This window comes from Pseudozobellia thermophila, assembly GCF_900141855.1.
Lineage (GTDB): Bacteria > Bacteroidota > Bacteroidia > Flavobacteriales > Flavobacteriaceae > Pseudozobellia > Pseudozobellia thermophila.
Map to the genome: position 1 here is coordinate 1 of NZ_FQYU01000006.1, position 57,671 is coordinate 57,671.

Annotated in this window: 49 protein-coding genes and 2 tRNA genes (1 of these 51 running past the window's edge); 33 read left to right on the forward strand and 18 right to left on the reverse strand. The window is 47.8% G+C overall.

Annotated elements, in window-relative coordinates; all coding sequences use genetic code 11:
- Window positions 1-71 precede the first annotated feature (71 nt).
- The 5 genes from BUB37_RS14510 (at window position 72) to BUB37_RS14530 (ending at window position 4,653) form a co-directional block, all read left to right on the forward strand.
- Window positions 72-153 (forward strand) — tRNA-Leu (locus BUB37_RS14510).
- Window positions 154-370: 217 nt separating this feature from the next.
- Complete coding sequence (locus BUB37_RS14515) at window positions 371-679, forward strand: hypothetical protein (protein ID WP_072994552.1); 309 nt, start codon at window positions 371-373, stop codon at window positions 677-679.
- 220 nt (window positions 680-899) lie between these two features.
- Entirely contained in the window at window positions 900-3,269 is a 2,370-nt protein-coding gene (locus BUB37_RS14520) for a TonB-dependent receptor (protein ID WP_072994553.1), read from the forward strand.
- 67 nt (window positions 3,270-3,336) lie between these two features.
- Entirely contained in the window at window positions 3,337-4,116 is a 780-nt protein-coding gene (locus tag BUB37_RS14525) for a DUF4625 domain-containing protein (protein WP_072994745.1), read from the forward strand.
- Between the two features lie 57 nt (window positions 4,117-4,173).
- Entirely contained in the window at window positions 4,174-4,653 is a 480-nt protein-coding gene (locus tag BUB37_RS14530) for a DUF4625 domain-containing protein (RefSeq protein WP_072994554.1), read from the forward strand.
- A 79-nt stretch (window positions 4,654-4,732) separates the two neighbouring features.
- Here BUB37_RS14530 and BUB37_RS14535 read toward each other — a convergent pair whose 3' ends face one another.
- The 4 genes from BUB37_RS14535 to BUB37_RS14550 are packed head-to-tail and all read right to left on the reverse strand — an operon-like array spanning window position 4,733 to window position 7,887.
- Window positions 4,733-5,461: a LytR/AlgR family response regulator transcription factor gene (locus BUB37_RS14535; protein WP_072994555.1), complete on the reverse strand. Its 729-nt coding sequence runs from the start codon at window positions 5,459-5,461 to the stop codon at window positions 4,733-4,735.
- 1 nt (window position 5,462) lies between these two features.
- Window positions 5,463-6,488, reverse strand: a complete 1,026-nt coding sequence (locus BUB37_RS14540; protein WP_072994556.1) for a sensor histidine kinase — start codon at window positions 6,486-6,488, stop codon at window positions 5,463-5,465.
- Between the two features lie 10 nt (window positions 6,489-6,498).
- Window positions 6,499-6,852, reverse strand: a complete 354-nt coding sequence (locus BUB37_RS14545) for a DUF4907 domain-containing protein (RefSeq protein ID WP_072994557.1) — start codon at window positions 6,850-6,852, stop codon at window positions 6,499-6,501.
- A gap of 39 nt (window positions 6,853-6,891) precedes the next feature.
- Window positions 6,892-7,887, reverse strand: a complete 996-nt coding sequence (locus BUB37_RS14550) for a Kelch repeat-containing protein (RefSeq protein ID WP_072994558.1) — start codon at window positions 7,885-7,887, stop codon at window positions 6,892-6,894.
- Between the two features lie 257 nt (window positions 7,888-8,144).
- On the opposite strand from BUB37_RS14550, the gene BUB37_RS14555 reads away from it, so the two are divergent.
- From BUB37_RS14555 to BUB37_RS14570, 4 genes are all read left to right on the forward strand, one after another.
- On the forward strand, window positions 8,145-9,443 hold the full coding sequence (locus BUB37_RS14555; RefSeq protein WP_072994559.1) for a DUF4270 family protein: 1,299 nt from the start codon (window positions 8,145-8,147) through the stop codon (window positions 9,441-9,443).
- Entirely contained in the window at window positions 9,436-10,683 is a 1,248-nt protein-coding gene (locus BUB37_RS14560; RefSeq protein WP_244526845.1) for a BamG family beta-barrel-assembly machinery protein, read from the forward strand. The genes BUB37_RS14555 and BUB37_RS14560 overlap by 8 nt, the downstream gene beginning before the upstream one ends.
- Window positions 10,684-10,799: 116 nt before the next feature.
- Window positions 10,800-11,366, forward strand: a complete 567-nt coding sequence (locus BUB37_RS14565) for a DUF6515 family protein (RefSeq protein WP_072994560.1) — start codon at window positions 10,800-10,802, stop codon at window positions 11,364-11,366.
- Between the two features lie 20 nt (window positions 11,367-11,386).
- Window positions 11,387-12,139 carry a hypothetical protein gene (locus BUB37_RS14570; protein WP_072994561.1) on the forward strand — a complete coding sequence of 251 codons (753 nt, stop codon included), beginning with the start codon at window positions 11,387-11,389 and terminating at the stop codon, window positions 12,137-12,139.
- Window positions 12,140-12,299: 160 nt separating this feature from the next.
- Here the strand turns inward: BUB37_RS14570 and BUB37_RS14575 are convergent, their stop codons facing one another.
- The 10 genes from BUB37_RS14575 to BUB37_RS14620 all read right to left on the reverse strand — a co-directional run bounded on the left by BUB37_RS14575 (window position 12,300) and on the right by BUB37_RS14620 (window position 26,493).
- Complete coding sequence (locus BUB37_RS14575; protein WP_072994562.1) at window positions 12,300-13,382, reverse strand: Gfo/Idh/MocA family protein; 1,083 nt, start codon at window positions 13,380-13,382, stop codon at window positions 12,300-12,302.
- Between the two features lie 57 nt (window positions 13,383-13,439).
- The gene (locus tag BUB37_RS14580) at window positions 13,440-14,642 is read right to left on the reverse strand and encodes a nucleoside permease (protein ID WP_072994563.1); all 1,203 of its coding nucleotides are present in this window, start codon (window positions 14,640-14,642) and stop codon (window positions 13,440-13,442) included.
- Between the two features lie 44 nt (window positions 14,643-14,686).
- Window positions 14,687-16,240 carry a M81 family metallopeptidase gene (locus BUB37_RS14585; protein WP_072994564.1) on the reverse strand — a complete coding sequence of 518 codons (1,554 nt, stop codon included), beginning with the start codon at window positions 16,238-16,240 and terminating at the stop codon, window positions 14,687-14,689.
- A gap of 51 nt (window positions 16,241-16,291) precedes the next feature.
- Window positions 16,292-16,906, reverse strand: coding sequence for a 3-keto-disaccharide hydrolase (locus BUB37_RS14590; RefSeq protein WP_072994565.1), 615 nt, complete (start codon window positions 16,904-16,906; stop codon window positions 16,292-16,294).
- 20 nt (window positions 16,907-16,926) lie between these two features.
- Complete coding sequence (locus BUB37_RS14595) at window positions 16,927-17,799, reverse strand: formylglycine-generating enzyme family protein (protein ID WP_244526847.1); 873 nt, start codon at window positions 17,797-17,799, stop codon at window positions 16,927-16,929.
- A gap of 243 nt (window positions 17,800-18,042) precedes the next feature.
- Entirely contained in the window at window positions 18,043-18,813 is a 771-nt protein-coding gene (locus tag BUB37_RS14600; protein WP_072994747.1) for a 3-keto-disaccharide hydrolase, read from the reverse strand.
- 151 nt (window positions 18,814-18,964) lie between these two features.
- On the reverse strand, window positions 18,965-20,254 hold the full coding sequence (locus BUB37_RS14605) for a Gfo/Idh/MocA family protein (RefSeq protein WP_072994567.1): 1,290 nt from the start codon (window positions 20,252-20,254) through the stop codon (window positions 18,965-18,967).
- A gap of 7 nt (window positions 20,255-20,261) precedes the next feature.
- Window positions 20,262-21,833: a RagB/SusD family nutrient uptake outer membrane protein gene (locus BUB37_RS14610; protein ID WP_072994568.1), complete on the reverse strand. Its 1,572-nt coding sequence runs from the start codon at window positions 21,831-21,833 to the stop codon at window positions 20,262-20,264.
- Window positions 21,834-21,852: 19 nt separating this feature from the next.
- Entirely contained in the window at window positions 21,853-25,248 is a 3,396-nt protein-coding gene (locus tag BUB37_RS14615) for a TonB-dependent receptor (protein WP_212635300.1), read from the reverse strand.
- Window positions 25,249-25,353: 105 nt separating this feature from the next.
- Window positions 25,354-26,493 (reverse strand): FecR family protein, encoded by a 1,140-nt coding sequence (locus BUB37_RS14620; RefSeq protein WP_072994570.1) that lies wholly within the window; start codon window positions 26,491-26,493, stop codon window positions 25,354-25,356.
- 185 nt (window positions 26,494-26,678) lie between these two features.
- On the opposite strand from BUB37_RS14620, the gene BUB37_RS14625 reads away from it, so the two are divergent.
- The 11 genes from BUB37_RS14625 to BUB37_RS14675 all read left to right on the forward strand — a co-directional run bounded on the left by BUB37_RS14625 (window position 26,679) and on the right by BUB37_RS14675 (window position 42,237).
- Entirely contained in the window at window positions 26,679-27,218 is a 540-nt protein-coding gene (locus BUB37_RS14625) for an RNA polymerase sigma-70 factor (protein ID WP_072994571.1), read from the forward strand.
- A 327-nt stretch (window positions 27,219-27,545) separates the two neighbouring features.
- The gene (locus BUB37_RS14630) at window positions 27,546-28,184 is read left to right on the forward strand and encodes a hypothetical protein (RefSeq protein ID WP_139278118.1); all 639 of its coding nucleotides are present in this window, start codon (window positions 27,546-27,548) and stop codon (window positions 28,182-28,184) included.
- Between the two features lie 209 nt (window positions 28,185-28,393).
- Entirely contained in the window at window positions 28,394-29,107 is a 714-nt protein-coding gene (locus tag BUB37_RS14635; protein WP_139278119.1) for a hypothetical protein, read from the forward strand.
- Window positions 29,108-29,171: 64 nt separating this feature from the next.
- A complete protein-coding gene (locus BUB37_RS14640) occupies window positions 29,172-31,859 on the forward strand; it encodes a carboxypeptidase-like regulatory domain-containing protein (protein ID WP_072994574.1) in 2,688 nt (895 codons plus the stop codon).
- Between the two features lie 2 nt (window positions 31,860-31,861).
- Window positions 31,862-32,455 carry a hypothetical protein gene (locus BUB37_RS14645; protein WP_072994575.1) on the forward strand — a complete coding sequence of 198 codons (594 nt, stop codon included), beginning with the start codon at window positions 31,862-31,864 and terminating at the stop codon, window positions 32,453-32,455.
- A gap of 9 nt (window positions 32,456-32,464) precedes the next feature.
- On the forward strand, window positions 32,465-33,040 hold the full coding sequence (locus tag BUB37_RS14650; RefSeq protein ID WP_072994576.1) for a hypothetical protein: 576 nt from the start codon (window positions 32,465-32,467) through the stop codon (window positions 33,038-33,040).
- Window positions 33,041-33,272: 232 nt separating this feature from the next.
- A complete protein-coding gene (locus tag BUB37_RS14655) occupies window positions 33,273-33,857 on the forward strand; it encodes a precorrin-2 dehydrogenase/sirohydrochlorin ferrochelatase family protein (protein WP_072994577.1) in 585 nt (194 codons plus the stop codon).
- 731 nt (window positions 33,858-34,588) lie between these two features.
- Window positions 34,589-37,576 carry a SusC/RagA family TonB-linked outer membrane protein gene (locus tag BUB37_RS14660; RefSeq protein WP_212635301.1) on the forward strand — a complete coding sequence of 996 codons (2,988 nt, stop codon included), beginning with the start codon at window positions 34,589-34,591 and terminating at the stop codon, window positions 37,574-37,576.
- Window positions 37,577-37,635: 59 nt separating this feature from the next.
- The gene (locus BUB37_RS14665; RefSeq protein WP_212635302.1) at window positions 37,636-39,246 is read left to right on the forward strand and encodes a RagB/SusD family nutrient uptake outer membrane protein; all 1,611 of its coding nucleotides are present in this window, start codon (window positions 37,636-37,638) and stop codon (window positions 39,244-39,246) included.
- 197 nt (window positions 39,247-39,443) lie between these two features.
- Window positions 39,444-40,790, forward strand: coding sequence for a 3-keto-disaccharide hydrolase (locus BUB37_RS14670; protein WP_244526854.1), 1,347 nt, complete (start codon window positions 39,444-39,446; stop codon window positions 40,788-40,790).
- Window positions 40,791-40,893: 103 nt separating this feature from the next.
- On the forward strand, window positions 40,894-42,237 hold the full coding sequence (locus BUB37_RS14675; protein ID WP_072994580.1) for a Gfo/Idh/MocA family protein: 1,344 nt from the start codon (window positions 40,894-40,896) through the stop codon (window positions 42,235-42,237).
- Between the two features lie 167 nt (window positions 42,238-42,404).
- Here the strand turns inward: BUB37_RS14675 and BUB37_RS21960 are convergent, their stop codons facing one another.
- Complete coding sequence (locus tag BUB37_RS21960; protein WP_262987428.1) at window positions 42,405-42,536, reverse strand: hypothetical protein; 132 nt, start codon at window positions 42,534-42,536, stop codon at window positions 42,405-42,407.
- A gap of 142 nt (window positions 42,537-42,678) precedes the next feature.
- Entirely contained in the window at window positions 42,679-43,914 is a 1,236-nt protein-coding gene (locus BUB37_RS14680) for a 3-deoxy-D-manno-octulosonic acid transferase (RefSeq protein ID WP_072994581.1), read from the reverse strand.
- A gap of 92 nt (window positions 43,915-44,006) precedes the next feature.
- Here BUB37_RS14680 and BUB37_RS14685 point away from each other — a divergent pair, with 92 nt between their 5' ends.
- The 5 genes from BUB37_RS14685 to odhB all read left to right on the forward strand — a co-directional run bounded on the left by BUB37_RS14685 (window position 44,007) and on the right by odhB (window position 51,099).
- A complete protein-coding gene (locus BUB37_RS14685; protein WP_072994582.1) occupies window positions 44,007-45,161 on the forward strand; it encodes a DegT/DnrJ/EryC1/StrS family aminotransferase in 1,155 nt (384 codons plus the stop codon).
- 37 nt (window positions 45,162-45,198) lie between these two features.
- Entirely contained in the window at window positions 45,199-46,215 is a 1,017-nt protein-coding gene (galE, locus tag BUB37_RS14690) for a UDP-glucose 4-epimerase GalE (protein ID WP_072994583.1), read from the forward strand.
- Between the two features lie 108 nt (window positions 46,216-46,323).
- Window positions 46,324-46,674: a hypothetical protein gene (locus tag BUB37_RS14695; RefSeq protein ID WP_317616553.1), complete on the forward strand. Its 351-nt coding sequence runs from the start codon at window positions 46,324-46,326 to the stop codon at window positions 46,672-46,674.
- Between the two features lie 323 nt (window positions 46,675-46,997).
- Window positions 46,998-49,820, forward strand: a complete 2,823-nt coding sequence (locus BUB37_RS14700) for a 2-oxoglutarate dehydrogenase E1 component (RefSeq protein ID WP_072994585.1) — start codon at window positions 46,998-47,000, stop codon at window positions 49,818-49,820.
- Between the two features lie 40 nt (window positions 49,821-49,860).
- Window positions 49,861-51,099 carry a 2-oxoglutarate dehydrogenase complex dihydrolipoyllysine-residue succinyltransferase gene (odhB, locus tag BUB37_RS14705; RefSeq protein WP_072994586.1) on the forward strand — a complete coding sequence of 413 codons (1,239 nt, stop codon included), beginning with the start codon at window positions 49,861-49,863 and terminating at the stop codon, window positions 51,097-51,099.
- 91 nt (window positions 51,100-51,190) lie between these two features.
- On the opposite strand, the gene BUB37_RS14710 is transcribed toward odhB, so the two are convergent.
- The gene (locus tag BUB37_RS14710) at window positions 51,191-51,631 is read right to left on the reverse strand and encodes a retropepsin-like aspartic protease family protein (RefSeq protein ID WP_072994587.1); all 441 of its coding nucleotides are present in this window, start codon (window positions 51,629-51,631) and stop codon (window positions 51,191-51,193) included.
- A 159-nt stretch (window positions 51,632-51,790) separates the two neighbouring features.
- Here BUB37_RS14710 and BUB37_RS14715 point away from each other — a divergent pair, with 159 nt between their 5' ends.
- The 8 genes from BUB37_RS14715 to BUB37_RS14750 all read left to right on the forward strand — a co-directional run bounded on the left by BUB37_RS14715 (window position 51,791) and on the right by BUB37_RS14750 (window position 57,166).
- Window positions 51,791-52,558: a TatD family hydrolase gene (locus tag BUB37_RS14715; protein ID WP_072994588.1), complete on the forward strand. Its 768-nt coding sequence runs from the start codon at window positions 51,791-51,793 to the stop codon at window positions 52,556-52,558.
- 15 nt (window positions 52,559-52,573) lie between these two features.
- On the forward strand, window positions 52,574-53,602 hold the full coding sequence (locus BUB37_RS14720) for an asparaginase (protein WP_072994589.1): 1,029 nt from the start codon (window positions 52,574-52,576) through the stop codon (window positions 53,600-53,602).
- 111 nt (window positions 53,603-53,713) lie between these two features.
- Window positions 53,714-53,801 (forward strand) — tRNA-Ser (locus BUB37_RS14725).
- 249 nt (window positions 53,802-54,050) lie between these two features.
- Window positions 54,051-54,797, forward strand: a complete 747-nt coding sequence (locus BUB37_RS14730) for a MotA/TolQ/ExbB proton channel family protein (protein ID WP_072994590.1) — start codon at window positions 54,051-54,053, stop codon at window positions 54,795-54,797.
- A 26-nt stretch (window positions 54,798-54,823) separates the two neighbouring features.
- On the forward strand, window positions 54,824-55,264 hold the full coding sequence (locus BUB37_RS14735) for a hypothetical protein (RefSeq protein WP_072994591.1): 441 nt from the start codon (window positions 54,824-54,826) through the stop codon (window positions 55,262-55,264).
- An 18-nt stretch (window positions 55,265-55,282) separates the two neighbouring features.
- A complete protein-coding gene (locus BUB37_RS14740; protein ID WP_072994592.1) occupies window positions 55,283-55,891 on the forward strand; it encodes an ExbD/TolR family protein in 609 nt (202 codons plus the stop codon).
- 23 nt (window positions 55,892-55,914) lie between these two features.
- Window positions 55,915-56,397, forward strand: a complete 483-nt coding sequence (locus BUB37_RS14745) for an ExbD/TolR family protein (protein WP_072994593.1) — start codon at window positions 55,915-55,917, stop codon at window positions 56,395-56,397.
- Between the two features lie 76 nt (window positions 56,398-56,473).
- Window positions 56,474-57,166: a porin family protein gene (locus BUB37_RS14750; RefSeq protein ID WP_072994594.1), complete on the forward strand. Its 693-nt coding sequence runs from the start codon at window positions 56,474-56,476 to the stop codon at window positions 57,164-57,166.
- Window positions 57,167-57,187: 21 nt separating this feature from the next.
- Here BUB37_RS14750 and BUB37_RS14755 read toward each other — a convergent pair whose 3' ends face one another.
- Window positions 57,188-57,671, reverse strand: partial view of a hypothetical protein gene (locus tag BUB37_RS14755; protein WP_072994595.1) — the 3' portion only. Its footprint extends 122 nt past the window's final position; the window shows 484 of its 606 coding nt (coding positions 123-606); its start codon lies off the right edge, out of view; it ends in the stop codon at window positions 57,188-57,190.

The following is a 57,671-nucleotide window of genomic DNA, read 5'->3' on the forward strand; positions in this document are numbered from 1 at the left end:
CACGCTAGAAAGTCTAGCGCAATAGGGGGGGTAACCAATAAAATTAAGTTTGTATTTTTATTGAAATTTATGCAGGCGTGGTGGAATTGGTAGACACGCTAGACTTAGGATCTAGTGCCGCAAGGTGTGAGAGTTCGAGTCTCTCCGCCTGTACAAGTGAGGAGCCCTTCAGGAAACTGAGGGGTTTTTTTGTGGATGATGTTTCGGGGTGTGAAGGAATAAGGAGAGGGGGGAAGCCTGTCCCGAGCGGAGCCTCAGGAAGTCTTGGGGATATCGGGTCCAATTAATGCAGCGGCTTATAGGATTTAACAGCTCCTTTAAATGTAAATTAACACCGTATTGGCATTATTTTAGTAAGTTTGTGGGCAATATGTTACAAGGTCGTTTAAAACAGTACATTACCTATTTTTTCCTTGTCCTTTTCCTTTCCGTGAAAATGGCAGGGCTGCATGTGCTGTCCCATTCCGATGATAAGGACAACTTGGTCCATTGTACGGTGTGCGACCTGACCACGGCACAGAACCTGCTCCCGGCCATTACTCCGGATCTGCCTGATTTTACGGTAAACAATTTTGAGGAAATTTACCTTCAAGAATCCAATGCCGAATATGCCTTTGTGGTTAACAGCACATTGGATTCCGATCAACTCTTTTCCAGACCTCCCCCTTCTATACTCTAATTTTCTCCTGTACGGTTGCAAGTTGTTGCCGTTACGCCTAAGGTAGGCCTTTGGACTCCCCAAGGGACTGTTTTTGTATCCGTGGATTTATGCCAAGGGTCGAATGGTCCGGGGTCGCCCCAATACGATGCCGTATCCGTGGCGCACAACTTTCTACAGGGGTTAATACAAATGCTTCCGAGTCTAGATTTTCTATTTCCAATAGTTCTTAGCAAGTAACATGATGTACAGATTATTGAGCATATGGCTATGTGTCGGCCTAAGCTCTATGGCTTTTGCACAAGATTCCTTTCGGATCGAAGGATCCGTACTAAATGCAAATACCTTACAACCCATAGAAGGAGCCAATATTGTTGGCAAAGGTTTTTATTCCGTTTCATCCTCGACGGGCGCATTCAAGATAAAGAATGTAGCCAAGGGCCGGTATTCGCTTACCGTATCGCATATTAGCTATCGCCCCAAGACGGTAGAGGTCGAGGTTGGGCCAAATATGGAGGAGGTTCAAATTTTGTTGAGCGAGACCACCACTACGCTAGAGGAAGTGGAGGTATATGGGGATTATGAGCAAGAGAAGGCCAAACAGCTTTCTACAGTGTCGCAATCTGTTTCTAAAGCGTTTCTTGATCAAAACAGGGAAAACAGTCTTATGCAGACCCTTAAGAAAATACCTGGGGTAAGCACGATCACTATCGGTTCAGGGCAATCGAAACCGGTTATTCGCGGCTTGGGTTTCAACAGGGTGGCCGTTGTCCAAAATGGAATAAAACACGAGGCCCAACAATGGGGAAATGACCATGGTCTTGAAATAGACCAATACGGAATCGAAAAGATAGAGATCATAAAAGGGCCGGCTTCTTTGTTGTATGGCTCGGATGCCATTGCCGGGGTGGTAGATATACAGCCCTCGAAAATACCTTTCCCAAATTCCTTTGGTGGGGAAGTGAACGTATTGGCCGAAAGCAACAACGATCTGTTGGGTGTTTCGGCGGGCGTTCAGGGAAGAAAGGAAAAATGGTATTACCGTGGACGTGTGACGTATAGGGATTATGGCGACTATAAGGTGCCTACCGATAAGATCAACTATGAAAATTACATTTTTGAACTCCATGATAACCATTTGAGAAATACCGCGGGCGAGGAGGCCAACGCAAGTTTTAGTGTCGGCTATGTTTCCGACCACATAAAATCGGAAACCTTTTTCAGTAATGTAAACGCCAAAAATGGCTTTTTTGCCAATGCCCATGGTTTAGAGGTGAGGTCCTCCGACATTGATTATGACAGCTCCAGTAGGGACGTAGACCTTCCGTTTCATAAGGTGAACCATTTTAAGGTCACCAACAATACCATTGTAAGTGGGGAGAACCACACGTTGCACTTTGATCTGGGCTATCAAAATAACCTGAGGGAGGAACATTCAGAACCTGTTCCCCATGGTTACATGCCCAAACCATCGGACAGTAAAGAACGGGTATTTAGCAAGAATACCTATTCCCTTAATGTAAAGGACTCTTTTAAGCCTCATAAGAAGCACGATGGCGTGGTGGGCTTAAACCTGGAATTTCAAAACAATAACATAGGCGGGTGGGGCTTCTTGATTCCGGCATACAACCGTTTTGCCGTCGGAGCCTTTGCCTATGATCAATTTGAGGTAAATCCGGACTTGCATTTTATGGCCGGCATACGGTATGATTACGGATTTATAGATACCAAGGCCTATTTCGACTGGTATCCGTCCACCGTAAACAATGCCGATGGGTCTACGTCATATATTTACTTGCAAAGGGCCCGGGACAAGACCTCGACTTTTGCAAACGTAAGTGCTTCTGCAGGGCTAAGTTATATACATAAAAACACCACCTATAAGGTAAATATGGGAAAGAGCTTTAGAATGCCCTTGCCCAACGAGTTGGCTTCCGATGGGGTCAATTATCACATGTACCGATACGAGCAGGGAAATCTGGACCTGGACCCCGAAGAATCGTACCAATTGGATGTGGATATAGACCATACGACCCCATCCATGAGTGTAGGTGTTAGTCCGTTTGTGAATCTTTTTGACAACTATATCTATCTGAACCCTACTTCCAACTACTATGAAACCTTGCAGATCTATGAGTATACACAAAGCAGGGTGTTTAGGGTAGGAGGTGAAGTCAGGGCCAGTACCACCCTGTTTAAAAATCTGGGATTGGACGCCTCGGCGGAATATGTGTACTCTAGACAGACCAGTGGCCCCAAAAAGGATTTTACGATTCCGTTTACGCCGCCTTTGTCCGGACTGGTTTCTGCCAATTATCAATTCAAGGACTTTTTCTTTTTGAGCAGCCCCCGGTTAATTGCCGACTTGAGGGTGACGGCCGCCCAGAACGAAATTGTTCCGCCGGAAGAAACGACAGAGGGGTACCAGGTGTTGAATATGTCCCTATTGGCGGATTTGGACATTTTTACGAAAAACCCACCGGTCAGGTTACGGGTAAAGCTCAACAATGTATTCGATACCAAATACTTTGACCATACCAGTTTTTATCGGTTGATCGATGTGCCGGAAGCCGGTAGAAACCTATCCATATCGCTCACCATGCCTTTTTAATAAATAACAACTAGTACTAATGATTAAAACAGAACAAATGAAAACAAACCTTTTTAAAACAAACATTATGAAAACAAATTTTAAGTTTTTGGCGGCCATTTCAATGCTTGGCCTTTTGTTGCACTCATGTAGTAGCGACGATGACGGTTCTTCCGCATTGGATGCACCGGTAATCTCCAATTTTGAATATGGGGAGGGAAGCGACCATTCAACGGAACAGTACGTCTATAAAGGCTCCGATATTCACCTAGAAGCGGAAATTACTGCAGAAGCAGTGGTAAGCAGCATTACCCTGGAAATTCATGCCCATGACCTAACTCCAGGTGAGGGGGAAGAAGATTGGGAGTTTGAGCAGGTGTATACAGATGCCGATTACTTGGTGATCAACCCGACGTTTCACGAGCACGTAGATGTACCTGCAAATATACCGGCAGGGGAATATCACATTGAATTAACGGTTACCGATGAATTGGGGAATAGTACCGAGGTAGAGGGCCACATCCAAATATTGGACCCCATTACCTTAAGCGATATTTCTGTTAGCGAAACTGCTGCCAGGGGCAGTGACTTCCACGCAGAGTTTGTGGTAGATGCCGTTAACGGTATCCATAGCATCACCGTCGATGTGCATACACATGAGGTGACCCCAGGTGAGGGAGAGGAAGAGTGGGATTATGAGGAGGAATTCATGGGAGACTACCACGAGCAAACCTCAGCGGAATTTCATGAGCATATCGATATTCCCGCTACGGCACCGGCAGGGGAATACCATGTTATTTTTACCGTGGAGGATGAAGATGGCAATACGGTCGAGTACGAGACACACATCGATGTTACAGCCGAATAAAAATTAATCTTACCGTATGGCACTTTAGGGTGCCATGCGGTTTTTAAATAGTTTTAAATGAAATTTACACCAAAATATTTTTACTTTTTATTCCTTGCGTTAACGATAGTTTCGTGTTCCAGCGATGATGGTGTCGGAAAGGATGAGGAAAAGCCCACGATCAGTATCAATTACGCTGAGGGCTTTCCACAGGCGTGTGAGCAATTGGTAAGGGGTGAGACCTATACCTTTAGGGCCCGGGTGACCGATAATATGGCCCTGGCCTCCTATAGTTTGGACATCCACAACAACTTTGACCACCATACCCACGATGATCAGGCCGGAGACTGCGATCTGGAAGAAAAAAAGGACGCCGTCAACCCCATGATATTCATAGAGAACTATGCCATAGAAGACGGGGTGGCCAGCTATGAAATAAACATAAGTCTTACCATTCCGGAGGATGTGGATACCGGTGACTACCATTGCTCTTATTCCGTAACCGATGAGACCGGTTGGCAGTCAAGGACATCGGTAGACATAAAAATCATTGATTGATATTGTGGCTGGAGGTTATGTACGTCCAATAAAAAAACCGACTTTTGGGTCGGTTTTTTTTATTTGGGATGAAGGATACTTAACGGAGTCCCAAGCGCAATAAAAAATTGGCCTTGTAGCTTTCGCCGATCGGGATTCGTATGTCGTCTATGACCACCCTGTTCCGCTGAATGGAACCGATATGGTTTATATTGATCAAGAACGATTTGTGGGCCCTTTCAAACTGATGTTGGGGCAGTTTGTCGTGCAGTTCCTTAAAACTCATTAAGGTGAGTATGGGTTTGTTGCTTTGGGTTACATGTATTTTAAGGTAATCCTTAAGTCCCTGCACGTACTTGATGTCGTCGATCCTGACTTTTACATTTTCATATTCGGCCTTTACAAAAATAAAATTATCGCTCTTTTCGGGGTCGCCGCTTGACGAGAAGATATGGCTGTCGTTCACTTCCTTCCTTTTGGAAAAGAGGCCCTGTGCCCTTGAAACGGCCTTTACAAATCGACCGTACCTTATAGGTTTTACCAAATAATCTACGGCATTGAGCTCAAAGCCGTCTACGGCATAATGCGGATAGGCCGTGGTGAAAATGAAGAAGGGCCTGTTGTCAAGGGAGTCGATAAAGTCTATGCCGTTCATCTGGGGCATTTCGATATCGCAGAATATCAGGTCGATGTTCTTCTCTTTGATAACGGGGATGGAATCCAAAGGGTTGGTAAAAGTGCCCTCAAGCTCTAGAAAATCGAGTTTTTTGCAATATTCACGTAGAATGTCAACAGCTAAGGGTTCGTCATCGATGATTATACACTTCATTTTAGTTTAGATTAAGGTGCAAACGTACTTCGTAATACTCACCATCGTTGGTGATGTTGAGTTCGTGGCTATCGGGGTATAGCAGGTTCAATCGGTTCTTGACATTTTCGATGCCCACTCCCGAGCTCCCTTCCTTGCCCTGATGTGCCCCTATAAGGTTCAGCACATACAGGTCTATAGACGCTTCCGATATGTCAAGGTTTATTTCGATCTCGGTATTTCCTTGAAAATCGGTGCCGTATTTAAAGGCATTTTCAATAAAGGTGATAAACAATAGAGGGGCTATCGCCTTTCCCTCGGGGTCGCCCTTTATCTTTAACTTGACCTTGGCCTCGGTCGACAAGCGCAGGCGTTGCAACTGCACGTAATTTTTAAGATAGCTTATTTCCTTGTTCAAGGGCACCTTTTCCCGATTGGCCTCATAGAGCATATAGCGCATCAATTCGGAAATGTTCATTACGGCCTCGGGCGTATCGGGCGAATTCTTTACCGACAGCGAATAAATGGTGTTCAGTGAATTAAACAGAAAATGGGGGTTGAGCTGCGCTTTCAGAAATTGAAGCTCCGAGTTGATCTTCTCCTTTTCGGTAACAATTCTTAAATCTTCGTTTTTTTTCCATTCGGCGTACACTTTAATGATGGTGCTGACCGCAAAGGGTATGCCGAAAATCATGATGAACATCAAAGATTGCCTAAACGAACCAAACCCGGGCCTTTTGGGTAAGTTCGGGCGAAGGTTCTCGATGAACTGCGGCTTAAAGAAGAAATCGGAGACATAGCTGATGCCTACAAGAAGGACCAGGGACAGCACGACATAGATACGGGTTCTCTTTTTTAACAGGAATTGGGGCACCAAGAAAAAATAATTGATGTAAAAGATCAAAATGGCCAGGCCCAACCTCGATGGAATGTCGGTGGGAAGCCGTCTTCCCTGCGCGATGGTAGGGTACATCAAAAAAATGGCAAAAAAGGCCCAGACAACGAAATGTGCCGCTATTTGGCGAATTTGTGGTTTTTCCAGGCCCATCCTTTCTATGTTACCTGCCGTTCAGGGCGGTTATTTGCAACGCCTCCAGCTCCGATAAAAAAACCTCGGGACTTTGGTTGTGCGCCAATTTACTGACCACCAGGTCGGCCACCCTTTTTGCCTCGGCCGAACTTGAAAAGGCCGTTTTCCCCTGAATGCCAGGTATAAAGTCTTGTTGGATCAATATACGGTTATTGTGAAGAATTTGGTAACCGTAACCTGAATCGACATCGATTATTTCGACCGAGAGCCCCCTGGCCCTTTCAACCTTCTTTTCTTTGTCCGCATAATTGGTTGTATAGACAGCCATGGCGGTAAGTCCGGCAAGAAAAAGTAAAACGGCGGCAATTTTGACTGGGCGCATAGGTTTTTTGTTTACTGGGTTTAGGCCAGGGGAAAAAGTTTAGTCTTCATCATCGTATTCGTCAAATGGAAAAAACTCGTCAAGGTCGTCCAAATAGAGGGTTCCTGAACGGCCCAGCCCAACAAAGGCCCTGGTTCCGTTCGAAAAGGCGATGGCGTCTTGCCTTGTCGTGCCCTCGAAACTTGTCTTGGCCTCCCAAGAATCCGTACCGGGTATGTATTCCCAAACCGTGCCCAAGGCCCCTGTAGCGTATCCACAGGCGATATAACCGTATCCGTTCAGGGTAAAGGCCACGGCATTGCTCCGTACGATGCTGTAATCGTCCTCTTCGTCCAAATCCAATTTTTTGGTCCATGTTTCGGTGCTCGGATCGAAGGCCCAGAAATCATCGAGATAAATACCGTTGGATACCCCGGTGCCCAAATAGACGGTATTGTCGATCGTAAAGGTTACGGCGTCCCTTCTTTTGTCTCCCCCGAACCCGACGAGTTCGGACCACGTATCGGTAGAAGGGTCGTACTTCCAAAAATCTTTTCTATCGTTTTCCCCGTCATATCCCGTGCCAAAGTATCCATATCCGTTTGCGCCGAAGGCAACGGCACTACGTCGGGCGGCAGCTGGGGTAGGGGCTATCTCCGTCCACGTGTTCGTGCTGGGGTCGTAGGCATAGAAATCGGACAGTTCGTCCAATCCGTCGTATCCCGAACCCAGGTAACCGGTTCCGTCTATTTCAAAACCGACGGCCGCATTTCTGGCACTTCCTGGAAAATCGGCTTTCTGCGACCAATAATCCCCTTGTAGGTCGTAAGACCAAAAAGAGTTCAGGTAGTCGTCACCGTCATATCCGAGTCCCATATAGCCCACATCGCCAATGGTAAACCCCGAGACACTGCTTCGGGGGCTGCCGTCAAAAACAGATCGGTCTACCCAGTTGCCCAAGTTGTCGTCGTCATCGTCGCTCGAGCAACTGGAGAATGTCAGTAGCGATAGAAATGTAAGGGATAGCACTTGTAAATGGGAAAGTGTTCGGTTCATACCATATAAATTTAAGAGGTTCAATTATTCGTCTATTCATTAAATATCCTCCAAAACTAGAGCAACCCTTTACCGGGTGAAACAGAAATAGATGAAGTTGGCTTTTTAAGGTATGAACAGGGCGATTTCATCTGCGAAAATATCATGGCCCGTTGGTAGTCTTTTATGGCGCTTAGGTCTTAAAACATATTAGGTTGATCTATTACGGTTTTCTGGCTGGAAGGGCGCCCATACATTTATCGTAAAATATTTGGAATATGTTGAAAAAAATTGGGCTGTTGGTCCTTTTATGTGTGGGTGCTTCGTGCAGTACGGATGCCGTCAACGACTCTGATTTTGTGGCAGGGGACTCCTTTACGGATAGCAACCTTAGGGTAATGGTATTGGATACTTCCACCGTACTGACCTCTACCATGAAGTTCGATAGTATCGTTACCTCCCAATCATCGCGTATGTTGGTGGGCAAATACAACGACCCGGTCTTCGGGACCGTCAAGGCCTCAAGTTACGTAGAGATCCTTCCCGAAAGCTATAGCATCGATTCCGAAGCGGTCTACGATAGTATTGTCCTTATCTTGAAGTATGACGGTTATTACTACAACGATACCCTCCGGACCAATTCCATTTATTTAAGGCAGCTTTCGGAAAAACTGGAGCCCGAGGAAGACGATTTTTACAACACGAGCAGCGTTGAAATGTACGATACCGATTTGGGGCATCTATCCTATATTCCCAGGCCGCTGGGTACGGATTCATTGGAAGTCAGGATGAGCGACAGTCTGGGACTCGAAATTTTCGATAAACTACAACAACAGGAAATTACCAACTCCGATGAGTTCCGCGATTTTTTTAAGGGCTTGAACATAAGTTACGGCACTGAAGACGATGGGTCGGTTATCGGCTTCGCGCTCGACGAGAGCGTGGTTCGGCTGTACTTTAGCGAATCTGAGGAAAACGAATGGGAACAGGGCGATATCGACCTCTACATCAACACGACGAGTACGCCCACCCCTTTCTTTAACAGCATTACGGCCGAAAACCCCATCGATTATCTGAGTTCCTTCGAAGATCAGGAAGACAACCTTTACAGTACCGAAAGCGGGAACCAAAGCTTTATTCAGTCGGGAATAGGTATCGTCACGAAAATTGAATTTCCGCACCTCGAAACGATTCACGACATACCGGGCGAAGGTACCCTGCTGGGGGCGGCCTTAAAGTTGAAACCCGCAGTGGGCTCCTATAACGACCACCTGATCCTCAGGGATACCCTCTCCGTTTTTTTGGTCGATCAGAACAACGATATCACCGAACAACTGGGCGTACAGGCCATTCTCAATCGTACCAACCAAGAGTTCAACGATATTTATTACGAGATTCCCTTGAGCAGTTATATCGAAAGTCTGCTTACGGCGGAGCGGGAAACCGAAGAGGCCCTGATTTTACTGCCCGATAATTACAATGCCACCGTCGACCGTTTTGTCTTGAACGACAGCAACAACCCCGACTACAACACGACCCTGGAAATTAGCTATGCAATTTATGATGAAGATGAATAAAGTACGGTTCTCCGTCTCGATAGTACTACTGTTCGTTATGCCCGCGATTATGGCGCAATCGGAGGGTTTGACAAGTTCCCCCTATTCGCTTTACGGACTCGGTGCGATAAACCAGACCAGTATCGGAAAGACCAATGGTATGGGCTATTCGGGGATAGGGCTGAAAACCGATGGCGAAATCAATAACCTCAACGCCGCCAACTTTGCCTTGATTCCAAAGAATTCCTTTTTTTACGATGTAGGTTTAAAAGGGCAGTACAATACCTATAGCAACCGAATTAACGATGAGTCCAAGACCACGATCAACTTTTCGAACCTGGCGGTCGCATTTCGAATAGCCGATGACTTTGGGGCCGGTATCGTAATGGTGCCCTACACCGATGTTGGTTATTCCTTGGTCGGTATCCAGACCAATATCGAGGGCACCAACCAAACGTTCGAAAGCAACGTAAGCGGAGTGGGGGGATTGAGCGACCTAAGGCTGAATCTGGGGTATGGGATAATCGAAGGCCTGCGGATCGGGGCAAATGCCTCCCTCCTTTTCGGGAATATTGAGGAAGAGGAATCGTTTACCCTTGGATCGAGTTCCTTTGATCTCACCGAAAAAACCAATTACACCGGGGTGCGATGGGGACTCGGCATGCAGTTCGATTTTACCGATGATATTACCCTGGGGAGTACCGTTCAGTTTCCTACCGCCTTAAAGGGCAATCTAAAGCGGTCGGTACTGAAGAACATCGATGCCACCGATATTACCGTCGAGTCGGAGACTTCCGACGATACGGCCGATTTTAACATGCCTTTGGAACTCGGCCTGGGCTTTAGTGCCAGACTCTTTAAATCGCTCACCGTGAGTGCCGACTATAAGAACAATTTTTGGAGCGATACCGGGCAGACCGAAAACCTGGGTACCTATGTAGACCAGAGTATTTACGCCGTGGGATTGGAGTTCGTGAAAAAGAAGGACAGCTATAAATACGGAGACCGTATTCGGTATAGGGCCGGATACAACTACGATACCGGATACCTTTCGGTAAACGGATCCAAAATAGACGGGCAGAGTTTTACCGCCGGTATCGGCATCCCCGTGGGACAGGGCCAAAGATCCATGCTCAACCTGTCGTACAGTTACGGGTCCCAGGGACAGATACAAAACATATTGGTCAAGGAAAATTTTCATTTGCTTACCCTAAACCTTAGCCTGCAAGATGTTTGGTTCCAAAAAAGAAAGATCAATTGATGTCGTTCGACGATGAGAATTTATAAATGTTTGTTAAGTAACCGTTTTGTACTAAACCTAACAAAAAAGAATGTGTCAAAAGGGCAACTGTTATTAAATAACTAAAATCGATGACTATGAAAAGAATAGCGATTCTGATTATGGGTATAATTTTGACGACGACCTTTACCCAAGAGGCCACCGCCCAGCGAACTGTCAATAGAAAAGTGGTCACAACGAAAAGAACCGTTCGTGTACCGAAAACAAAAGTGGTATATAAAAAGCCCAAGACAAAGGTCGTGTCGGTAAGGACACTGCCAAGTAATAGAAGGGTAATAAAACACAACGGACTGTCGTACACTTATGTCAACAATAAGTTTTACCGATACTATGGAGGTCGCTATATTCCTGTGGCCCCGGCCATCGGACTCCGAATAAGTACCCTGCCCGCGGGATATACGCGTATTGTGGTAGGGGGCAGAAACTTTTTCTTTTTTGATGGTATCTATTATGAGGCCGTTGACGACGGGTATTATGAAGTAGTACAGCCCGAGATAGGTACCATCATTTACGAATTGCCCGAGGAAGCCGAGAGAGTGGAGGTCGATGGCGATATCCTGTACGAATGCGACAATGTGCTCTATGAAAAGATCCAAGTCGATGGTACAAGGGCCTACGAAGTAGTCGGGATAATAGAAAATTAAAAAGGGACTTTATCTTACTCATGGGAAAAAACGGGTTTCGGCTATTTGTGGTAGTGTGTTTTGTGCAGTTGGTCAATGCCGAACCCATTGTTTTGGATACGGTATCAGGGGTTTATGAAGGCATGTCGTACCGTCTTATGGAAGACGATGACGATTTGGTATTGACCCTTGTTACCTCCGACAAGGCAACGGTTCGCCGGTTGCTGCGTATGGGTACGGTCTTTTATTTTGATGTCAAGGGCAAAAAGAACAAGTCGGTCTATGTGCGTTATCCCCTGCCCGGGAAGCGCCCCGAAATGGCGGAGCGGCCATTACCGGATGAAGAAGGGCCCGATTTGACCCAGCTTTTGGCCAATTTGCCCCAAGAAGGGGAGTACGGTGCCCATGGGGAAACGGAGCTTTTCCATCCCATGCTGAACAGTCTTGGTATCGAGATTGTCATTGAGGCTACAACGGTCGAAAAAGGGGCAACTTCGGAAGAGGGCCTTCTATACCGGTTGAGAATTCCGAAAGGTAGAATAGCGATCGATCCCGGTACGGATCTCTCCCGCCTAAGTGTAGGAGTGGGCAGCAATCCACGGCAGGAAGGGGAAAAGGCCGAAAAACCCGTTGACGGAAAACCCTCGATGGGAAGGGGTGGGGGTCGTAGGGGCGGCAGTCGTGGCGGAGGACGGGCAGGGGCAATGAGCCCTCGGAACGCTGTTGGCCCCAAGGAACGACCGGTGGTAGATCCTATAGACTTTTGGTTCGATGCCCACTTGGAACAAGATTAATTGGAATGGGCCCTGGACAGTGATTGAACAATTCTTCTGGTTTTTTTTTGAATATTTGATGTTGTATTAGCTATGATCCCAAGGTCGCCAAGGCGCCTTGGGATTGTTTTTTTTCGATTACGGACCAAGCCTGTTCTTTTAGCCGATAGTAATCGGTTACTTAAAGGTCGACCGATCTTTGGGTGCGGATCGATTGGTCGCAGGCAAAGGCGATACGCAGGCTGTTTACGGCATCTTCGAGATGCGGTCTTAAATCGATGTTTTCCTTGATGGCCTTGTACAGGTACTGTTGTTCCCTCGTGCAAAGCTCAAGGTGGTCGGGCTCGTCCTCTAGGTTAATAAAGGTATCGCTTTCGGTAAATTGGTTGTTTTCGTCCAATGAAGCCGGGTGGTAGCGTATGGTCTCGGTCTGGGTGTGCGATTCCACCGAGTCCGATTTTCCCGAGGCCGAAGCCTTTTTCGCCACTATCGATACCGATCCCTTGGGGCCAAAAACGTCCTTTATGAAAAATGCCGTTTCGCTTACCATGGGTCCCCAGCCCGCTTCGTACCAGCCCACGGATCCGTCTTCAAAGCGTATTTGCAGTTGACCGTAGTTATAGTTCCATTCCGGAACGTCATCCGTTAGCCTTGCCCCAATGGCATTTACCTGCACGGGTTTCGACCGGGTCATTTGGCACATCACATCGATATAGTGTACCCCACAATCTACAATGGGGCTAAGGCTCTTCATGAGGTTGCGGTGTACGTTCCACATTTCACCCTTGCTCTGCTGGTTCAGGTTCATGCGCATGACCAAGGGCTTGCCCAGGTTCTGGCTGAGTTCTACAAAGCGTTGCCACGAGGGGTGGTGCCTTAAAATATAGCCCACAACCAGTTTTTTACCGACCTCCAAGGCCTTTTGGGCAATTCGCTCCGCTCCTTCCACCGTATCGGCCAAAGGCTTTTCCATAAAGACATGGCATCCTTTTTCCAAGGCCATCAAGGCAAACTCTTCGTGGGTGTCGGGGTAGGTCGATATGCACACGATATCGGGGCGGGTAGAGTTCAATGCCTCCTTGTAGTCGTCGAACAGGGCGTAGGTGTTTCCTAGTTTTTGGTTTAGGCTTTCTTTGCTCTTGCCGGTAGAAACCAATCCACAAATAGTGAATTCTGATAAGTTGTGGTAGGCCATCGCATGTGAGCTTCCCATGTTTCCACAACCGACGACCAATACTCGAAGCGATTTTTTTAAATCTGTCATAGGTTTTCTTGTCTTTATATAATTTCGTGCCCAAGTGCAACCGTTGAAAGCCTTTCTTTATTGGGTAGGGGCATCAACCGTCTTTTCCTTGAACAATAGTATGAATAAAACTGCCGTAACTAGGGCTATGGTTGCCGGAACCATCCAAATCGATTGCCAATCATAGCCTGCCGGGCCCACGGCGACCGTAAATCGCTGGGTTACCCATCCCGAAACGTAGGAACCTATCAACATGCCTACCCCATAGGTGGCAAAGGTAATCAGGCCCTGGGCGGCATTGCGAAACGACTTTTCAGCTTTTTTGTCTATGTAAATCTGCCCCGATACAAAAAAGAAATCGTAGCAGATGCCGTGCAATACAATGGCCGTGTAAAGCATCCAATTGTTTTCGCTACCATCTGCGAAGGCAAACATAAGGTATCGGACCGCCCAGGCCAACATGCCGACGAGCATCACTTTCTTTAGCCCAAATTTACGAAATGCGAAGGGCATCAATAGCAAAAAAAGGAATTCGGAAACCTGTCCCAAGGTCATTTTGCCCGCCGCATTTTCGAAACCTATATCGTTAAGAAAGGGATTGGCAAAGCTATAGTAGAAGGCCAGGGGGATGCAAATAATGATCGAACTTAAAAAAAATACGATAAACGATCGGTCTCTGAACAGAACCAGGGCATCGAGGCCTAAAATGGAGGCCAGGCTTTTTTTCTGGCCATTCGGTGGCGTATTGGGCAAAAAGAGGCAAAGTACGGCTAGTGCAATGGAGCAGGCCGCCGCTATCTGAAAGGTAAGGTGTGAGGTTTCCCATTCCATAAAACCGACCCATAGCCCCGCTATGATCCAGCCCAGGGTGCCGAAGACCCTGATAAGGGGGAATTCTTTGTCGGGCTCGTCCATTTGCGAGAACGATATGGAGTTGACAAGTGAAATGGTCGGCATGTACAAAAGGGTGTACAGAAGTATGAGCCACCAAAAATCTTGAAAGTTGTCGGCAAGGCTAATTAAATAAAGTGAGATGCCGCCCAAAACATGGAGGGTCGCCAGAACCTTTTGCGCCGAAAAAAAGCGGTCGGCGATCAAACCGATAAAAATGGGCGATAGAATGGCCGCGATGGATAGGTTGGCATAGGCCGACCCTACCTGGGCCGCCCCCACGTCCAGGGAGTTCAACAGGTAGGTGCCCATGGTAACGTACCAGGCGCCCCAAACAAAATACTCCAATAGCATAAGTACGGATAATTTTATTCGGAGTGTGTTTTTCATGGGTTCGGTCGGCTTGGTTTAACAGATACGTATCGAAAATGTGCTCAGCGGGGATAGGTAGAAGGTACGAATTCATCGGAAGCGGGAATCCATTTGGCCTTTAAATCAGGTTCGAATTGGTGCTTGTCAAAAGGAAACATCGGTCTTTGGATCCTTCTGTAGTCGAGACTGTGCAGGTCTTGGTCGACCCCTCCCGGGGTTAGGGCCATGATCCAATCTTTGCGCATGTTGTAAAGGTCGGGCACCAGGTATCCCATTTTGACGACAATAATGTCGGTTTTCAGGGGGTCTAGGCCCAAGTCGGAAAAATGGGTGTTTCGGTTTCGGTCGTGTGCAACGATTACCCGCACACTTCCGACCCTGATGACAACGGCTTTTTCGCCAATGCCTTCGACGGTTCCGTCAAGTTTTATGGGAGGGGCGAAACGGGCATCTATTTGGGCCCCGACATAACCACTTACCTTTTGGCCAAGGCCGGCCGACTTGGCCAGTTTAAACAATTCCGGTCCGGGAATCGAGGCGTAAATAAGCGAAGGGCCCTTCTTAGACTTGAATTCGGGCCGCTCCAGTATTTTTTTCAAGGTCCATGTAACGTCGCCGGCACCACCTGCAGTGGGGTTGTCGCCTGAATCACTGATAAAGAAAGGGCGTTTTTTACTGGCCAAGGCCTTGTTTAGGCTTCCGGTCAGGGAGTCTACCGGGGCGACAAAGCCGAATTCCGACCTAACCTTCCAAAAACTGGAAGCCAGGTTTTCGGCGGCCTCACCTACTTGAATCCTGTCGTCTCCGGTAACCATTACCACGGCATGGTTTCTCGGCTCATCGGCCCATGCGTAGCCGATCCAGATGGCGGCATCGATAATGCCCGATTGTTTGGTAACCTCCGGAATTTTGGCATACAGGCTTTTGGCGGGCTCTACCCTAGTGCTCGTTTTTTCGCCCGGCAGTAAAATGGGTACGGGCACCCATGCCTTATAGGCAGGTTTGCCCTGGCCGCTTTCCAACCGGTCCAAAAGATTTACGATGGCCCTCTTTTTGGTCTCATATCGGTCTTCGTGGGGCGCCATGCGAAAACAGGTGATCAAGTCGGTATTTTTGGCCAAGCGCCACGAAACGTTGCCATGTAGGTCCATCGAGGTCGAGATCAAGGTTTCCGTTCCGACCACCTCGCGTATTCTGGCAATAAGGTCGCCTTCGGGGTCGTCAAGGCCCACAACGCTCATGGCTCCGTGAATGTCAAAATAAAGTCCGTCGTAAGGACCGTTCTTCTTCAGTGAATCCAGTGTTTCCTGTACCAGGGACTCGTAGGCTTCCCTGGTTACCGCCCCTCCGGGAGAGGTGGCCGCTACAAGGGCGGGCAACCATGTGGCACGTCCCCTGACCATTGAATCGGGAACCATAAAGGGATAGGCGTCCAGGGCTTCTGGCCCCTTTCTTATGCGAAAGGCCTCCCTGGCCGTCAAGGCAGGGGAGAAGGTGCTCGACTCGGTGGCTATGCCGGCTATGGCAATTCGCGGAAGGTCTTTCTCCTGGGCTTTTCCCGCCAAGGTACTGATGAGAAAGGAGAACAATAGGGTAGTGAGTATACTGTTTTTCATAAAGCGTATGTGTTGTTTATAAATGCAATGGACTTAGGGCTTGCCCGAACTCTAGTCGAGCTCTTGTACCCGAATGTTTTTCCAGCGAACCTTGATACCGCCGCCACTGTGTATCTGTAGGGCAATGGAGCCCCTGCCCTGTCCTATTTTTTCATCTTCCAGTTCTACCATTTTATTCCCGTTGAGCCAACTTGTGATCTTGTCGCCCCTGGCTTCGATCCGCATGTGGTTCCAGTCGTCGGGCTTCAGGTGTTTCTCGTCTTTGGGGTCGGGTTTGATCAACCATCCCCTTCCGCCCAGGGTAGACTCGTAAATACCACCGGTATGGAGGTTGGGGGGAGCCACCTCTACCTGCCACCCGCGTATGGTCGTACCATCGTCACCACCTACATGCGAACGGATGAAGACACCGCTATTGCCATTGGCCTCCAATTTAAAATCAAGGTTTAAAATAAAGTTTTTATAGGGTTTGTTGGTCGATAGGTAGCCGTATTTTTCTTCCGGGCCGCTCTCGCACACCAGTTCGCCGTTTTCGACATACCAGTATTCGGTACCGTGCTTGGTCCAACCCGACAGGTCTTCGCCGTTAAAGATACTTTTATCGGTTTGGGCCTGGGCCATATAGAGGTTGCATACGATGCATAGGGCAATAAGTGTATTTCTCATAGTCGTTTAGTATTAGGGTTTTAAAAGTCTTCCATTACCGAAAGCCAGTATTTTTCAATTTCTTGTTTTGACGGTGTTTCCTTGGGCCTGACCAAGCGGAAACCGATGAATGGGGCATCGGTCAGCCACCATATGCTTTTGGGCATTTGCGGGTCGCGCTGTTTCCATTTCTTTGAAGAGCCATGTCTATTGGCCGATCGCAGATCTTCTGCAGGATCCATCCAAGATCCCCCGCGAACCGAGCGGGGATAAAGTTGGGTCGGTTCAAAAAGCGGGTTGCTTGAAGGGTTGCCTTTTAGGCTTTTGAAGTAATCGGCCTTGTACTCGTCCATGGTCCACTCGGCCACATTGCCGTGCATATCGTATAGGCCGTAGGCATTTGGCGATTTGCTCCCCACCTTGTGGTATTTTTCGTTGCTGTTCGACTTGAACCAGGCATACTTGGCCAATTGGCTTTCGTCATTGCCGAAATGGTATGCGGTATTCGAACCCGAACGGCAGGCGTATTCCCATTCGGCCTCGGTCGGCAGTCTATAGAAACGGCCGGTTTTGGCAAAAAGCCACTTGGCGTACATGGCAGCGGCATATTGGGTCATGTTGATGGCGGGATAGCCCTCCTTGCCCATGCCGAAGCTCATATCGATGTACATGGGGGTTGCGGTAGCCACTCCGTCTACGACCATTTTGGAACCGTCCCTTAGGGTGATGCTTCTTTCTGAAATATTTTGGGCATTATCATCGAGGAACTGCGTGTACTGTTCCCAGGTTATTTCATAGGCACCCATCCAAAAGGAATTGACCCGTACCCTTCGCTGTGGTCCTTCATCGCTGTTGCGGCCCTTTTCGGTGTTCGGACTGCCCATGAGGAAGGTACCGCCTTCAATGGGCACCATTTTTATTTCAAGATCTGAATGGGGTATCCGCTCCGAGTAGGGGTGAAATTCCGATTCGGTCCTAATTTCATATTGAGTAGATCCGAGTAATAAGAAACAAAGAAACGATAAGCCTATAAGTCGTTTAAGATATTGCATCGGTTTATAGCTTTTTGTATTTAAAAATAGGATGTACGGGCCCCTATTCCCTTTGCAAGGAATGTAACCGGTCATGGTAGGGTCAGGGGCTCGGACTCCCGTATATTAGTTTAGTATTGGGGCAATTTGTTCCGCTGAGGTTACTCCTGGGGGAAGTTCGGTTACCCTTAGATTGCGAAAATGTATTTCGGCCCCTTCGGATTCGAGGCATAGGTATCCCTTTTTCTGTGAAACCTTGGAGATGCCGTTAACAAATTTACCGTTTACGGCAAGTTTGGCCACACCATCCACACAAACGACGTCGTAGGTATTCCAGATACCCTTGCCCTTGGCCCGGTTTTCAATGGATTTGCTCCGTTCTCCCCTGGGGTTGTCGGGAACGGCGGTAACCCCGCCAACTCCAAACAGTTCGCCGTGTACATAGGCGATAGGTGGTTTTTTTCCATCGCGGAGGTTGAGGTTCACCCAGTCGAGTTCCAACATTTGGATTTCCAGTCCGTCGGGCAGTTCCTTCCCCTCTTCGGGGTTGGCATTGCTCCAGGCGAATATTCCGGAATTTCCACCGGCTTCCATATGCCTCCACTCCACATGAAGAATAAAGTTCTCGTATTGCTTTTCGGAACGTACCACCCCTATGGGCAGGCCTTTGCATACCAAGGTGCCGTCATCCTTCACCGACCATGTGCTTTCCTCGGTGTTTACGTTCACCCATTTAATGGTCTCCGCTTGCCCGGTGTCGCCCAGGTAAAGGTCTTCCATAGTGGTAACGGAACCGAATTCAAAACCGAAATCGGGCGTTTGCGCTCCAATGGCCCCGGCAGATAAAAAAGTTAGGACGGCCGCTAGGCCAGGGGCCAACTTGTTAAGGTATTTCATAATTCCATTTTTAATGACGATAGGCAGCGGTAAAAACATTTAGGAGAGCTGGGTAAGCCAGACTGCTAATGTTAAAGGCCCCCAAAGATTAATCAGGTCTTTGGTTACTCTCCTAAATGAACCAACTTCTTCGCTACCGAATCGATAGTTGTTATATAAATTTGGTCTTTCCGGGTACGGCTATGTCCGGCCCCTTGAATTTCAGGTTCCAGTCATAGGCGTCGGGGCCCAATACCTCGGTTGAGTTTAGGGCATCGTCCCAAGTTATGGTCTGTCCGGTATAAGCGGCCATTCTACCCATTATTCCCATAAGGGTACTTTTGGCGCTCATTTCCCCATCGTTTATCGCCGCGCCTTCGCGGATCGATTTGAACAGGGCATCGTGCTCCGATTGGTACATGTCGTTTACCTCGCCCCCGTATTTCCATGGGTTTTTGCCTGTAATCTCATGACGACTGCCCTCGTAATAGGCATTGCCCAGGGAGCCTTGTATTTCTACACCGTTTTTGGTCGAGCCTCCGCGTTGTTGCCTGGTAAAGCAAAACCCCTTGGTTCCGTCGGCATAGTCGTATTCCATGGCGAAGTGGTCGTAAATGTTTCCGTACTTTTTATCGGTACGCCATTGTCTTCCGCCCGTGGCCGTTGCCGCAATTGGCGTTTTTTCACCAAGGGCCCAGGTAATCATGTCCAAGCTATGCACGAACATTTCCACAATGAAGTCTCCTGACAGCCAATTTTGGTAATACCAATTTCTGAGTTGGTATTCCATGTCCGTCCACCCGGGTTGCCTTTCCTTATACCACAGCTCCCCGCCGTTACGGGTAGAGGATATGGATTTGATGTCCCCGATGGCACCGTCCAAGACCTTACCGTACAGTGCCTGTTTTTGCAGGTCGTACCTAAAGCAGAAACCTGAGACCATGGATAGGTTTTTGGCCTTTGCCTTTTTTGCGGCTTCGAGAACCTTACGGACACCCGGGGCGTCAACCGCCACGGGTTTTTCATAAAAAACGTGTTTGCCGGCATCGATGGCGGCCTCCAGATGTTTGGGCCGAAAGCCCGGGGGGCTGGCCAGAAGAACGACATCGACTCCCGAGTCTATAAGTTTTTGATAGGCGTCGAAGCCAATAAACTGTCTGGCCTTGTCGACCTCTATACGCCCTCCATGTGCCTTTTTAAGCAGGCCCAGGGAGCTCGTAAGCCGATCTTCGAACGCATCAGCCATGGCATGGAGCACAACGTCGGGGTCGGCGTTCAGTGCCTGTACGGCGGCCCCTGTTCCACGGCCTCCACAGCCGACCAAACCGACCTTCACCTTGCGCTTTTTGCCACGGGCCAACTCGTTGGCGAAGGCCATCGGTGCTTGAAACGAGCCCGCACTAAAAATGGCGGCGGCCCCTGCCTTTTTAATGAATTTTCTACGGGTTTCCTTGTTTTTCATCGTTTTACTAATTTGTATATCCTGGGTTTTGTGTAATGACATCGTTAATGTCCATTTCCTTTTGTGGAATGGGCCAGCAATAATCCCTGTCCGGGTTGAATTTGGCGACTTGTCCATAATCTAGAATTTCCCATTCGCCCGAACTTTCGTCGATATAGTACATGCCCTGTAACAGGCCGACCTTTTCCTCTCCCAACTGCCATCGGTTGAGGTCGAACAAACGCAGTCCCTCGAAGGCCAGTTCCCTAACGCGCTCGTCGCGAACGATTTCCCTTAGTTCGGCCTGGGTCTTGCCCTCAGTGATAACAGGTACCTCTACCGTCGGACGCTGCCTGATGGCGTTTATGGCATCGTACACCGAGGTGTCGATTTCATTGAGCTCTATTTTAGACTCCGCGTACATGAGCAATACATCGGCATAGCGGATGAGGATCATGTTCACATCGCCCAGATCGGGGTTGTCCACATAGGTTTCGTAGTCTACCCATTTCTTCAGGTTGTAACCGTACAAGGTGGCCCATTCGCTACCGCTTACCCGATCGGGTGTATCGCTGGTAGGCCATGAGTTATAGATGTTGTTGCCGATCGGCTGGCCGGTGTAGAACACGTTGTAGTTCCACCGGGGATCCTTGTTCTCATAGGGGTCGTCGGGGTTTTCCGGTCCGATGTACTCGTATTTGTTGAAAAGGCCCATCATGGGCTCAACGGTCGAATTACCGCCTATTGAGGCCGCCGAGTACCCAAAGTTGTTGTAGGTACTGCCGCCTACGGCGTATTGCCTGTCAAATATAACTTCCGACGAATTTTGCCCCTCGGCCTGGAATAGGCCTTGGTAGCTGGGGTATAGCTCGTAGATGCCCAGGTTCATAACGGCCAGGGCCGCATCGCGGGCCAGTTCGAATTTACTGTTGCGAATAGCTATCCTTGCCTTGGTCGCCAAGGCAGCCCCATGGGTAACCCTGCCCAGGTTGTCGTTGTTATAGCTCAGGGGCAAGACTTCGCTATCGATAATGGCATCCAGTTCATCGATTACAAAATCGACTATCTCCTCCTTGGAATTGGTAGGACGTTGATCGTTTACGTCCAAGGGTTCCAGAATGAGGGGGACATTGCACCAGAGACTGGAGAGCTGCATGTAATAATAGGCCCTTAGAAACCTGGCCTCGGCGGTCAACCTGGCCAGGGTGGCGGGATCGCCGTCCTCGATCCTATCGATATTGGCCAAAACGTCATTGGCCTTTCGTATGCCCCTATAATACCTTTCCCATATGCCGGTGATGGTTCCATTGGAAGGGTCTATCTCGCCCAAGCGCACATCGTTGAAGGTGGGCACGTTCGATGCGGAACGAAACCCTATATCGGTTATACCGTCCAACTCGATTACCGACTGGGTGTTGTCAAGCTCGTTGTATACGGCATTGACCGCCAATTCGGCATCGCGTTCGGTAGACCAGTATACCGTTTCGGAAACGGCCCCGGTAGGCTCAATGTCAAGTCCTTCATCCAAGCCGTCGGCACATCCGAAGAACAGTGCCGAGACCAATAAAACTAATCCTTTTGTTATATCTAAATTTTTCATAATAGCTTTTTTTTGTTTCTTAAAACACGACGTTAAGACCAACACTCATAGTTTTCGTGTGAGGAAAGAATTGGCTCCTGCCCCTTGGGGTTTCGGGATCGAACAACTTTTGGGCGGTGATGGTAAGCATGTTTTCGCCCGAGACGTATAATCTCAGTTTTGAGAATATGTCTTGTTTGAAAGTGTAGCCCAACTGAAAGTTTTTCAACCTGGCGTATTTGCTGTCTATCAACCAGAAATCGGATTTGACGATGTTCCACGAGTTTCCTGCGGTAACCAGGGGCCAATCGCCATCGGGGTTTCTTTCGGGGTGGTAGCTTCTTTCGGCCATTTCTTTATGGATAAAGTTCTGAAATGCCGGTCCTTCAGGTATGGCACCGTCCAGCAGGTGTTGTTTTTTGAGTACGCCTTGCCAAAACATGCTGAAGTCGAACCCCTTGTACGAGGCCTCGAAGTTTATACCGAATTCGTAGCGAGGGTCTTCGTTGCCGATGATCACTTGGTCACCGCCTGGGGCGATCGATTGCGTGATCTGGCCATCGCCATTGACATCCTCATAAATAATATCGCCGATACCTACACTGGGGTGTATGGTCGCAGGGTAGTTGGCCAGGTCTTCCTCGGTTCGGTACAGCCCGGGAGAGGTGAGTCCCCTTAAGGTATTAATGGAGTGGCCTTCGGTCCAGATCGAAAAGTTGTCAGGGAAGAAGGGGCCTGCACCGTTCAGGTCCTCGATTTTGTTCACCACATCGGAAAAATTGAGCCCTACCGAGTAATTGAAGCCGCCGTCGGGTTTATAGGCCCCTTGGTAATTGATGCCGATTTCATAGCCATTGTTCGAAACGGCTGCGGCATTCTGAACGGGGGGGTCTACACCAATGGTACTCGAAATGGGCAGGTCCAACAGGATATCGTCGGTATATTTCCAAAAGTATTCGGCCACTAACGAAAGGCGGTTGTTGAGAAAGGTGGCGTCAAATCCCACGTTCGTCATGGTCGATGTTTCCCAGGTGATATCGGGGTTACCGGCCTGCGTAATGGCCGATCCCGAAACGATGTTTCCTCCAAATTGGTAGCTTTGGTCGAGGTCGTAGGTACTGCGGAATCGGTTGAGGCCGATGTTTTGGTTGCCCAATTGCCCCCATGAGGCCCTTAGCTTGATGCTGGAGACAAAGGAATCCTCGATCAAATCTGCCATGAAGGTCTCGTTGGTGATGTTCCAACCTGCCGAAATCGAAGGGAAGAGTCCCCATCGGTTGCCGTCGCCAAATCGCGATGACCCATCGTATCTCAGGTTTCCTTGGATAAGGTACTTGTTGTCGAACGAATAATTTAACCTGCCAAAAAAGGAACGCAACCGCCACTCTTCGTTATAGCCGCTGATATCTTGGTTGTCAACGCCCCCGGCATCGAGATCCCTAAGGTCGTTGTTAAAGAAGTTTTGCCTGCTTGCGGAAACGTATTTGAACTTGTTGTGGATTTCCTCGTATCCGACCAGGGCTTCCACATCGTGGACATCAAAACTTTTGGAGTAGTTCAGGTATAGCCTTTGGCTAAGCTCGCGGGTAGTTTTCTTGGTTTCGGTAAGCTCGTTGGTGGCGAACCACCCCGATACGGCAACCGGTTCACCGGTAATGTAATTGGTCATGCCTGCCAGACTGTTCATAAATTGCGAGGTCGATTCGTTGTCCAATTTGTAGGTAACGTTCCCTTCCAACGAAAGGTCTTCGGTAATGGCATACTCGAATCCCCCTTGGGCGACCACGTCGTCGGAGATCATACTGGTCTCGCCTTCATTGGCCATGGCATGGGGGTTCCAGTAGCCGGACACCAGGTCGTAGGTGCCATCGGGGTATTCCATGACGACATTTCTGTTGATGTGCAAGAGGCCCTGAACGATCTGTTGGCCGGCCACACCCGCTGAATTTATGGCGTGTCCGGGACCGGAAAAGTTGCCGTTTCTGTACATGAGCCCCATTTTAAAGGTCAATTTGTCGTTCGCATACATATCGGCATTGATAAGCATGGTGGTCCTTTTGTTGTTGAAGTTTTGAAGGATCCCGTCGGAATCGTTATAGTTCAATGAAGCGAATATCTTTCCTCTTTCGCCACCGCTGGAGATTGAAAATGCGTGTTGCTGCATTAGGGCGTCGTCGTTGAAAATGCCCTCTTCCCAATTGGCCCAGGGAAATTCGTAGGGGTTGGTGCCGGCCACTGCGTTTTGGATGTATTCCTCGGAGTAGGTAGGGGTACCACCGGCATTTACCTGTGCCTCGTTCTCTAACCTTAACCACGATTCGGTATCGGCCTTTTCGGGGAAGAAACTGGCGTTTTGAACGCCGACGTAGGCATCGTAGGTGAGCGTCGTACCTTTGGCGGCTCCTCTTTTAGTGGTGACAAGTATGACCCCGTTGGCCGCCCTTGACCCGTAAATGGCAGCTGAGGCCGCATCTTTCAAAATGGAGATCGATTCAATGTTTTGGGGTTCGACCGAACTGAGGGATTGTTCGATCCCATCGATTAAGACCAAGGGGTTGGAGTTGTTCAGGGTTCCGATCCCCCTTATTCGTATACCGACATCCTCGACACCTGGTGCACCGCCATTGTTTTGGATGGTCAGACCGGGAGACTGCCCTTGCAAGGCCGTGGCCGCACTGGTAACGGGGCGTTGGGTCAGGCCTTCCCCGTCAACGGAACTGATCGCTCCGGTAACCTTGGCCCTGCTCTGGGTTCCATAGCCCACCAACACAACCTCTTCCAGGCTAGCGGCGTTTTCCGACATGGTAACGGTCAGGTTGGTTTGGCCGTCAACAGGTACTTCTTGGGTAGAAAATCCGATATAGGAAAACACCAAAATGGCATCTTCTCCCACGGTAATTGAAAAATTCCCGTCGAAATCGGTTTGGGTACCATTGGTTGTTCCTTTTTCAAGAATATTGGCCCCGGGCAAGGGTTGTCCGTCCATGTCCAAAACTAGGCCCGAAACCTGTTCCTGGACATCTTTCTTCGGAGGGTTCTTCGTTTTTTGTTCCTTTTCGGCCGGTTGGCGTATGGGTTCTTTGTTGGTCAGGATTACCTGCCGGTTTACGGTGCGGTATTCGATGTCTGTGTTGTCGAACAGCAATCCTAAAATCTGGTTGATCTTGAAATTTTTGACATGCAGGGTTACTTTGCGCTGAAGGTCTATTTGACCACTTTCGTACATAAACCGAAATTCGGTGGTGGCCTCTATCTCGTTAAAAACTTCACGGAGGCTTACATTGTCAAAATCAAGGCTTAGCTCGGTGTTTTGGTCGTAAGAATTTGCATGTACACTGCAAAGCGATATCAAGAATAGTAAAACGGATAGTTTTACTTTAAAACAGGGTTTCTTTGAGAACCGAGTCAGCAGTTTGCTCAAAAGGTTTTTTTTCATAGTTAGTTTGTTTAGGTATTTATACAGGGTGTTGTAGGTAATTTGGCAGTTCGTAACTGCTGCTTTTTCTTTTGTTATTTCTTCATAGGCAGTGTTTTAGGGTTGTTAATCGATTATAATGGTTCTGTCTTCTATGCGGTAATCAAAGTTTTGGATTTGCTTTAAGGATGTAAGGATGTCTTCGATGTTTTCGACCTTGACATTGAACCGCGCATTCAATGTTTTGGTGGCGAGAAGCGTGTTGTTGTTAACAATGGATACATTGTACTGACGCTCCAGCTTTTTTGCCATTTCATTGAAGGAGACATCCCTGAATATAAGCTCGCCCGAGAGCCAAGCGGTGTATATTTCAACGTCGACCTCCTCTATTTGGGTCGTATGGGCGGTTTTTGTCCAGATTGCTTTTTGCCCGGGTTTCAATAGGGCCTTGTCGCCAGGGGCAAAGGTATTGGTCATATCTACCGAACCTTCGACCAGTACGGTCCTGATTTCCTTGTCATCGGCATAGGACGTTATGTTGAACTCGGTGCCGAGAACCCGTACGGCAACTGCATCTGCATTTACGATAAACGGGTGTTCGGTATCTTTCGCAACCTTGAAGTAGGCCTCCCCTTCGATAAAGACTTCCCTGTTGTGGCCGGGTAGGAATTTTACAGGATACTTGATCCGGGTGCCCGAGTTAAGATGTACCGAGGTGCCATCGGATAGCTCTACATTGAAAATTTTTCCATTGGGTATTTTGAGTTCATTGTATATGACTCGGTCAATTTGCGAATCGTTGGAGTAGGTAAGCGTGTTCCCATTTTGTTTTCCAACGACTATGCCGTCAGTGGAAACAATTTTTTGCTCGTCGTTCTCCTTGATCAGCTTGACCTTGCTTTCGCCTACTTTCAGGGTTATGGAGTTTTGGGGCTGAAGTTCAGTGGGGTCTAGGGAGGTGTCTTCCTTTTTAACCATATACAGTACCGCCGCCACGCCAACAAAGACCGCTGCGTATTTTGTGAACTTCCTCCATAAGGGTATTACCGGTGTTTTCTTATCGGCTATTTTGTTTTTTAGGGCATTCCAGCTTTCATCCGTATCGGATTCTTCCATCAATCGCAAAGATTCGTCCAACAAACCTCCGTTATAGAGCTGGTAGATGAGCTGTTTTTCTTCATCGGATAAACCTATCAGGTCTTTCGTATCTATTTTTTCGGTATTTTTAATACGTTCCAGTACCGATTTTAAATCCTTCTTTGACATTTCACGAGGTTTGTTTCTCTTAGGTTGCAGGAATTCTTATTTAGGGTGACGGATATTTACTTTTTTAACAAAAAAGTTTAAAAGTTCTTTATATATGGATATAAATGAATATTATTGAATGCCCTAAACTCCAATATCGTTGAGATTTTTTAGGTTGGACTACGGGAATCACTTAATCGATAAAAATGAAATTTTCACCATTGGATGTGGAGGACTTAGAAGCATTTTTTAAGGAGAACCACACGTATCTTTGTTTGGTGGCACTGGCCATCGTTAGGGATGGGGACGTGGCCAAGGATATCGTTCAAGATTTTTTTATATCGTATTGGGAAAAAAGGAAGTCGGTCAAATTTACTGTATCGTTCAAGGCCTATGCCGTAAAGGCGGTACGGAATCTGAGCCTGCAGCATTTGAGAAAGGTAAAGAGGCAAGAACTGCTGGTCGAGCATCTCACCTACGGCGATAAGGCCGAAAATGAAGCCCAAGAGAGCTTGGGCAATAGGCAAAAGCTCCATGAGCTGTTGCAACGACTGCCCGAGAGCCGGAGAAAAATTTTCATATCCTATGTGATATATGGGCAGAGCTATTCCGAAATAGCCGAGAACAACGGTATTTCGATAAATACGGTAAAGACCCAAATGAAACGGGCTTACGGGTTTTTAAGGTCCGAGGCCAATCCTGATATTTTGTACTTCCTCTTTTTGAGTGTCCTTCCAATGGGCTAGGGGGCGTTCTTGGCCACCAGGTTGGCCGCTTCGAAAAATGACGGACGGCTGCCCCACATCGATCCATTACTATCCGAACTGAACTTCGTCGCGGCAGCGACGCTCCGTAGTCTTTCCTCTTTTGGCCATAAACCGGAAATTTTTAAAATACAATATTTAAAAAAAAACTTAACATTTACGTAAGAAAAATAGTACTATATACGTTATGGTCTTGATATTGCCGGTCAAACCCTTGGGTTCGGCGGCTTAAGGGGGCACTTTTGTGGCCACCGAATGCCTAAGGCCAAATTGAAATATCGATTTATAGTAACCTAAATCTTAAAAGAAATGCGAGTGATTGACCTTTTACCTGTGGTTGTATTAAGTGCGATGGTCCATGTAGGGTTTTCCCAAGACAATAATGACACCAATGTTGCCACCCATCCTTTAAACGTTTCGATTCCGGAGGTGGCCTTGATTGATGTCTACGACAACAATACGGGCCTTGAAGCTGCCGCCATAGACTTCGATTTGGCCGATGCGACAAGTGGTGGCACGAATTCCGAAGCCGGTCTGTACAATTTTCAGGATTTGGAGTATACCGATTTATGGATCAATTACACCAGCGTTACCGGGGCGGGAGGCTCGGGTTTTGACGTATCTCGACAAATTGATGTGCAAATGGAGGCGGGAAGTACCTTTCCTTCCAGTTTCGACCTTAGAATTACCCCCGAAGCCCCGGTAATTGTTGCCAATGGCGGGACGGTCGATTCTGCCGGTACCGTAACCACGGGGGGCGTAGCCTTGGGCACAACGACCGCCATAGGAACCAATGCCACGCTTGTAAGTGGTATTGAAAGTGTTTACACCGGCGACGAGACCCAAGGGGTAAGGCTTACCTACTCCCTTGAACAAAACGGGAATTTCGCCGGATACGAGGCAGGGGTATACACGGCCACACTTCGATATACCTTGTCGGATCTATAGAATAAGCCAATCTAGGGCGGGAAGGCCATAGTCTTATGTCTTCCCTCCGCGATGTGTTTTATGGGATAGGGGCGCTTTATGGGCATGGTATCCGTAAAGATGAATGATTTCGGGGGCACATTCTTTAAGTTGTATACACCATGAAACCAATCCGATTACTTCTACTTTTTTTCTTTATTGTTTCTTTTGGTTCGTTTGCCAATGTTTCAGTGATTAATGGTCTCACGCATGTTTATTCAGGGGTTTCGGGAGACGTGATTACGGGAGAGATCATACTGGTGAACTATTCCTCAACCGTAGAACGGGTAAGGTTCGATGTTCAGGAGGCCATCTATTCCTGCGCCGAGGCCAGGATCTTTACCGGTGATGCCACCCATCCCTTATCGTCCTCATCTTGGCTGAACAGTAATGTAAACGAACGGGTTTTGGCCCCTAAAGAGCGTTATGTGCTAAAATTCACCATTAATATTCCCGAGGGGGACGAGCTGCGCGGGTCGTATTGGTCGGTATTGATGGTTTCGGTAGAAAAGCCGATCAAGGAAGAAATGATAAGCGAAAGCATCGGTATCGGTACCAAAATTCAGTATGCCATAGGCCTTATAACGAACGTCAATGCACTGGACGAGGTAAATATTGGCTTTGACGACGTGCTTTCTACCGAAGGAGACGAAAAGAATTTACGGATCAGGGTGAAGAACGACGGCCGGTTTGCCGAGGCCACGTTACTTTCGTTGGAAGTGTACGATCAGAACGGGGTTATGGTAAGAGAGTACAAAACAAGGAGGTTATTGGTGTTTCCGGAGGTTTGCAGGGATTACCTTCTTACGATTTCAGATCTCGACAAGGGCGCCTACGATTGCGTTTTGGTGGCCGATTCGCGGGAGGCTTTTGTCGGAACCAATCTCCGGCTCACCATAGATTAAGTAAGTAGGGAACACTTGCCTCGATTTAAACCAACAAATGTTGAACAACATATCATTTTATGCAATGTTTCTATTGTTTTCGTGTAATCTTCTGGCACAAGTGGATATTCGCATAAAAAACGATAGTGTTTTGTATGACATGAGGCCCGAATCGAAACGTACCCTGGTTGCCGAAGTCGAGAACCTGTCAGATACGGTTCAATTTGTTAGAACCGTTCTCGATCTGGAAGACAATTGGGAAATTATTTCCAACGGCTTTACCGGCAATCTTCGGCCGGGTGAAAAAAGATTGGTCCTGGTAACCGTCTATGTGCCGAACAAGGTATTGCCCGGTAAACGTAGGGCCAACCTGCGGTTGCTCTCTTTTAAGGAAAAGGTTTTAAAATCCATTGCCCTTCAAATGTTGGTGCCCGAGCATCATCGGTTATCGATAAGCAAGTTGTCGTCGCCCGACCTGGTCTTCGCGGGGGAAACGATCTACAATAAGTTTGAAATAGTCAACAAGGGCAATGTAGACGAAGAGGTAATGCTCCATTCCGATAGCGATATAGAAGGGGCAAGGGCTCAAAAAATCGAGGCTGGTTCATCGTTGGTAATAACCCTAAAGAAGGAAACGGATAAACGGTTTCGCAAGATGAAGACCGAAAATACACACTTAAGCCTGGTCAGGACCGGTGATTCGGTCGTTACGGCACGCGGTTATGCCCTTACCAAGGTCTACCCCCTTAAAATGGAGGCGGAAGATGCTTTTTTTAGGTTTCCCATAGAGGCGAGCCTTTATTACAATACCTTTAACTCCAAAGAGAACAACTACGCCTCTTTTATGGTCGAAACCCGGGGTGAAGGGTACTTGGACCAGGGCAAATCGCACCATTTCGATTTTTTGGTCAGAACCCCAAATCAAAACCGTGTAAACCGGTTCGGAATGAACGACCAATATAGCTTTACGTACGATTACGACAACGAGTTCAACGTAGTGCTGGGCGATTATAGTTATAGGCCCCATAGGCTGGGGTTTGTAAGTAGGTATGGCTTTGGCCTGAAAATGGAATACCATAGCGGAAATACCAAGTTTACGACCTTCTATGCCAAGCCCCGATTGCCCTTTTTGTATACGGAGTCCATTGCCGGACTAAAGGTTGGACAAAAGCTTTCGGAAACCTTCACCGTGGGAGCCTCGATAGCGTCGTCTACCGAAAATGTTCTTTCGGCCAACACCCTATCGTTGGAACCTGAATTGCGAACCGGGCAAATTTTGGTCGTCGAATCGGGATATAAAACAAAAAATACCCTTATCAACCACGAATCGTCGATAAGTACGGTCAATTCCACAACCGGATCTGCACACGACTTGAGCGTAAGCCAAAAATTGGATAATGTAAGCTACAACGGCAGCTTTACCTTTGCGGGAAAGAACTATTTCGGAGGCTTGGGCAATAGTCTTAGATATGCGAACAGCCTAAGTTACCGCCATGGCAAATGGGGCGTAGGGGCGGGGCAGGCATTATCGAAAGTAAATGAACGTTATAACCCGGTCTACGCCTTGCCCGAACCCTTCTATGAGAATTATTACATCGTAGGCGACTACAAGATTGGCAAAAGACAACAGGTCAATGTTCGGTGGAGCAATGCGGTAAGGGAAGATCGGCAGGTTCAAAAAAGTTACCACTATAAGGAGCACGGCCTAGACTATACCTATAGGTACATGCATCAGGGACTTAGTCTATCGCTTAACGGTAGGTTCTCCAAGACCCGAAACATCCTGAGCTTGGATAAGACCTATAGAAGTACCTATGGACACAATCTGAGCGGGGCCTACCGGTTGACGACCGTATTGGGGCTGAGGGCCAATATGAACCACAACTACACCAATCGCTATGGAATTTCGGGGCAAACGAGCAATTTTTATAATTACGGATTGGGCTTTAACCTGAACCTGAAGGGAAGAACGACCCTGTCGGCCATGTTCAACAGTGGTTTTAGTCCGGAAGACAGCTACCTGCAGCGCGATTTTATCAACCTGAACCTCAATACAAAAATACGTCGGGTCCATAGGCTCTCGGTAAGGTTGAATTACTATGAAAATGCCTTGGCGGCAAACCGTAGGGAGGTCTTCAGTTTTTTAAAGTACACCTATTCCTTAGGAGCTCCCCTTAAGCGTATCAGGTGGCGTGGAACCCTGGGGGGAAGCATCCTTACCCATAATAAGGGCATTTCCGTTGACAGGGTCAAGGTAAATGCATCGGGTCAAGATACCTATACCGATGCTTTCGGAAATTTTGAAATAAAGAACCTGTCCGTAGGGACCAACTACCTCGTAATCGATGAGTCGACCCTGCCCATAGGCGTCGTTGCGGTTCAGCGTATGCCCATTGAAATCGATGTGCGGCAAGACAAGGAAGTGCAATGTGAAATAGAGCTGGTAGAGGCGGCCATGGTCGAGGGTTCGTTACTACTCGGGCAAAATAAGGGCGGGGAAGCTCCCAACCTTGAGGGCTATTTAAAGCTCGAAGGAGCGGTACACACCTACTATACCGAGAGCGATAAAAACGGAAAATTCACCATCAAATCCTTGGTGCCCGGTAGCTACGAACTGTCGGTAGTTCGGTTAAAGCACGAAAACGACCTGAAACCAAGCAAAACATATAGAATTACCCTGGCCGAAGGCGAAACCCTTGAAACTACCGTAGAACTGGCAAAGAAGGATAGGGGCATCAAATTCAGGTCATCGGGGTTTTCGGTAAAAATATAAGTATGAAGACAACATTGGGGATATTTCTTTGGATGCTACTGCCGGGCCTTGTTTGGGCCCAAGAGACCATAGATGCCAGCGACCCCGCAAATTATATTGTCGGAGGGGCCCAGGGCTACCATTTTTTAAGTGCGGATCTGCTGGAGGTACAGCTGGTCGACGTAGAGCCGGAAATAGACAATGCCCTGTCCTTTGAGGTCGACCCTAATACCTTGGAGGCCGGCCTGCCCGTGTTTTCAGCGTCGGGAGGCGGGGTAAACGAAGATTTGTGGCTCAACATCACATCGCGGACGGCTGGTCTTGAAAAATATCAGGTAAGGGTGTATGGCAATCAGCCCCTTCCCCCCGAAATAGAAATTCAGGTCCAGGTAGTGAACGCAACAAGTGTAGGGGGAGTGGGCGATACGGGGACCGCATCCACCACGGCGGTCACCTTAAGTGAAACACCCACGGTACTCATTTCGGATATAGGCCGGGGTTTTACGACGGATGGGATCAATAAGGGATTTCAATTGAGGTATACCATTACCAATCTTGGAGGAGGGGCCCTGCCTGTTGGTTTTGAGGTAATATACGATATGCAATTGCAAATTTAAGTAGGTGGCATGAGAATAATTTATGTAGGTATACTGTGGTTTTTTTGTTTGTCCGGTTGTTATGGGCAATTGTTGTCGGGCAGTTTGTACGGTACCTCGGGCCCAACGTACTCACAAACCTTGGGCGACCTGGTGACCGAGGCCGGGGAAGACGGTACCGGAACGGCCTACGAGACCGGCGCAAGTGAGGTAATGCTTAGTTTTAGGCTCGATCCGGGCCTCTTAAGTAGCTCGGCCCAACGGTGTACTTCCAACGTGTACAAGTACAAAGTTTTCATTCACATTCAAAATGCCCCGGAGGGCTTGGTTCTCGAGGCACGTACCTTTAGCAATGCCGGCGATCGATATCCGGCAAGTATCCTGTACGATGTTTTGCCGGTCAATGGCCCGAGGGACCTATACCCGGAGAACGGTGGCGACTATATAACGATTCCGGACGACGAGACGGCGGCGATTAAGTTGTTCGAATTTACGGGATGTAGGGAGAATATCCCCATACAGTTTAGGATTTCGGCGAGTGTACTTGCCGAACCGGGCGCTAGCAGTACGGAGATTTATTATACCGTAGTCGGAAGCCTGAATTGACAAAGGAAGTTTATGGGCTTAAAATGAATCCGATGGGGAGGTTTGGCATTGAAAACGAAAAAGGTCGCTTCTCAATTGGTCAATGGCGTCGTGTGAATCAGGTGGGCGGTTATCGTCCAGTGTAGGCGAAGTAAAGGGGGCTTTCTATATGGACGACAAAATATTCGAAAAATGTTTACCCGGTTTGGGAATGTGGCGTAAATTACCTATTCTTCGGAGAAATTGCATTGGTATGGAGCGTAATGAGTTATATCCTGTCTTCTTAAAAGTCTCAGAGTTGAATATTTTAATTGTTGGCGGGGGCAATGTGGCGCACGAGAAATTAAGCTTCTTGTTGAAATCGAGCCCCTCTGCCCGGGTAGAGATGGTGGCGCCCCTGTATCGTGAAGAAACCATTGCCCTGGCAAAACAATACAATATTCAAATGCACAAGGCCCCTTACGATGCCTCATACCTTGAGGGGCGGCATGTGGTCGTGGCCACGACCGACAAAATCGAGGTGAACGAGCAGGTGTATCACGACTGTCGGGATCGGAGTATTTTGGTAAACGTTGCCGACAACCCGCCGCTGTGTGATTTTTACATGGGGGGCATTGTTACCAAGGGCAATGTAAAGGTGGCCATATCGACCAATGGTAAATCGCCCACCACCGCTAAGAGGTTGCGGCAGTTTTTTGAGGATGTGCTTCCGGATAACATCGATGACTTGGTAAAAAACCTGAACGCGTACCGAAAATCGATCAAGGGAAGCTTTGAACAAAAAGTTGAGGCCTTGAACGAATTTACCAAGGGCCTTGTTGAAAACAACGATAATTAACAGGATAATTCTTTCTTTCTTGTAAACCGATGAAATTTTTTTTCGTGTTTCAACAAAAAAAATGTGTTTTGTGAAAATTTGGATCAAATTGTAATCGGTTGCATGACTTGTTTAAAAAATAGGCGGCCTAAGAAATTTTAATTTTTCTTTAACAATATTTTGTTCATTCGCTTGCAGCCCTTTATTTAATGGGCAAAATGCAACTTTCCACTACCGATGCGAAACCTCTTTCTGGTTTCATGATTCCTGTAATTTTTTAGAATCCTAATAATATTGGGGCTTGTGTAAATTTTTATCAATATGGCAATAATTTAAATTTACCGCTGTCAAGTCCTTAATTATAACCCTCTATTTTTTGGTTTTTATTTGTATAAGTAAAATCGGAAACCTATTTTCGTTTGTAGAAGGCGTAATTTTAACATGAATTTTAGAATTGCAACTTCGACGGCAGCCAAATTAAAATGGAATTCTAACTCTAAAGAAAATATGTCTATGAAATGAACTTAAACGATTTCGTCATTCGTGGCGATACAACTCTTCCCAATCTAAACTTTATAAGTAACTAACAATTTTTAACTAACTACAACATGAAAAACATTACATGTATTGTGGGTACAAGTTGTGATAGGTTCTTTAACCCTTTTTTTCGAGCCTTATTCACGATTTTACTTGTTGTACCTATTTTTTCCGGTCATGCAAACGATTACGCAACAAATGACCCCAATATTAATTTGGATGGAGTTCCCGAACAATCAACGGTTTCGGGTACGGTAAAGGATGGCAATGGGGTTCCCTTGGCGGGTGCCAGTGTCGTGGTAAAAGGGACCACACGCGGGACCACCACCGATTTTGATGGAAATTTCTCGATTTCGGCCGATGGATCGGCCACATTGGTCGTCAGCTATATAGGCTATAAAACGGCGCAGGTGGCAATTAATGACCGGTCGACGATCCAAATAAGCTTGGAGGAAGATTCTGCCCAGCTCGATGAGGTGGTCGTGGTCGGTTACGGAACCCAAAAGAAGGGTGAGGTAACCGGATCTATATCAACCATTGGATCTGAAGCAATTGAAAAAATAGCTACTTCCAGCAGTGTCGATGCAATAAAGGGCCAGGTAGCAGGGGTCGATATTCAGGCCAATGGGGGTCGACCAGGTGAAAACTCTACCGTTAGGATCCGTGGACGAAGATCTATTTCCGCCTCGAACGATCCGTTATACGTAATTGACGGTATACCTCAAATAAGCGGTAATGCCGCCGTTGCCGATATCAATCCCCAGGACATTGAATCGATGAACGTTCTAAAAGATGCGGCTGCGACCGCGATCTATGGGTCAAGAGGTGCGAACGGGGTTATTCTTATTACCACCAAACGCGGTAGTGTCGGGGGTACCAAGGTTACCTATAGTACGCACTACGGTATAACTTCGGCCACGCGATTGGTCGATATGATGAATGGTGAGGAGTTCGCCGCTCTGAAAAGGGAGTCTAGAAGAAGGGGGGCTACCGAAGATGACCCTGCTTGGAACGGTACCATACCGGCCGATGATGTGGTTTTTGAAGATCCCGTGGAACTGGAGTCGATCGCCTTGGGCCGGTCGACGGATTATTTGGACCTGGTATTGAACCAAGGCTGGCAGACCAACCACCAATTAAGTGTTAGCGGGGGCTCTGAAAAGACGACCTTCAACACCTCGGTGGGCTATTTCAATGAGCAGGGTATCATAAGCAATATGGATTTCGAGAGATTCACCGGACGTTTGAACCTAGACCATAGGATCAACGATACTTTTAAGGTCGGAATGTCGTTCACCGTATCGCACTCCATCCAGAACTGGGGTTCAAGTGCCACCATGGGAGAGGCTTTGTCGAACAACCCGTTAGGGCTGCCCTATGATGAAGAGGGGGAACTAAGATTCCTTCCCACCAACGATGGTATTCGTACCAACCCTTTGAACGAATTGGTCGAAGGGGCCTACATTGACGAACGAAAAGTGACAAGGGTTTTTGCTCCTGTTTATTTGGATATCAATATAGCGGAAGGCCTGAAATGGACGACCAACTTTGGTCCGGACATTAGGTATTACCGAAGGGGCCAGTTTAGGGGCAGTCTGACCAACGATAACAGGGGAGGCCCAGGAGATGCCGAGGTGCAGAACCTTCAAAACTTCGGGTATACCTTGGAGAATATTTTGAACTATAATAAACTCTTTAACGATAGACATAACCTAGGGGTTACCTTGCTACAGAGTATCCAAAGTTCAAGGGAGGAAGAATTTTATGCGTCCGTTTCCAGTATACCCTATGAAGAACAGCAGTTCTATAACATGAGTACGGCCTCTGTAAAAAAGGATATAAATTCCAATCTCGAAGAGTGGACCTTGGCTTCGTTTATGGGTAGGGTCAATTACGACTTTGATGGCAAATACCTCTTTCAGGCCTCGCTTCGTGCCGATGGCTCCTCAAGGTTGGCCGAGGGTAACAAATGGAACTATTTTCCCGGGGTGTCGGCAGGTTGGAGAATTTCTCAGGAAGACTTCTTGGTCAATTCCAATACCGTTTCTGACTTAAAGCTGCGTGTTTCATACGGAGAAGTAGGTAATACATCCGTTAATCCCTATCAGACCCAAGGTACTTTGGGGGCTTCGGACTATGCGTATGGAGAGGATTCGGCCCTAGGTTTTGCACTTAGTGAGATTCCGAACAAAACATTGGGATGGGAAGTTTCAAAAACCATTGACGTTGGTTTTGACTATGGTTTCTTTAACAATAGGATCAGTGGCTCCTTCGATTACTATTCCACAAAAACTTCAGATTTATTACTGGATCGTACCTTGCCCCCAACTTCGGGTTACTCGAGTGTATTCCAAAATGTGGGGTCCACGGCCACTAAAGGGGTCGAGTTCAATATTAATGGCGATATATTCAGGAATCCAGATGGTTTTAACTGGAATGTGGCCTTTAATATTGCCAGTTATAAGGAGGAAATTACCGAACTCCCCTTAAAGGATGAAAACGGTAACTCGCTTGACGATATTGGAAACCGTTGGTTTATTGGCCAACCGGTAAACGTTTTCTATGATTATGAGAAAATCGGTATTTACCAGATTGACGAAGCGGCCTTGGCAGAGAGCGCCGAAGACAAGGTGCCGGGCGAGATAAAGCTTAAAGACCAGAACGGAGATGGGGTGATTACCGATGAGGATAGGGTCATATTGGGAACTGATATTCCCGACTTCTACGGAGGTATCACCAACACTTTTGAGTATAAGGGGTGGGACTTGAGTTTCTTTTTCTACTTCCGTCAAGGGCAGATGATCCGGTCTAGGTTTCACGATAGCAACAATGGTTTGTTCGGTCGGTACAATAACTTGGATGTGGACTATTGGACCATCGACAATCCTTCTAACGAGGCCCCGAGGCCGAATGAGAACCAAGAAAGTCCAAGAAATGCCTCTACCATGTCGTATTTCGATGGAAGCTACGTAAAACTGAGAAACCTTCAATTGGGGTACAACTTTCCTAAGTCACTGACCGAAAAATTGAACATCTCCAATATGAGGTTATATGTCGCCGGCCAAAACCTTTGGTTCTTGACCGACTATGAAACTTTTGATCCCGAAGTATCCGAAGAGGATGATGATGGGGGTAACGGGGTTTCCAGTAGTACGATACCGAGTAACAAAATGTTCTCGTTGGGCTTAAACGTGACTTTTTAGAAAATTGCAATGTTGAACAAGAAAAATATAGAATTATGTCAATAAAAAAATATACATATTTGCTTGCGACACTGTTTATTACTACACAGTCTTGTGAGAGCTTTTTGGAAGAGGAGCTTGTTTCCGAAGTATCGGCGGGAACGTACTATACCACCGAATCGGGCCTTGAAGATGCAGTTGATGCAACCTATGCTTGGCTCAAAGGGTTCTATGGGCCTGAGCGGGGATTTACCATGACCACCTTTGGGACCGATATTTGGACCAATGGTGCGGATGGAAGCCATAAAACCATCAACCTGTACGATGGGGCGCTCAATGCGACGCAGAGTTATATGAATGAGGCGTGGCGCGATTGGTACCGTGGTGTAAACCAGGCGAATGCCGTAATCAATAGGGCCGAAGAGGTCGAAATGGATGAGGCCCTAAAGAATATCCGTATTGCTGAGGTACGTTGGTTGCGGGCCTTCTACTATTTTGATATCGTTAGAACCTATGGCGATGCCCACCTAAGTCTCGAAGAGACCGAAGGTGTGGAGGTCGAGGCCAATCGAACCCCGGCTTCTGAAATCTATGAGCAGGCCATTATTCCCGATTTGGAATTTGCCATCGCCAATTTGCCAGAGGTACAAGACGATTACGGTAGGGCCACCAAGGCCGCTGCAGAATTTTTGTTGGGCAAGGTTTTGATGAGGCGTAGCTACACTTCTTATGCGGCAAGCAATGATGCAGAAAGGGCAGAAACGCTTTTTTCGAATGTAATCAACAATTATGGTTTTGAGTTGTTGCCCGATTATGGAGACCTTTGGGACATTAACAACCAAGAAAATTCAGAAATCGTCTGGAACCTGACTATTTCAAAGGCCTTGGTCGACGATGGCACCGATGAAGAAGGCCATAGGGGGCACTTGTACTTTTTGTTCGAGTATGATGTTCGTCGTGGAATGGTTCGTGACATTGAGAACGGAAGACCATGGAAAAGGTTTAGGCCTACTCCTTTTTTGCTGGGCCTTTGGGATAGAAGTATCGATACCAGGTACGATAAAGGATTTAAGCACGTCTGGTACGCCAATACCGAAGTGAGCGACGAAAGGGGTAATTTGGCCATCGGCGATACGGCCATTTATATTCCCGGGCCCCAGAAGGATATCGAATGGCCCCAAAGTAGAAAAGATGCGGCTCCCTATTTGGTTTATACCGAAGAAGACTATACCGAACGTATATTTCCTACCATGAGTAAGTGGTTGGATAATACACGACCCGATCGGCAACATACCCAAGGCCAAAGGGATGTGGTGCTGATGCGTTTGGCCGATGCCTACCTTTTTAGGGCCGAGGCACGGTTAAAGCAAGGTGACCCTGCAGGAGCGGCAGAGGATATCAACGTTGTACGTAGAAGGGCTGCGGTACCCGGTATGGAGGCGTCAATTGAAATTTCCGCCGGGGATGTGGATTTGGATTTCCTTTTGGATGAACGGGCAAGGGAAGTGTTCGGAGAACATGCCAGATGGTGGGACCTGACCCGTACCGGTAAGTTGGTCGAAAGGGTTCGTCTGCACAATGCCCAAGCCGCAGGGAACATTCAAGACTATCATGTGGTAAGGCCAATAGGCCAGGATCAGATTGACAGGGCCTTGGGAGGTTACCCGCAAAACCCCGGATATCCACAATAACCTAATTATATTTGTCTTAAAGCCAGTGCTCATGCACTGGCTTTTTGCATTAAGATGCATTCGCAACAGTTGCAAGAAAAACGATTACGCAACTTGTTGCTCTGTAAAAATTCATATCTTGAAGGCCAAATCAAAATACCCAAATAAAAATGAAGATTACTGAATTTAAAAGAAGAAAGTTTTTTCCTGGGTTGACCATGATGGTGTTAGCCGTTTTGGCATCCTGCGGTGAAGCCGTAAAAGACGATACCCCATGGGTCGAGCTCTTTGATGGAAAGACCCTGAACGGATGGACCCAAAAAGGGGGCGAGGCCAATTACGAGGTGCGCGATGGCATGATCGTGGGCAGTACGGTGCACGATACGCCCAATTCTTTCTTGACCTCCGACAAAATGTACGACGACTTTATATTGGAGCTCGAATACAAGGTAGATTCGACCATGAATTCCGGTATCCAAATACGGAGCAATAGCTTTCCGTATTACAGAAACGGAAGGGTGCACGGCTATCAAATAGAGATCGACCCTTCAGAAAGGGCGTGGAGTGCCGGCATCTACGACGAGGCCCGAAGAGGATGGCTCAATCCCTTGGAAAACAACCCCGAGGCACAAAAGGCCTTTAAGCAAAACGATTGGAACCATTATCGCATCGAGGCCATTGGCGATACCATACAAACTTGGATCAACGGGGTGCCCGCGGCAAATTTGATCGACGACAAGACTTCCAGTGGCTTTATAGCGCTTCAGGTGCATAGCATCCCCAAGAAGAATAAGGCCGGAACCGAGATCATGTGGAGGAACATCAAGATATTGACCGATAGCCTTTCCAAATACAACAGGCCTACTCCAGTACCTCCGATCACTACCAAAAATTCCTTGACAAAATCGGAAAGGGAAAAGGGATGGAAACTGCTGTGGGACGGCAAGACGACCGAAGGTTGGCGCGGTGCAAAGTTGGACGAGTTTCCCGATAAGGGCTGGAAAATAGAGGACGGCGTGCTTAGTGTACTCTCATCGGGAGGGGAAGAGTCGGCCGCAGGGGGCGATATAGTAACGAAGGAACTGTATGGCGACTTCGAACTGAAGGTAGACTTTAAGCTGACCGAAGGCGGCAACAGTGGTATCAAGTACTTTGTCAACACCGACCTGAACAAGGGTCCGGGCTCCTCCATAGGTCTTGAATATCAAATTCTAGACGATGCCAAGCATCCCGATGCGAAAAAAGGAAACCACGAGGGCAGCCGTACCGTTGCCTCCCTTTATGATTTGATCAAGGCCGACGAGAACAAGCCGATCAATCCTATCGGTGAGTGGAACACGGCCCATATCGTTTCAAAGGGAAACCATGTAGAACATTGGTTGAACGGCGTAAAGGTCCTCGAATACGAACGTAGGACGCCTGAGTTCAGAAAGTTGGTGGCCGAAAGCAAGTACGTAAAATGGCCGAATTTCGGGGAAGGCGACAAAGGCCATATCCTACTCCAGGATCACGGCGACCTAGTTTCTTTTCGAAATGTCAAGATCAGGGACCTTAGTGAAGAGTAAGTATAGGGTGCGGGTTTTTCGGGTTGCATGCCAGGCTTGGCGCAATAAACCTTCCGCGATACCCAGTGGAGTGAGAATCAATTTAAACTATAGTTAACATATTATGAGTTCAGATAGAAGAAATTTCATCAAAAAGGCCTCCGTTGGTGCCGCGGGCATTGCCTTTGGCGGTAGTATCAATGCCATGTCAATGAGCGGATACACTAGGATCTTAGGGGCCAACGACAAGATCAGGTGCGCCGTTATCGGTGTGCGGAGTAGGGCCAAGGCCCATATCAAGGCAATTAATGAAGACCCCAATGCCAAAATAATCTATAGCTGTGATGTAGACGACAAGATTATTGAAGAGCACAACGAGTGGTGTAAAAAGAATATCGGTTACGTTCCCAAGGTCGAGAAAGATTTTAGAAAGGTGCTCGAAGACAAAAAGGTAGACGCCGTATTTATCGCCACTCCCGAGCATTGGCATGCCCCCATGGCCATTATGGCCCTCCAGGCGGGCAAACATGTTTATGTAGAGAAACCGTGCAGCCATAACCCCTATGAGAATACCCTGTTGGTAGAGGCCCAGAAAAAGTACGGCATGAAAGTGCAGATGGGCAACCAGCAACGTTCCTCAAAATCTTCCGCCCTTGCGGTCAAGGAGATTAAGGAAGGCATTATCGGAAACGTTTTTAAGGGAGAAGCCTATTATTCGAACAACCGGGGATCCATAGGTACGGGCAAGAAAATACCCGTGCCTTCGACCTTGGATTGGGAAATGTGGCAAGGTCCGGCCGTTCGCGAAGATTACAGGGACAATATCCACCCTTATAACTGGCATTGGTTCAGAAACTGGGGCACCGGTGAGGTCCATAACAACGGTACCCATGAAATCGATATTTGTCGATGGGCATTGGGTGTGGATCTGCCCGATAGCGTTACTTCCTTTGGTGGTAAATATGCCTACGACGACGATTGGGAGTTTGTAGACAACCAACAGGTTACCTATAAGTTCGGCGACGATAAATTCATTACCTGGACGGGCCACAGCAGGGGGAAAATAATGCCCAACCAACCCGGTAGGGGCATTACCATTTATGGAAGCAAGGGGATAATCACGCTGAGTAGGAGCGGTTATCAATTGTATGATCTCGACGGTAACCAGCTCAAGGATATAAAGGAAGGCGGAAACCAGAGTGCAGGCACCAATACCCAAGGGGGAGGTGGTCTGGATGTCAACCACGTAGGCAATTTCTTCGCGGCTATTCGGGAAGACAAATCGCTTAATTCCGATATTAGGGATGCGAGTGTCTCTACCATGTTATGCCACTTGGGCAATATGGCACAGGCTGCCGGTGAGACCATTAAGGTCGATAAGGCGACCGGAAAGGTGCTCAACAACGATAAGGTGATGAAAGATTGGTGGAAAAGGGAGTACGCCCCCGGGTGGGAGCCCAAACTCTAATTCCCTGATTGAAATGCTTAAGGCCCTTTTGGAATTCTATGAATTCCGAAAGGGTTTCTTTTTTCTTGTAAGGCACACAATAGGGATGCGCCTGATAAAAGCTATTAGGTGCAATTTTTTTTCCCGCGCACACGTACAAGGGCCCTGGGTTTCGCGAAACTTGGCAACTAGTCGAAAATGCCGATGATATCCAAAATAAGGGCAACGGGTATGGCAATCAATATCAATACCAAACACCCTACCACTATTCGAAGAAACAAATTCAACAGTTTTACGCCGATGGGTAATTCTTGTTCCATTTTCTTAATGTTTACTTAAAGTTAAGAAAAAATTGCGTATATGGCTGATTTGAGGGCTGTTATTTGGGATGTTGATATAATTTGTGCCTTGCGTTTGCTGTTTTTTTAAATAGCGGGCAGAACTTGGCTAGGCGTACCGGACTCAGAGTATTTCGTTTATACGGTTCATGATTTTTAGGCTGGCCCCCTTGTTTTTGGAGACATAGTTGGCGTTGATCGCACCTGTTTTATGACGGAAATCTTGACTCTGGACAAATTTTTTCATGAGTTCCCCAAAAGACCATTTATCGGCGATGGGCCATATGCCCTTTAGCCTTACCAGGTCCTCTGCTTCGTTAAAGCCCTTGTAGTCCGGCCCTATAATGACGGGAATGCCGAAAACGGCCGGTTCCAAGGTGTTGTGCAGGCCCGTTGCAAAAGCACCCCCTACATAGGCAAGGTCGGCATAGCTATAGATCCGGGTAAGCAGTCCGATGTGGTCGATGATAAGGACGTCGTACTGGGCCAGCTTGTCGTTGTCCATGCCCGAATAAAGGATGGTTTTTTTGGTCAAAGCCCCTGCCAGGCCCAAAATTCTATCTTTCTTGATGGTGTGGGGGGCAAGTACGAATTTCAGTTCCTTGGGCGTATTGTTGATGTAATCGACTATAATGGCCTCGTCTTCCGGCCAGGTACTTCCGGCAACGAAACAGAGCTTGTCGTTTTTAAAGGCTTCCATGAAATCCAACGCATTGTCGCGGTCCAAAATTTTGGAAACCCGGTCCAGTCGCGTATCCCCGCTAACGGTAATGTCCCCTATGCCGATCGATCTTAGCAAAGCCTCCGATCGTTCGTCTTGGACAAAATAATGGGAAAAACGTTTTAGGGCTTTCCGCATAAAGCCACCGTAGCTTTTAAAATAGACCTGGCCTTCCCTAAAGATCGCCGATATGAGCAGGGTAGGTATATGGTTCTCTTGGAGCTCCCGTAAATAGTTGGGCCATACTTCGTACTTTACGAAAATGGCCAAGGTGGGATGCACCGTTTTGATAAACCTGCGTGCGTTGGCCTTGGTATCTATTGGAAGGTAGCAAACGGTATCGGCCAAGGCCGTATTTTTCCTTACCTCGTAACCCGAAGGGGAAAAGAAGGTTACTACGATCTTGTACTGTGGGTAGTTGGCCTTTACTTCCTCGATTATGGGCAGGCCTTGCTCGTATTCGCCTAAAGAGGCCGCGTGCACCCACAGGGTCTTGTCGTCGTTCGAAAGGGTGTTTTCCAGAATGCCGAAAGATTCCTTTCGCCCCCTAACGAACAATTTTATTTTGGCATTGTAAAGGGCTACGATCTGTAGCACGAACCAAGAGCTTTTGGCAATCAGGTTGTAGATGAAATGCACGAGTGTCTATTTTGGGCTAAAATAAGGTTCTTTGCTGAATATGTTAGGCCTCCGTTTCGTATTTTTGCCGACGTATTGATTAACAAGGTAGAATGAAAAAAATCCAAATGGTCGACTTGGGCGGCCAATACGCTGGGATAAAAGATCGGGTGGGCGATGCCATTGCCGATATTCTGGAGTCGTCTTCATTTATCAATGGCCCGGAAGTGCACGCCTTTCAAGCGGAGCTGGAAGAGTACCTTGGGGTAAAACACGTAATACCTTGTGGCAACGGTACCGACGCCCTTCAAATTGCCATGATGGGACTGGGGCTGAAGCCCGGTGACGAGGTTATTACGGCCGATTTTACTTTTGCCGCCACCGTAGAGGTAATCGCCCTGTTGCGTTTGACTCCCGTTTTGGTCGATGTCTATCCCGATTCGTTTAACATAGATGTCTCGGCAATAGAAAGGGCGATCACACCGAGGACGAAGGCCATCGTTCCGGTACATCTTTTTGGCCAGTGCGCCCATATGGAGGCCATCTTGGAACTGGCCGAAAAGCACGGTCTTTACGTAATAGAGGACAATGCACAGGCCATAGGGGCCAATTATACCTTTGAAAACGGAAAAAAACAGAAGGCGGGTACCCTCGGCCATGTGGGCGCCACCTCTTTTTTTCCATCAAAAAATCTCGGTGCCTACGGGGACGGAGGCGCCATTTTTACCAATGACGATGCGCTGGCCCATACGCTGCGCGGAATCGTCAACCACGGGATGTACGAGCGCTACCACCACGACGTGGTCGGGGTCAACTCCAGATTGGATTCGATCCAGGCCGCTGTTTTGAGGGCCAAATTGCCCAAGCTTGACGAATACTGCGACAAAAGAAGGGCCGCCGCGCGAAAGTATTCTGCGGCCTTCGACGGTATAGAGGGCATCATCGTTCCCAAAACGGTGGCCAATTGCGAAGGGATATGCGATACCTGCGATTGCCATGTGTTCCACCAATATACCCTGCGTATCGGGAATGGTAAAAGGGACGGCCTGGCCAGGCATTTGGGGGAGAAGCAGATTCCTTTCGGCATATATTATCCGATTCCCTTGCACAAACAAAAGGCCTATGCCGACGAAAGGTACGACGAGAACGATTTTACCGTTACCAATCGGTTGGTCGACGAGGTTATTTCATTGCCCATGCATACCGAACTGGACGATGACCAAATCGACTACATAACCAAGACGGTCATAGAATTCGTTGCGGGTTAGGCTTGTCGGCCATCATGCTAAAACAAAAAGATAAAATATGAAAATACTGGTTACCGGAGGATTGGGTTTTATAGGCTCGCACACTGTTGTAGAACTGCAGAACGAAGGTTTTGAGGTCGTTATCATAGACGATTGTTCGAATTCTTCGGAAGAAGTGCTGAAGGGCATTGTCAACATTACCGGAAAAACACCCATTTTCGAAAAGATCGACCTTAAGGAAAAAGACAAGGTCTCCGATTTTTTTCAAAGGCATACCGATATTGGGGGGGTAATCCATTTTGCCGCTTCCAAGGCGGTAGGCGAGAGTGTCGAAAAACCCTTGTTGTACTACGAGAACAATATCGCTACCTTGGTCTACCTGTTAAAGGAGCTTTCGGCCAAGGCTAAATCGAACTTCATCTTCAGCTCCTCGTGCACGGTTTATGGCCAGGCCGACAAAATGCCCATTACCGAGGATGCCCCGGTTAAACCGGCCGAATCGCCTTATGGCAATACCAAGCAAATAGGTGAGGAAATTATTAGGGAGACCTGTCGGGTGACACCGGGACTTAATGCCATAGCGCTGAGGTATTTTAACCCCATGGGCGCCCATCCGAGCGCTGAAATAGGCGAGTTGCCGATCGGCGTACCCCAAAACTTGGTGCCCTTTATTACCCAGACCGGGGTAGGGCTTCGAAAGGAGTTGTCCGTTTTCGGCGACGACTATCCCACGGCCGACGGCACCTGTATCCGCGACTATATCTATGTGGTCGATTTGGCCAAGGCCCATGTGCGGGCCCTGCAGCGCCTTTTGAACGGGGAGAATACCGAAAATTACGAGGTGTTCAATCTCGGGACCGGAAAAGGGAGCTCGGTGTTGGAGGTTATTCACAGCTTTGAACGGGTTTCGGGCAAGAAACTGAACTACAAGATCGTCGATCGAAGGCCTGGCGATATTACCGAGGCCTATGCCGATACCACCAAGGCCAACGAAGTGTTGGGTTGGAAAGCTCGGTACACCCTTGACGAAGCCATGAAATCGGCTTGGGACTGGGAATGTAAGATCCGGGGTTAAAAGAAGGCCTTAGGTGCCCTCGAACGGGCCTTTTGGGCAAGAAGGGGCTGCGTACAAACGGTCGGGCTGAACCAAACTAAGCCTTGGGGTCGTAAATAGGATATGTCTATGAATTTTCCAAATAGTACGGCCCTTCTGCAAAAGGCCGAAGAAGCCTCGCTTTACGAGAAGCTGGTGTCCCAGATCCGAAAGGATTTTGGCTTGGCCAACATTTACATCGACCTGCCTGAAGGGATATTGCCCAAAGCCCTGGTCGGTTTGCTCCGTGAAAAAATCTATTATTTGATCATGGAACGCTTTTCGGAATATTTGAACCTTTTGTACGTCGTCGATATTCCCGAAAGGGAATTCAGGAAAATTCAGGTGACCGACGTGGTCGAAGTGGCCGAACAGGTGGTCTTTTTGCTTCTGAACAGGGAAATGCAAAAGGTATGGCTCAAGCAAAAGTACAGCGGCTGATTCCTTGTTTGGTCGCTTGGGGCTCCCTTTTCGGATTTTAGGTTTTCAACAATGAAGGGGTATTTTGATGATTATCTTTAAATTTTAATTATTGGCGGTGCAGATTTCTTCCAAATATGCGAAATGTTGTATTTTTGTACGAACTTATCTTTGGTTTTCTTGATGCCCGGGATTTTGACAATTGGTTGCTAATTAACGCCTTTGCCCGCCTTTGTCAAGGTAAGGGCTGATAAGGACGGATGGATTGAGGCAAATCGATGGTCTGGTAGAATCGGAAAATTAGGGACAAGTTTTAATTTTATTTGCACGACAGATAACCTTTTATGGACAAGTATTCCTTTCTAAACGCCGCACACACTACTTTTTTTGCGGATCTATACGACAAGTACCTTAAAGCCCCCGATAGCATAGAGCCTAGTTGGCGCGCGTTCTTTCAAGGCTTTGACCTGGGCTCCGAACTGGCCTTGGATGAAATCGACGTCGAGGCATTGGCCAACGGCACGGGCCACGATACGAACGGAGGGGTCGAAATACCCGAATCCCTTCAAAAAGAATTTCAGGTCATCAGGCTGATTGATGGCTATAGGAGCCGTGGTCACCTATTTACGAAAACCAACCCGGTGCGGGAGCGTAGAAAATACGAGCCCACCCTGGATATCGAAAATTTCGGGCTTTCGCAAGACGATATGGATACCGTTTTCAATGCCGGCGAACTTTTAGGTATCGGGGCCAGTACCTTGGGCAGTATTATCGAGCACCTGCAAAATATCTATTGCGACGCTATCGGTGTCGAATACATGTATATTCGAAAGCCGGAGCGTATCGAGTGGATCCAGAAATGGCTTAACGTCAACGATAACCATCCCAGGTTCGACGCGGCCCATAAAAAACGGATCTTGAAAAAGTTGAACCAGGCTGTATCGTTCGAGAGCTTCCTGCACACCAAATATGTAGGGCAAAAGCGCTTTTCCCTAGAGGGGAACGAATCGCTGATCCCCGCCTTGGACGCCGTAGTGGAGCGCGCCGCAGAATTGGGCGTGGAGCAGTTCGTTATGGGGATGGCCCATAGGGGTAGGCTCAATGTCCTCACCAATATTTTTGGAAAGGCGGCCAAGGACATTTTTAGCGAATTCGACGGCAAGGATTATGAACAGGAGATTTTTGACGGCGATGTCAAGTATCACTTGGGGTGGACGTCGGAGCGAAAAACCGACAACGGCAAGAGAATTAAAATGAACATAGCCCCGAACCCCTCCCATTTGGAGACGGTCGGAGCGGTGGTCGAAGGCATAACCAGGGCCAAGCAGGATGCGCATTTTCCGGACGACTTTTCAAAAGTGTTGCCCATTGTGGTGCATGGGGATGCGGCCATTGCCGGCCAGGGATTGGTATACGAAGTGGTCCAGATGGCCAACCTCGATGGGTATAGGACCAACGGAACCATACATATCGTGGTCAACAACCAGATCGGTTTTACCACCAACTATCTCGATGCGAGGAGTTCTACCTATTGTACCGATGTGGGCAAGGTTACCTTGAGTCCTGTCCTACATGTTAACTCCGATGATGTGGAAGCCGTAGTGCACGCCTCCCTGTTTGCCTTGGAGTACCGTATGCGCTTCAAGCGCGATGTTTTCCTCGATTTGTTGGGCTATAGAAAATACGGGCATAACGAAGGGGACGAACCTCGTTTTACCCAGCCCAAATTGTACAAGGTCATTGCGAAGCATTCGAACCCCCGCGATATCTATGCGGCGAAGTTGATCCAGGAAGGGGTCATTGAAAAGGGTTATGTAAAACAACTTGAGGAAGAATATAAGGCTTCCCTTGAGGAAGAGCTGCAAGACTCCCGAAAGGAGGACAAGACCAAGGTTACGCCCTTTATGGCCGACGAGTGGAAAGGTTTTTCCAACGTCAGGGAGTGGGAGATGATGGACAAGGTGGACACTACCTTCGACCAGGGAAAATTGGCCGAGATCGCCAAGGTCATAACGGAATTGCCACCCGATAAAAAGTTCTTGAGAAAGGTAGAGAAACTGGTAAGGGACCGCAAAAAAATGTTCTTCGAAACCGACAGTCTCGATTGGGCCATGGGCGAATTATTGGCTTATGGCACCTTGCTCTATGAAGGGCACGGGGTACGTATGTCGGGCCAGGATGTCGAACGCGGTACCTTCTCCCATAGGCATGCCGTCATGAAGGTCGAGGAGAGCGAGGAAGAGGTGATGCTTCTCAACCATATATCCGACAAGCAGGGCCGCTTCCAAATTTATAACTCGCTCTTGTCGGAATACGGGGTTGTTGGCTTTGATTATGGTTATGCCATGGCCAGTCCGGGTACCTTGACCATATGGGAAGCCCAGTTCGGCGATTTTAGCAACGGTGCACAGATCATGATCGATCAATATATCTCGGCCGCCGAAGACAAGTGGAAGCTGCAGAATGGTTTGGTCATGCTGTTGCCCCACGGTTATGAAGGCCAGGGAGCGGAACATTCCTCCGCCCGAATGGAGCGTTACCTGCAATTGTGCGCACGCGACAATATGTACATAGCCGATGTAACGACCCCGGCACAGATGTTCCATATTCTAAGAAGGCAGATGAAGGTAAACTTTAGAAAGCCATTGATCATCTTTACGCCCAAGAGTCTTTTGCGTCATCCAAAGGCCGTCTCTACGGTGTCCGAACTTGCAAACGGATCCTTCCAGGAAGTGCTCGACGACCCGATGGCCGATGTAAATAAGGTCAAAAGCCTTGTGTTCTGTACCGGTAAGTTCTACTACGACCTGTTGGCCGCCAGGGAAGAGCGTTCCCGTGATGATGTGGCCTTGGTTCGTGTGGAGCAATTGTTTCCGTTGCCGACCGAGCAGATGAGGGACATTATCGAGAAATACAAAAATGCCGATGATCTGGTTTGGGCCCAAGAAGAACCCCGCAACATGGGGGCTTGGAGCCATATGATGATGCATTTTCCCGAATCGCAAAAATTCAGGGTGGCCTCGAGAAGATTTTATGCCTCACCGGCCGCGGGTAGCGCGGTGCGTTCAAAGATGAGGCATCAACAGGTTATCGACTATGTTTTCGACAAGAAAAAGGATAATATGCCCAAGCCCATTCCGAAACCCAAGGAAGGGGCGAAGGGTTGATCAGGTGTGAACAAAACAAAAACAGCAAATTAAGTATAGCATGATATTAGAAATGAAAGTTCCGTCCCCGGGAGAATCGATTACCGAAGTGGAAATAGCGGAGTGGTTGGTCGAAGATGGCGATTACGTCGAAAAGGACCAGGCCATTGCCGAGGTAGATTCCGATAAGGCTACGCTAGAACTGCCCGCCGAAGAAAGTGGGATCATTACCCTGAAGGCCGAGGTCGGTGATGCCGTTGCCGTAGGGGAGGTCGTATGTTTGATCGATACCGAGGGGGCCAAGCCGGAAGGTGGGTCCGCGGCAGCGACCGATAGTGCCGAAAAATCGGAAAGTCAGACGGCCAAGGCCCCGGAACCAAAAGCTGCGGAGGCCCCACAGGCCGCTCCCGCAAAAGAGACCTATGCCTCGGGGGTGGCTTCGCCTGCGGCAAAGAAGATACTTAAGGAAAAGGGTATCGAGGCCTCTGCCGTAAAAGGAACGGGAAAAGACGGCCGGATCACCAAGGACGATGCGGTAAAGGCCGTGCCTTCAATGGGTACCCCGGGTGGAGGTAGTCGCGGGGAAACGCGTTCAAAACTCTCGATGTTGAGAAGAAAGGTGGCCGAACGTTTGGTCGCCGTTAAGAACGAAACGGCGATGTTGACCACCTTCAACGAAGTCGATATGTCGCCCATTTTCGAGTTGCGAAAGAAGTACAAGGAAGACTTCAAGGCAAAGCACGGGGTAGGCCTAGGCTTTATGTCGTTCTTCACTTTAGCTGTGGTGAGGGCCTTGAAAGAATACCCTGCCGTTAATTCGATGATCGACGGAAAAGAGATGGTATCGTTCGATTTCTGCGATATCAGCATTGCCGTATCGGGTCCCAAGGGATTGATGGTACCGGTAATCAGAAATGCCGAGAACCTGAGCTTTAGGGGAGTCGAATCGGAGGTGAAAAGGTTGGCCATCCGTGCGAGGGAAGGAGAGATTACGGTCGATGAAATGACGGGAGGTACCTTTACCATTACCAATGGGGGCGTCTTCGGGTCCATGTTGTCGACCCCGATAATCAACCCGCCGCAAAGTGCCATTTTAGGAATGCACAATATTGTGGAAAGGCCGATAGTACGCGATGGTGCCATCGCCATTGCCCCGATCATGTACGTCGCCCTGTCCTATGACCATAGGATCATCGACGGAAAGGAATCGGTGGGCTTTTTGGTCGCTGTGAAAGAGGCCTTGGAGAACCCGGTGGAGCTGTTGATGGACGGCAATGTTACGCGAGCGCTCGAACTGTAGTTTTTCAATTGCATCCCGATAAAAAAAAAGGACCCGGAAGTCAAAATCGACATCCGGGTCTTTTTTTGATGTGCTGTTGATGGCCCTGCCCTTATTGTTTCAGGTAAACACAAGATTTGTCGTAATCGATAACGGCCTTGGCCTTTTTGAGTACATCGGCCCCTATGATGCCATCGACAGGTGCCACGTTGTGCGCAACCAGGGCCTCGTTGACATGTACCAGGTCGAACAGTACGATTTTTATTTTCTTCTTCTTCCAACCGCCGATGTTTATTTTGTTCTTGGTCGAGATCAGGGTTTCCAAATTGGTGCCCCCCGCGCCGGCGGCCTTGATTTCCGATGCTTCCGAAACCAGTTTGAAGGTATCCACTTTGTCGAAGCCGATGCACGTGTTCGAGGCCCCCGTGTCCAAAATAAACCTTCCGGGTATGCCATTGATCTTTGCGCCGATTTCAAAATGGTCGGTTTGGGTGACTATGAGGGGTATTTGGATGTAGTTTTTGTTCCGCAGGAATTTTTTTAATGAAGCCATATAAATGGGACAGGTTTCTTGGTTTGTCGAAGGGCGCCCTATGCCTTTTCTTGTTCGTCGCAATCGATGGGTGCAAAGATAGGGCAAATGGGCTTGCCAATGTTCTTGTTAGTTGCCCAATCGTTTCGATATCCTAAAAGTTAAGGTTATTTTTGCCGCATGGTTTTAACGGATACCCATACCCATTTGTACAGCGAGGCCTTTAACGAAGACAGGCAAGAGGTTATCGAACGTGCCATAGCCAATGGCGTGGAGCGGTTCTTTATTCCCGCGATCGATTCTACGTACACCGAGGCGATGTTGGCGCTTGAGGCCCATGACCCCAAACGTATGTTTTTGATGATGGGCCTGCATCCCACACATGTAAAGGAAAATTATTTGTCCGAATTAAAACATGTCGAAGCCATGTTGGCTGAACGGAGGTTTTACGCGGTCGGCGAAATCGGCATCGATCTGTACTGGGACAAATCTTTTTTAAAAGAGCAGCAAGACGCGTTTCGGTCTCAAATTCGACTTGCAAAAAAGTATAGGTTGCCCATCGTCATCCATTGTCGCGATGCCTTCGACGAGGTCTTTGAAGTGTTGGAAAGCGAGGCGGGGGATGGCCTTTTCGGTATTTTTCATTGTTTTACCGGCACCGTTGAACAGGCACGACTGGCCATATCGTACGGCATGAAGTTGGGCATAGGAGGGGTGGTAACCTTTAAAAACGGGAAAATCGACCGTTTTTTGGCCGAAATACCCCTGCGGCATATTGTATTGGAGACCGATTCGCCCTATCTCGCGCCCACACCCTATCGGGGAAAACGCAATGAAAGCGCGTATCTGGTCAATGTATTGAATAAGTTATCGGAAATATACGGCGTAGATCCGGAAGAGATCGCGCGAACGACCACGGAGAACTCAAAAGAGGTCTTCGGGGTCTAGTCAATAGGCTTTGCCATGGAGAAAAAGACCAGCATATTGTTGATATATACCGGGGGTACGATCGGTATGGTCAAGGATTATAGATCGGGGGCGCTAAAGGCCTTTGATTTTGGCGAGTTGCTAAAAAGGATTCCCGAGCTCAACCAGTTGGATTGTCGGATCGATTCCATTTCCTTCGACAAGCCGATCGATTCGTCCAACATGAATACGGCCCATTGGGCCCATATCGCAACCTTGATCGAAGAGAATTACGACGACTACGATGGCTTTGTGGTCTTGCACGGAAGCGACACGATGAGCTATACCGCCTCGGCGCTCAGTTTTATGCTCGAAAACTTGGGCAAGCCGGTCATTTTTACCGGCTCGCAGCTGCCTATAGGGGACTTGCGGACCGATGCCAAGGAGAACCTTATCACATCGATCCAGATTGCCGCCCTTCGAGAAAAGGGGCTTCCCGTCATACGCGAGGTGGGCCTGTATTTTGAGTACAAACTGTATCGGGCCAACCGAACGACCAAGATCAATGCCGAACATTTTGAGGCCTTTGCTTCCTTGAACCATCCTCCCTTGATTGAGTCGGGCGTTCATCTAAAGGTGTATAAGGATAGTGTTTGGAGGCCTGACCTTGGTAAAAAACTGAAGGTCCACAAGAATATGGACGACCATGTGGCCATCTTAAAACTGTTCCCGGGCATGGGCGAACCCGTTTTGAACAGTGTGCTGGGGATTCCCGGACTAAAGGGACTGGTGCTTGAAACCTATGGGGCGGGGAACGCCCCGACGGAACCCTGGCTGATCGCATCCTTGCGAAAGGCGGTTGCTAAAGGAATATATATTGTCAACGTTACCCAATGCTCCGGGGGCGGGGTGGTTATGGGCAGGTATGAAACCAGTAAGCACCTCGAGGACCTGCAAATAATTAATGGTAAGGATATTACGACCGAGTCGGCGATAACGAAGATGATGTACCTTTTGGGGTGCGATGTATCGGCCAAGCTTTTTAAAACGGTTTTTGAAACCCCGTTACGTGGCGAAATGCAATAAAAATTACCTTATAATTTCATCAACTAATATTTTTTTTGTTATTTGGCGCACCCTAATAAGGTGAGCCTGTCTCGTCTTGATGAAATGAAGCGGGAGGGGCGATTAAGATATAGAGAGGTGGCCGAGTGGTCGAAGGCGCACGCCTGGAAAGTGTGTATACACCAAAAGTGTATCGAGGGTTCGAATCCCTTCCTCTCTGCAAGGACAAAAAAATAGTTGTTGGTCAAAAGTACTTTGGTCCATAATTATTTGTAAGTTTAATTTCAATCTGTCAAAATCGAGTTCCGATCCATAAAGTTCGGGGCAATTGTATTCGTATTGGAATATAGTTGTCGTACCTTGTGGGAACTTAGCTGAGGGCTTGCCGACAGCATTGAAGTTTTACTTTTTTTGTTGCGATTTTTTTTTATCTTTAACCCTATTAAATAACTAATCTAAGTTTGAAAAAATGAAAAAATTATCCTCTATCCTAGCCATGGGCGGGTTGTTTGTATTGAGCACAAATACTGTAAATGCAATGGCGACTGCCGCGACTATGTTACAAGATGCGCCCGCTGAAGCGGAAAAAGGTTTTACCCAGGTCTTAAAAGAAATGTTTATCCAGGGTGGTGCCGGCTTTATGGGTATTGTGCTTTTGTGTTTGATTTTGGGCTTGGCCGTAGCTATCGAAAGAATTATCTATTTGAACATGGCTACCACGAACACCACTAAATTAAAGCAACAAGTTGAAGACGCTTTGGCTTCTGGTGGAGTAGAGGCTGCAAAAGAGGTTTGTAGAAATACAAAGGGACCTGTTGCTTCCATTTATTACCAAGGTTTGGATAGGGCCGGGGAAAGCGTTGAATCTGCCGAAAAGGCCGTTGTGGCTTACGGTGGTGTCCAGATGGGGCAATTGGAGAAAAACGTGTCTTGGTTGACCCTCTTTATCGCAATTGCGCCGATGCTTGGGTTCATGGGTACGGTAATCGGTATGATCCAGGCCTTCCAGAAAATTAGTGCGGTAGGTAACTTGAGCGCCTCGTTGATCGCGGGTGATATCCAGGTAGCGTTATTGACAACCGTATTTGGTCTGATTACTGCCATTATCCTTCAAATATTCTATAACTATATCATTGCTAAAATCGATAGTATAGTCAACGATATGGAAGATTCTTCCATCGTTTTGATCGATATGTTGGTTGACCACAAAAAATAAGTCGCACACCTTAAACCCATATAATTATGCATAAAATTGTAAAAATTGCGCTTGTAGTTGTTGGTTTGATAGGTGCCGTGCTTTGGTTCATGTTGCCGGAGTCGGAGATGCCGGTCACCGAGGCGGTGAATAACGGTGCGCTTAATACCATGTTTACGATAACCTATATCCTATTGGGTGTGGCTATACTGTTCAGTTTGGTATTCTCCTTGATGAACCTCTTTGCCAACCCGGCAAGCCTTAAAAAGAGCTTGTTTGTAATTGTAGGTTTTCTTTTGGTCTTGGGCATTGGTTACGTGATGGCCGATGGTACGGATGTAAGCATCCAGGAAATGGCCGATAGGGGAATTACAACGGATGAAAGCACCATCAGGCAGATTGGAGCGGGAATCAATGTCTTCTTCATACTTACCCTTATAGCCGTCGGTGCTATGCTTTGGGGCGGTGTGAGAAAGATGATCAAATAATTTAAAACATATACCATTATGTCAAAAAGAGGAGCACCACCAGAGGTAAATGCCGGGTCTATGGCAGACATCGCATTCTTGTTGCTGATATTTTTCTTGGTAACAACGACTATTGAGACCGATGCTGGTTTGGACCGTATGTTGCCCCCGATTGAACCGCCCGATACCGATGTTGTTATTAAGCAAAAGAATATTTTTGAGGTCAATATCAACAAGAACGGACAATTGTTGGTCGAGGACGAATTGGTCGACATCAAGAATTTGAGGGAGAAAGCCAAGGCCTTCTTGGATAATGGAGGCGATGGTACCTGTACCTATTGCAAGGGCCAAAAGAATCCCGAGTCTTCCGATAACCCTACAAAGGCGATCATTTCTTTGAAAAATGACAGGGAGACCAAGTACAGTACCTACATTACGGTGCAGAACGAACTGGTAGGGGCTTACAACGATTTGAGGAACCGGGAGGCACAACGCCTTTTTAAACGTGATTTTACCGATTTGGAGGCTGAATACCTTAATCCCGAGACGGATCCTGCAAGAAAAGAGGATTTGAAGGAAAAGGTAAAGCGTATTCAGGATTTGTTTCCGCAGAAACTTTCCGAAGCCGAAACCAGCTCAGGTAATTAATAACAGTTTTAACAAGAATACATATGTCAAAGTTTGCAAAGAAAAAGGATGCTGGATTGCCGGCTGTTAATACGGCCTCACTGCCAGACATCGTCTTCATGTTATTATTCTTCTTTATGACTGTAACGGTTATGAAAGACAGTACGCTTAAGGTAGAGAACGTATTGCCCAACGCCAGCGAGACCAAAAAATTGGAAAAGAAGGATAGGGTGATCTACATCTACGTCGGAGCGCCTACGTCCCAGTATATATCACAATTCGGTAAGGAGCCTAAGATCCAGTTGAACGACAAGTTCGCCGACCCTTCGGCGGTAGGGGATTACATTCTTCAGGAAAGGGCCAAAAAGCCACAGGAACTGCAGAACGTTTTGACCACTGCCCTAAAGGTCGATAAGAATGCAAACATGGGTCTGATTTCCGATATCAAGCAAGAACTTAGAAAGGTTAATGCCTTAAAGGTAAATTATACTACTTATGAAGGTGATGCATTCAACAACCTACAATAGTTAGATAGTATTTAGAGATAAATAAACGCCCCGGACTTTGGTTCGGGGCGTTTTTTATTTTTCTATTTTTACAGTGATGAAGAAATGTCTGCTAGTTTTTTTGTGGGTGCTCACGGCCCAGGGCGCCATGGCCCAAACCAATGGCGATACGGTGGCCCTCGACACGAGATACCTCGAAGACCAGTTTTATATCGGTCTTACTTATAATTTCTTGTTGGAAAAGCCCGATGTGGTCAATCAATCCAACCTGTCGTACGGACTACAGATGGGGTTTATAAAGGACATGCCCATAAATGCCGGACGCACCGTAGCCTTGGGGCTCGGATTGGGCTACGGGCTGTATTCCTATTACTCCAACTTGCAGGCAGTTGAGCTTGAAGAAGACTTCGGGTATCTCATCATCGACGACGAGGCCGATTTTAAGCGCAACAAGATCGAAAGCCATATGATCGAAGTGCCCTTTGAGTTTCGATGGCGAAGTTCCAACGAGGTGTCCTACAAATTCTGGAGGGTCTATACCGGGTTTAAAGTGGGTTATGCCCTCGGAAGTCGTTCAAAATTGGTCCCGACTGAAGGCGCGAAGACCTCTTTTTACAATACCGATATACGAAAGTTCCAATACGGGCTGACCTTTAATTTTGGCTATAATACCTTTAATCTGCACGCCTATTATTCCTTAAGCAATCTCTTTGACGATAATGTCTATTTGGATGGTGATCCTATCGATATCAAGCCACTGCGATTGGGCATCGTCTTTTATATTTTGTAGTGGCCCGCCTCTGCTTGGGACCTATAACCATAAGCGGATCATGAGCAGTTGGGAAAGCAGGCCGATAAGAAAACCGATCAGCAACTCGGGTTTGGAATGCGCCTTCAGATAAAGGCGTGACGTGGTTACCAGCCCCGTGGCGAAGGTGACAAGGCTGATGGCCAATGTTATGTTGATTTCGAAATGGATGCTCAACCCGATCAAGAACATGAGCAAACTGCCCATGCCCATTAAGTGCATACTTGCCTTCACCTTTATCAGGATAAGCATTAACGTGGTCATGGACGCGGTTATGATACCCAGAAAATAGAAATGAAGTTCGGCCACGTAGTAATTGGGTAGCACCTTGTAGATAACCAAAAGCAACAATAAAATGTTGATGTAAAGGGGGTATTTGCGTTCTTTGGCCGTGGGCATAAAAACGGAATGCACGACGCCTAGATTTTTTAATATGAGATAGGTGATTATCGGAATGATGACCGTTAAGATGAAGGTGGGCAGCAGT

What these genes read in the sequence shown, in the direction of transcription:
- BUB37_RS14515 (WP_072994552.1), top strand. Translation starts at nt 371, where the DNA reads ATGTTACAAGGTCGTTTAAAACAGTACATTACCTATTTTTTCCTTGTC.
- BUB37_RS14520 (WP_072994553.1), top strand. Translation starts at nt 900, where the DNA reads ATGATGTACAGATTATTGAGCATATGGCTATGTGTCGGCCTAAGCTCT.
- BUB37_RS14525 (WP_072994745.1), top strand. Translation starts at nt 3,337, where the DNA reads ATGAAAACAAATTTTAAGTTTTTGGCGGCCATTTCAATGCTTGGCCTT.
- BUB37_RS14530 (WP_072994554.1), top strand. Translation starts at nt 4,174, where the DNA reads ATGAAATTTACACCAAAATATTTTTACTTTTTATTCCTTGCGTTAACG.
- BUB37_RS14535 (WP_072994555.1), bottom strand. Translation starts at nt 5,461, where the DNA reads ATGAAGTGTATAATCATCGATGACGAACCCTTAGCTGTTGACATTCTA.
- BUB37_RS14540 (WP_072994556.1), bottom strand. Translation starts at nt 6,488, where the DNA reads ATGGGCCTGGAAAAACCACAAATTCGCCAAATAGCGGCACATTTCGTT.
- BUB37_RS14545 (WP_072994557.1), bottom strand. Translation starts at nt 6,852, where the DNA reads ATGCGCCCAGTCAAAATTGCCGCCGTTTTACTTTTTCTTGCCGGACTT.
- BUB37_RS14550 (WP_072994558.1), bottom strand. Translation starts at nt 7,887, where the DNA reads ATGAACCGAACACTTTCCCATTTACAAGTGCTATCCCTTACATTTCTA.
- BUB37_RS14555 (WP_072994559.1), top strand. Translation starts at nt 8,145, where the DNA reads ATGTTGAAAAAAATTGGGCTGTTGGTCCTTTTATGTGTGGGTGCTTCG.
- BUB37_RS14560 (WP_244526845.1), top strand. Translation starts at nt 9,436, where the DNA reads ATGAATAAAGTACGGTTCTCCGTCTCGATAGTACTACTGTTCGTTATG.
- BUB37_RS14565 (WP_072994560.1), top strand. Translation starts at nt 10,800, where the DNA reads ATGAAAAGAATAGCGATTCTGATTATGGGTATAATTTTGACGACGACC.
- BUB37_RS14570 (WP_072994561.1), top strand. Translation starts at nt 11,387, where the DNA reads ATGGGAAAAAACGGGTTTCGGCTATTTGTGGTAGTGTGTTTTGTGCAG.
- BUB37_RS14575 (WP_072994562.1), bottom strand. Translation starts at nt 13,382, where the DNA reads ATGACAGATTTAAAAAAATCGCTTCGAGTATTGGTCGTCGGTTGTGGA.
- BUB37_RS14580 (WP_072994563.1), bottom strand. Translation starts at nt 14,642, where the DNA reads ATGAAAAACACACTCCGAATAAAATTATCCGTACTTATGCTATTGGAG.
- BUB37_RS14585 (WP_072994564.1), bottom strand. Translation starts at nt 16,240, where the DNA reads ATGAAAAACAGTATACTCACTACCCTATTGTTCTCCTTTCTCATCAGT.
- BUB37_RS14590 (WP_072994565.1), bottom strand. Translation starts at nt 16,906, where the DNA reads ATGAGAAATACACTTATTGCCCTATGCATCGTATGCAACCTCTATATG.
- BUB37_RS14595 (WP_244526847.1), bottom strand. Translation starts at nt 17,799, where the DNA reads ATGGTGCCCATTGAAGGCGGTACCTTCCTCATGGGCAGTCCGAACACC.
- BUB37_RS14600 (WP_072994747.1), bottom strand. Translation starts at nt 18,813, where the DNA reads ATGAAATACCTTAACAAGTTGGCCCCTGGCCTAGCGGCCGTCCTAACT.
- BUB37_RS14605 (WP_072994567.1), bottom strand. Translation starts at nt 20,254, where the DNA reads ATGAAAAACAAGGAAACCCGTAGAAAATTCATTAAAAAGGCAGGGGCC.
- BUB37_RS14610 (WP_072994568.1), bottom strand. Translation starts at nt 21,833, where the DNA reads ATGAAAAATTTAGATATAACAAAAGGATTAGTTTTATTGGTCTCGGCA.
- BUB37_RS14615 (WP_212635300.1), bottom strand. Translation starts at nt 25,248, where the DNA reads ATGAAAAAAAACCTTTTGAGCAAACTGCTGACTCGGTTCTCAAAGAAA.
- BUB37_RS14620 (WP_072994570.1), bottom strand. Translation starts at nt 26,493, where the DNA reads ATGTCAAAGAAGGATTTAAAATCGGTACTGGAACGTATTAAAAATACC.
- BUB37_RS14625 (WP_072994571.1), top strand. Translation starts at nt 26,679, where the DNA reads ATGAAATTTTCACCATTGGATGTGGAGGACTTAGAAGCATTTTTTAAG.
- BUB37_RS14630 (WP_139278118.1), top strand. Translation starts at nt 27,546, where the DNA reads ATGCGAGTGATTGACCTTTTACCTGTGGTTGTATTAAGTGCGATGGTC.
- BUB37_RS14640 (WP_072994574.1), top strand. Translation starts at nt 29,172, where the DNA reads ATGTTTCTATTGTTTTCGTGTAATCTTCTGGCACAAGTGGATATTCGC.
- BUB37_RS14645 (WP_072994575.1), top strand. Translation starts at nt 31,862, where the DNA reads ATGAAGACAACATTGGGGATATTTCTTTGGATGCTACTGCCGGGCCTT.
- BUB37_RS14650 (WP_072994576.1), top strand. Translation starts at nt 32,465, where the DNA reads ATGAGAATAATTTATGTAGGTATACTGTGGTTTTTTTGTTTGTCCGGT.
- BUB37_RS14655 (WP_072994577.1), top strand. Translation starts at nt 33,273, where the DNA reads ATGGAGCGTAATGAGTTATATCCTGTCTTCTTAAAAGTCTCAGAGTTG.
- BUB37_RS14670 (WP_244526854.1), top strand. Translation starts at nt 39,444, where the DNA reads ATGATGGTGTTAGCCGTTTTGGCATCCTGCGGTGAAGCCGTAAAAGAC.
- BUB37_RS14675 (WP_072994580.1), top strand. Translation starts at nt 40,894, where the DNA reads ATGAGTTCAGATAGAAGAAATTTCATCAAAAAGGCCTCCGTTGGTGCC.
- BUB37_RS21960 (WP_262987428.1), bottom strand. Translation starts at nt 42,536, where the DNA reads ATGGAACAAGAATTACCCATCGGCGTAAAACTGTTGAATTTGTTTCTT.
- BUB37_RS14685 (WP_072994582.1), top strand. Translation starts at nt 44,007, where the DNA reads ATGAAAAAAATCCAAATGGTCGACTTGGGCGGCCAATACGCTGGGATA.
- galE (WP_072994583.1), top strand. Translation starts at nt 45,199, where the DNA reads ATGAAAATACTGGTTACCGGAGGATTGGGTTTTATAGGCTCGCACACT.
- BUB37_RS14695 (WP_317616553.1), top strand. Translation starts at nt 46,324, where the DNA reads ATGAATTTTCCAAATAGTACGGCCCTTCTGCAAAAGGCCGAAGAAGCC.
- BUB37_RS14700 (WP_072994585.1), top strand. Translation starts at nt 46,998, where the DNA reads ATGGACAAGTATTCCTTTCTAAACGCCGCACACACTACTTTTTTTGCG.
- odhB (WP_072994586.1), top strand. Translation starts at nt 49,861, where the DNA reads ATGATATTAGAAATGAAAGTTCCGTCCCCGGGAGAATCGATTACCGAA.
- BUB37_RS14710 (WP_072994587.1), bottom strand. Translation starts at nt 51,631, where the DNA reads ATGGCTTCATTAAAAAAATTCCTGCGGAACAAAAACTACATCCAAATA.
- BUB37_RS14715 (WP_072994588.1), top strand. Translation starts at nt 51,791, where the DNA reads ATGGTTTTAACGGATACCCATACCCATTTGTACAGCGAGGCCTTTAAC.
- BUB37_RS14720 (WP_072994589.1), top strand. Translation starts at nt 52,574, where the DNA reads ATGGAGAAAAAGACCAGCATATTGTTGATATATACCGGGGGTACGATC.
- BUB37_RS14730 (WP_072994590.1), top strand. Translation starts at nt 54,051, where the DNA reads ATGAAAAAATTATCCTCTATCCTAGCCATGGGCGGGTTGTTTGTATTG.
- BUB37_RS14735 (WP_072994591.1), top strand. Translation starts at nt 54,824, where the DNA reads ATGCATAAAATTGTAAAAATTGCGCTTGTAGTTGTTGGTTTGATAGGT.
- BUB37_RS14740 (WP_072994592.1), top strand. Translation starts at nt 55,283, where the DNA reads ATGTCAAAAAGAGGAGCACCACCAGAGGTAAATGCCGGGTCTATGGCA.
- BUB37_RS14745 (WP_072994593.1), top strand. Translation starts at nt 55,915, where the DNA reads ATGTCAAAGTTTGCAAAGAAAAAGGATGCTGGATTGCCGGCTGTTAAT.
- BUB37_RS14750 (WP_072994594.1), top strand. Translation starts at nt 56,474, where the DNA reads ATGAAGAAATGTCTGCTAGTTTTTTTGTGGGTGCTCACGGCCCAGGGC.